The following is a 53,949-nucleotide window of genomic DNA, read 5'->3' on the forward strand; positions in this document are numbered from 1 at the left end:
CCCCACGGGTTGCGCGTGGGTGCCGCCCCTCTTCTCGCTAGTGTGGCAGGTCCAGGGTTCGAACCTGGGTAGGCTAAGCCGACGGATTTACAGTCCGCTCCCATTGGCCACTCGGGCAACCTGCCGTGTCATCCGCTCGCGGCGACAGACAGAAGAATAGCGGACTTTCGAGGTGTGCGTGACATCGGTTTGTCCCATGCCCGATCCCCACTCCAGCACCTCGTGGTCGCTAAGGTCGGAGGGGACGAAGAGAGGACACCCACACCGATGGCCGACAGCAGCTTTGACATCGTCAGCAAGATCGACCGCCAGGAGGTCGACAACGCGCTGAACCAGACGGTCAAGGAGATCGGACACCGCTTCGACTTCAAGGGCACTGGGGCAGCCATCAGCTGGTCCGGGCAGAACAACATCGAGCTCAAGGCCAACAGCGAGGAGCGGGTCAACGCCGCACTCGACGTCTTCAAGGAGAAGGTGGTCAAGCGTGGCCTCTCCCTGAAGATCCTCGACGCCGACGAGCCGAAGCTGTCCGGCAAGGAGTACCGGATGCTGGTCGCCCTCAAGGAGGGCATCGACCAGGAGCACGCCAAGAAGATCTCGAAGATCATCAGGGACGAGGGTCCCAAGGGGGTCAAGGCCCAGATCCAGGGCGAGGAGCTCAGGGTCAGTTCCAAGAAGAAGGACGAGCTGCAGGACATCATTGCGCTGCTCAAGGGCAAGGATCTCGACATCGCCCTGCAGTTCACGAACTACCGCTGAATCAGCTGGGCCTGGGCTGGTTGGCCGGGTCTGGAGGGCACATCCGGGGCACACGGCCGAGAGCACCGTCGACACGGGCGCGGGTTTTCTCGTGTGCCTCGGGCCACTCCCCTACGTACGTACCGGGTGGCCGAGGGGCGAGTTGCGCGGTCTTGACCGAGGTGCCCGAGACAGAGGCAGCCCAGCGGTCCGGTTGAAGCTGGTTGTTGATCAAGAGCTTGGCGGTACGGCGGAGCGGCTCGGATATCGGCCGGCGGGAAGCGCTTCAGGTGCCTGGCGATTGCCGTACAGACCAGGCGGGTCGCAGTCTTAGAAGTTCCGCATCCGGCGCAGCGGCGAGAGCAGCAGGGGCGCCAGGCTGAGCAGCTGCGCCAGAACCACCATCCAGAGGCCGCCGCGCGTGCCGTACAGCTCGCCGAGCAGGCCGCCCGCGGTGGCGCCGAAGGGCAGCACGCCCCAGGCGATGAACCTGATCGAGGCCGTCACCCTGCCGAGCAGGTGGTCTGGGGTGATCGCCTGCCGGTAGCTCGCCTGGGCCACGTTGAAGAGCACCCCGCCCGTCGCGGTCATCAGGGCGGCGACGAACCAGGACAGCCCCCAGCCCGCACTGGTGAGCGGGATCAGCAGCGCGAAGGGCGTGCAGACGGTCGGGGCCAGCCAGACGAGTCTGGCCTGACCGATCCATCCGGCCAGACGGCCCGAGGTCACCGCCGCCAGCAGACCGCCCGCAGCGCCCGCCATGAGCAGCATGCCGTACAGGCCAGGGCTGATCCCGACCGTGCGGATCAGGAACAGCACCTGCAGCACGGTGATCGCCGCGCCACAGAGGTTGGAGACGGCCGCGCTGGTGGCGATGGCCCGCAGGGCGGGATCTCGCAGGACGAAGGCCAAGCCCTCCCGGGTCTCACTCCAGAGCCCCCGGCGTTCGGCCGCCCGATCTTCCACCGCCTCGCGCGCGTCGATTCCGCGCAGGCAGAGCGCCGAGGCGAGGTAGCTGAACGCGTCGGCCAGCAGCGCGACGGGCCCGCCCACCAGTTGGACGGCCCAGCCGCCGACGCCGGGCCCCGCGACCCTCGACAGCCCCGCCACGGACTCGATCGCGCCATTGCCTTGGACGAGCTGGTCCTTGTCGAGCAGGGTCGGCAGGAAGCTGCGGTAGGCCACGTCGAAGAACACCGTGGCGGCGCTCAGCCCGAACGCCACCACATACAGGTGCGGCAGCGTGAGCAGGCCCAGCCACCAGGCGACGGGGAGCGTCAGCAGGAGTGCGGCCCTGGCCAGGTCGGTGATGACCAGGATGGGACGGCGGCGCAGCCGGTCCACCCACACCCCTGCGGGCAGGCCGAGCAGGAGGAAAGCGGCTTGCTGCGCGGCGTTGAGCAGGCCGGTGTCCAGAGCGCCCGCCTGAAGAGCGACGACAGCGGTCAGCGGCAGCGCCACCAGCGTGACCTGGGTGCCCGCATGGCTGATCGCGTCGGCGGCGAGCAGCCGCCGGAAGTTCCGGTTCTGGCATCGACAGGGAGTTGGCGGAAAAGGCCAGGAAGTCCATCGACGGGCTTCCTCAGACGCTCGAGGCCGTCGCGGTCGTGGAGTTCGCGGGCTCGTTGACCACCGAGCGGCTCGTCGCCTTCAACCGGAGGCACAACATCTGCGGAGGGGCGGACGTCTCCTACATCTACTCCCCGTCCTACTCCGACGATTCCAGTGAGCCGTCCTCGTTGAACGCGGTCGTCTGGAACCGCGACATGACCAAGGACGACATCTGGCCGGATCTCACCTATCAGTGCGTGACCGAGCCCGAGGCGGCGCTGGCGGAGTTCCGCCGGTGGGTCGGGCTGCTCGACGAAGGGGACGACTTCGGCGCGTTCGAGCTGTACTACGACTGGCTCACGTGGGCGGCAGAGGAGGGCGTCGTGCACGGGCTCGTCGTCGACCGCTGGAAACTCGCCGACCTGCGCAAGCTTCTCGACGACCCGGAGGTGCGGACGGTTCATCTCGCCGACGTCGCCTTCGATCTCGGCGAGATCCGGTAGCGGTCTCCGGCGGTGGTGCCGCTGCGGATTGGGTCAAGAAGAGGCCAGAAGCTCGACTTTCGGTAGGGCGAGTGGGTAGGCGTGAAGCATGAGTGATGCGCCGCGACACGTCGTCGAGCTCGCCGAGCGACGGGCCAGGGCCAGGGCGGATCGTGACTACGCGGCCGCCGATGCGCTCAGGCGCGAGATCGAGCACGCAGGCTGGCTGGTTCGCGACTCGGCGCAGGGGTTCGAGCTGCGGGTGAAGCCGCCGTTCGAGGTGTGGCCGTCGGTGCGGTCGATCCCCATCAGCGCGGTGACGGACGATCGTGAGGCGACCAGCACGCGGCTGGCGCCCGTCGGTGCCGCGTCCGAGCCGGAGTCCTCGGAGACCCAAAGGCCTGCAGAAACCCGAAGGCCTGAGATCCAAAGGCCTGCAGGGATCCGATGGCCTGCGGAAACCCAGAGGCCGGCGCCGGTCGTGTGGCATCCGCACGAGGTGGCCGATGACATGGTGCACGCCCAGCAGATCTGGGACGCCTCGCTCGCCGTCAACCGGCTCGACGAGGCGGGCATCGACGTGGAGCGGCAGCGGATCGAGACCGCCGACGTGACGGTCGGCGTGGGCCTGGTGGTCGACGGCTGGGGCGAGGACGTGCGCCGCTGCGTGTCGGCGCTGCTCGAACACACCCACGCCAAGATCCTCGCGATCGACCTCGGCAACCATGAGGGCGCGGGCCAGGTGCTGCACGATCTCGCGGAGGACCATCACGAGCGGCTGACCGTGTGGCACGTCGCGGAGGCGCCGCACTGGCGAGAGGGGACGGCCGAGTGGGGCGCGTGCCGTATGGCGCTGCTGCGGCTGGACCGTTCGGACGTGCACGTGCTGATGGAGACCTCCACCGTCCTGGAGGGTGACGCGCTGACGCCGTTGGTCGCGGCGATCAAGGACGGTGCGGTGGCGGCGGGGTGGAAGGGCGTCGAACCGGCCGAGGGCGGCATGGAGTGGCGTCCGGCGGGGCCCGGACAGGTTCGGGCGTTGCTGGGCTATCTGATGGCGGTACGGCGGAGCGCCGCGCTCGGCGCGTTCCCGGAGAAGGCGCGCTACTACCGCAACGCCGATCTGGAGCTGTCGCTCGCGCTGGAGGGCCCGCTGGTCGTCCCCGACAAGCGGCTTCCGGTACGGCAGGAGCGCCACCACGGCTACCTCGACGTTCCCGCCGACTACCGGGAGAGGGAGTCGCGCAGGACCTATGAGAGGGTGCTGCGCATGCTGCGCTCCTCGTAGGCTTGGCGCTTATGGGAGTTCAGAGGCTGCTTGCGCCGTACACCACACTTGGCCTGGGCGGGCCCGCGCGCGCCTACGAGGAGGCGACGACGGCGGAGGAGCTGGTGTCCCTGGTGGCCGACGCGGACCGGCGTGAGGTGCCGACGCTGGTTCTGGGCGGCGGCAGCAACCTCGTGGTGTCGGACGACGGCTTCGACGGCCTGGTGATCAAGGTGGCCACGCGCGGGGTGACGGTTTCGCGTGACGGCGGGCAGGTGGTGGTCGAGTCCGAGGCGGGCGAAGACTGGGATCCGCTGGTGGCGCGCGCGGTGGCGGAGGGCTGGGCCGGGTTGGAGTGCATGTCGGGCATCCCCGGGCAGGTCGGGTCGACGCCGATCCAGAACGTCGGCGCGTACGGGCAGGAAGTGTCGCAAATCGTGCGGTGCGTGCGGGTCTACGACCGGCGCACGCGTGAGGTGCGCGACGTCGAGGCGCGGCGGTGCGGCTTCGCCTATCGGACGAGCGCGTTCAAGCGGGAGCTCGGCAGGTACGTGGTGCTGGGCGTGACGTTCCTGCTGGATACTTCGGAAATGTCGGGTGTGCTCACCTATAAAGAGCTGGTCGGCAAGGTCGGCGAGCGGGCGCCGCTGGCCGACGTGCGCGCAGCCGTACTCCAACTGCGCAAGGGGAAGGGCATGGTGCTCGACCCCGCCGACCCCGACACCCGCAGCGCGGGCTCGTTCTTCACCAACCCGATCGTGACTGCGGAGGAGGCCGCCGCGCTCGGAGAAGGCACACCGCGGTGGGACCTGCCCGACGGTACGGTCAAACTCCCCGCGGCCTGGCTCATCGAGCAGGCCGGGTTCCCGAAGGGCTACGCGCGCGGCCCCGTGCGCATCTCCACCAAGCACACGCTCGCCCTCACCAACCCCAACGGCGACGGCACCACGGCCGACCTGCTCGCGCTGGCCCGCGAGGTGCGCGAAGGGGTGCGCGAGAAGTTCGGCGTCACGCTCGTCAACGAGCCCACGCTCGTCGGCTGCACGCTCTAGCGCATCCAGCGGGTGTCGGAGATCACCCAGTACTCCACGAACCTCCCGCCCTCGGCCCGCAGGATGTCGTGCCCGCTGAAGGTGATTCTGGTCACCTCCACGCCGGGGATGGCGCCCGTGTGGTCGCCGGAGAACGTCCATCTGGCCGCCACCATGTCGCCGTCGACGATCGGGCCCACATCCAGCGTGACCGCCACGTTCGCGAACGGCTCGAAGCCCTGCGCCAGCGCGCCTTTCAGGCCCTCGGGACCGTGCACGTCCATGCCCGGCCAGTGGCCCACGAAGTCGGCCGAGACCAGCTCGTCGGCCAGGTCGAAGTCGCCGTTCCACATCTCCAGCAGCCAGCGACGGTAAAGCTTGTCCATAAGGTAAGCTCTCTCCGAATACCCGAAGGGGAGTAGTCCTCAATTCGCGTGGTCGACATGCTGGCATCTGCCCGGTCACGCGAGCCTGTAACAGGCGGACGAGACCTTCGGCCTGGCAACCATGCCGGGCCGAAGTCGTGCTGCCCACGTTGAGTCGCTTCCGGTCCGGCCCTGTGTAGAGGACGACCGTTGGAAGCTTTCTGGATCAGCCTGGGTGTGATCTTCGTCGCCGAGCTCGGCGACAAGAGTCAGTTGATGGCGATGACGTTCGCCACCCGTTTCAAGACCTGGCCCGTGCTGGCCGGCATCACGATCGCCACCACGGTGGTCCACCTGGTGAGCGTCGCGGTCGGCGGCCTGATCGGCGACGCGCTGCCGACCACCGCCATCTCGATCGTCGCGGGCATCGCCTTCCTCGGGTTCGCGCTGTGGACGCTGCGCGGTGACGAACTGACCGAGGAAGAGTCGCAGAAGGCCAAGCGGACCACCCGCAACGCGTTGATCGCGGTGACGGTGGCGTTCTTCCTGAGCGAGCTGGGCGACAAGACGATGCTGGCCACGATCACGCTGGCCACACAGCACGGCTGGCTCGGCACGTGGATCGGGTCGACCGTGGGCATGGTCGCCGCCGACGCCCTGGCTATCGTGGTCGGGCGCCTGCTCGGCAAGCACCTGCCGGAAAAGGCCATCCGGTACGGCGCGGCCGCAGCCTTCGCGCTGTTCGGTGTCCTGCTCCTGGCGGAGCCCCTCCTGACCTAGTGAGACGCGGTTCGGTAGCGGGAGCGGAACTCCGCGAGGAGCTCGTCGGTCACCTCGGCGCCCGCGGCCACGGCGGCGTGCACCTCGCGGAAGTACCCCTCGTATCCGGCGGGGGTGTAGAGACACAGCGCCCGTACGGTTCCCGTGCCCGCGTTGCGGAAGCCGTGCGGCGTGCCGCGCACCGCGGACAGCAGGTGCCCCGGGCCCACCGTGACCTCGCCGTCCCCGTTGTGCAGGGTCAGCTCGCCGTCCAGGACGTAGAAGTACTCGTCATGCCCCGCGTGCACGTGCGGACGCGCTCCGACGATTCCCGCGCCGAGGGTGAACTCCTCGAACGCGAAGCGCCCCCGGTGTGCTCGCCGGTCAGCCGGAAGAAGTGCGCCACCCCGGCGACGTCGATCAGCTCGCCCTCCTCGGGACGACGCAACAGCGGACGCTCGATCATGACCGCATTCTGTCAGACCGACAGCAGTGCCAGGCGGTGGGCCGCCGCCGTGGCCTCGCCCCTGGTGGAGACGCGGAGCTTGCCGAGGATGTTCGACACGTGGACGCTCACCGTCTTGGCCGAGATGAACAGCTCGGCCGCGATGTCCCTGTTGGTCCGGCCGAGGGCGACCAGCCGCAGCACCTCCAGCTCGCGCGGCGTGAGCAGCTCGGGCGCGGGCGCGCTCTCCTCCGCCAGGGCGATGCCGAGGCGGCGGGCCAGGCCCTCGATCTCGGTGACCAGCGGCGCGGCGGCCAGCGTGGTGGACAGGGGGTAGGCGGCGCGCAGCCGTACGGCGGCGCCCTCCTTGTCGCCGGCGTGGGCGAGCGCGGACGCGGCCCGCAGCAGCGACTTGGCCTGCGAGTGGGTCCTGCCGAGCCGCTCCCACGCGGCCGAGGCCGCGTCGAAGTCGCCGACGAACGTGAGCCGGTACGCCTCGGAGGCCGGGCCGATGACCGCGAGCGAGCCGGCGACCTCGGTGGCCAGAGCGTGTACGGCGGCCGCCCGTTCGGGGAGCGCGGGGGCCGCGAGGTCGCACACCGTGCGGATGAGGGACAGCAGCCGCCAGGCCAGCCCCGCCTTGCTCGCCTGGGTGGGCCGGTTGAGCACGCGTTCGGCGACGGCGAGCGCGTGGTGGGGTTCGCCTCTGAGCAGGTGCCAGCCGATGTGCAGGCGGGTGCTGTTGGTGATGTCCTGCACGAAGGTCTCGGGCCGCTCGCTGAGCACGCCGAGCTCGGACAGGATGCCCTCCAGCAGGTCGAGCTCGCCTCTGCCGAGCGCGATGTCGGCGCGGCCGCGCATGAGGTGGTAGCGGGTGCTGATGGTGGGCCCGAGGCTGAGGGCGTGCTCGATGACCTGGACGGCCTCGTCCCACCTGCCCAGCGACTCCAGGCATTCGGCCAGGTTGTTGAGGATGAAGGTGCCCGACGAGCTGACCCTGCCGTACTTCTTGGCCAGCAGCTCGCCTTCGCGAGCCAGTTCGATGGCCTCGGCCGAGCGGCCGAGGTCGTTCAGCGCGTCGACGTTGTTGGCCAGCGCGCGCAGGATGAGCAGGCCCGAGCCGACCTCCTCGCCGATGCGCATGGCGCGCAGGTTCGCCTCGAGGGTGCGCTCGATCTCTCCGTCGAGGGAGTAGCCGAGGGCCAGGTTCATGATCAGGTTGCCTTCGGCCACCCGGAGCCCGAGCGTCCTGGCCAGCGCCAGCCCCTCCTCGGCCAGCGCGTTGCCCTCGGCGACCTCGCCGCTCAGCATGAGGTGGCTGCTGAGCTTCACCAGCACGTCGGCGCGGGCGGGCCCGGGCTCGGGCACCAGGGCCAGCGCCTGCCTGAACTTCTCCAGCGCGCCCGGCTTGGCCTTGGCCTTCTGGAAGTTGCCCCAGCGGACCAGCAGGGCGGCCACCCGCTCGGGTTCGACGCGCTCGTCGAGCTCGTCGAGCGCCGCCCTGACGAACTTGACGCCCCTGTCGATGTCGGCGCAGGCGTGGCTGGCCTCGGAGGCGCGTTCGAGCACGGCGGTGTGGTCGACGCCGATGTCGCCGCAGGCGCCCGGCACCTTGTCCCACAGCATGAGGACGCGTTCGAGCAGGGGGATGGCCTCGGTGTAGGCGAACGCGCGGTACGACTTCTGCGCCGCCTCCCACGCCGAGATGAGCGCCCAGTGGTCGTCGCGCGCGCCGTACCAGTGGTGGGCGATCTCGACGGCCGCCCTTCCGGGCGGCACCAGCGTGCGGTCGCGGGAGATCTCCTCGGCGTAGCGCGCGTGCAGGCGCTGGTGCTCGCCGGGCAGCAGTTCCTCGTGTACGGCTTCGCGGATCAGCGCGTGCCTGAAGACGTAGGCCCTGTTGTCGGCGATCTGCAGCACGTTGCCCGCGATGGCGGGGCGCAGCGCCGTCTCCAGGTCGAGGTCCGACAGCCCGCTGACCGCCGAGAGCAGGTCGTGGCCGACGCGGATGCCGCCGGCGGCGGCGATGCGCAGGACGCGCTGGGTGTCCTCGGGCAGGCGTTCGACCGAGCCGAGGATGAGGTCGGTGAGGGAGTCGGGCATCTCGCACGTGCCGTCGTCGCACTCCACCAGGGCTTCTACGAACAGCGGGATGCCCTGGCTGCGCTGGTAGACGGTCTCGATGCGGGAGTACTGCGGGGTGGCGCCGAGGATGCCGGCCATCTGCTGGGCGACCTCGTCGCGCGACAGGCGCGGCAGGTCGAGGCGCATCACGCCGGCGACCCTGCCCAGTTCGGCCAGCACGGGCCGCAGCGGATGCTGGCGGTGCAGGTCGTCCGAGCGGTAGGTCAGGACCATGAGCAGCTGCGACTCGCGCAGGTTGCGGCTGAGGAAGGCGATCAGGTCGCGGCTGGACCTGTCGGCCCAGTGGATGTCCTCGATGAGCAGCACCACCGGGCGCGGCTCGGCGAGCCGTTCGAGGAGGGTGAGGAACTGCTCGAAGAGCCTGGCCCTGCCGGTGTCGGTCTCGCCGTCGGCGCTCGGCTCGCCGAACTCGGGCAGCAGCCTGGCCAGGTCGCGCTCCGCGCCGTCGGGCAGCAGCGCGCCGATCCTGGCCGTGCCCATCTCCCTGACGAGCTGGCGCAGCGCGGCGGTGAAAGGGGCGTACGCCAAACCGTCGGTGGACAGCTCGACGCAGCCACCGAACAGCACCTGCGCGCCGTCGTTCGCGGCGCGCTCGGCGAAACTCTGCACCAGCCTGGTCTTGCCGACTCCCGCTTCTCCGCCCAGGAGCACGGCGGTGGCCGCGCCCTTGCGGGCCTCGTCGAAGGACTCGGTCAGGACCGACAGCTCTGCTTCCCGTCCTACGAAGACAGGACTTACGGAACGCCCCAACACGTCCTCAAGCATGACATATGACCTTTGGTGATTCAGGGGGGTTGAGAGGCCCGGCCGCGAGGGAGGATGCGGCCGGGCTCTCGTGCGGTGGTCATGACTTGCGGAACTTGCCGAAGACCGAGCGGTGACGCCGCTCGCTCTCGCCGGCCCGCTGGGCCTCCCGTACTTGACGGTGGGCCGCGGCCGCCCGGCGAAGCTCTCGCGCCTGGGCCTGGATGAGCTGGTACTCAATTTCGGGGTTCATCGCTGCTTTCTCCTGTTCTTGCTGACATGTTTAAGATTCGGGCTAAGGCCCACCCCGTGACATCGGTCGGATGCCTTATCTCTGCCGAACCTTCGGCTTAGGACTACCTAGGACACGCCCGCGCGCCGCCTTAGACAGGCCACGATGGTGCGGCGTGAAGCTATGGATGATCGTGGCGGCGGCCGGCGCGCTGCTCGTCGCGGGAGCTCCCGTCGCAGCTCAGGGCCATGAATGGCGCGTCTCGGCCGCGGCTGAGGCGAGCGTGTGGGGTGGATTCGGCGAGGTGGGCGCCGCGGGGCCGGATGAGGCGTGGGTCGTCCGTTCGGGGCTGCCGCTCATGCGATGGAACGGCGTGGACTGGCAGGACGAGACCGGTCTGGCCGAGCCGTACCTGGTGTCCTCCCCTGGACCGGGGACGAGCTGGCGGTTCGCCGACAACCCCGACCGGATCGAGGTCCACCGCTTCGCGGCGGGCAGGTGGGCCAGCCTGCCGATCGCCGTCGGGTCCGCGCACGTGACGGCGGCCGCGGCCACGGGCGCCGACGACTGCTGGGCGGCGGGGCTGCGGTTCGGCCCGAACGGCATGACCGACGTCCTCTGGCACTGGTCGGGTACGGCATGGCAGACGGTGGCCGCGCCGTACCCGATCAGCGACTTCGCCGCCGTCTCCGCGCGGCAGGTGTGGGCGCTGAGCAGCCCCGGCGAGGACAAGCTCGGCTACGAAGGCGAGCGCGCCGCCTCGATCATGCGGTGGACCGGCAGGGCATGGGAGCGCACAGTGCTGCCTCCCATCGAGCTGCCCGAGGGCGGCTACCTGGAGCTCAACGACATCGCCATGCCGTACCCGGATCTGGGCTATGCGGTCGGGGCGATCACGGTGGGCGGGCTGCCGCGCGAGGCGGTCGTCCTGCGCTGGGACGGCGCCTCGTGGCAGCGGCTCGACCACCGCACCCCCGCGACCGCCTACACCCACGTGGCCACGGACGGAGGCAGCGGCCTGTGGCTGGGCGCGGCCCACCCGCGGCGGCCTGGGACGCTCGTCCGCTTCCAGGACGGCGCCTGGTCGGAGACGCCCCTGAGCCCGGCGGGCACGACCCGCGCGGAGATCAGAGGCCTGGCCAACGTGCCGGGCACCACGCGGATGTGGGCGACGGTGGAGGCGAGCGCTCCCGCGGGGGTACGGCAATTGGTGCTGACCTATCAATGAACATTCAGGCAGGTCCGGTTTGGAACTACCCGTCCTGGTCGGCGATGCTGTGATGGTGTCAACTGTGACTACCTCGCTCGTGGACGTGGCCTCCTCCGATGCCACGCTGCGAGCCTTCCTGCACGGCCTGCCCGGTGTCGACCGGGTGGGCGCGGACCAGCGGGCGGCGATGCTGTCCACCCGCTCCATCAAGACGACCGCCAAGGCGGAGGCCATCGACCTGGCCATCTCCATGGTCGACCTGACCACCCTGGAGGGCGCCGACACCGCCGGCAAGGTCAGGGCGATGTGCGCCAAGGCGATGTACACCGCCGCGGGAGCGCCGAAAGTGGCCGCGGTCTGCGTCTACCCCGACCTGGTGCCGGTGGCGGTCGAGGCGCTGCGCGGCTCGGGGGTGAAGGTCGCCTCGGTGGCCACCGCGTTCCCCAGCGGCCGCTCCTCGCTGGCGGTGAAGGTGAGCGACACCGAGCTGGCCGTCGCCGCCGGAGCCGACGAGATCGACATGGTGATCGACAGGGGCGCGTTCCTGTCCGGCGACTACGTGAAGGTGTTCGAGGAGATCGTCGCGGTGAAGGCCGCCTGCGGCGAGGCCCACCTGAAGGTGATCCTCGAGACGGGCGAGCTGGCGACCTACGACAACGTACGGCGGGCCTCGTGGCTGGCGATGATCGCCGGGGCCGACTTCATCAAGACCTCCACCGGCAAGGTCGCCCCCGCGGCCACGCTCCCGGTGACGCTGGTCATGCTGGAGGCCGTGCGCGACTTCCGCGCCCGCACCGGCCGCCAGGTCGGCGTGAAGCCCGCGGGCGGGATCCGCACCACCAAGGACGCGATCAAGAACCTCGTGCTGGTCAACGAGACCGTCGGCGAGGACTGGCTGAACCCCGACTGGTTCAGGCTGGGCGCCTCCTCGCTGCTGAACGACCTGCTCATGCAGCGGCAGAAGCTCGCCACCGGCCGGTACGCCGGTCCCGACTACTTCACCCTGGACTGATCACGATGGTGTTCGAGTACGCCCCCGCACCCGAGTCGCGTGACGTCGTCGACATCAAGGCGTCGTACGGGCTGTTCATCAACGGCGAGTTCGTGGACGGCACCGGGCCCGCGTTCAAGACGGTCAACCCGGCCACCGAGGAGACGCTGGCCGAGATCGCCTCGGCCTCCTCCGACGACGTCGACAGGGCGGTGCAGGCCGCAAGGAAGGCGTTCGGCGTCTGGTCGTCGATGCCGGGATCCGAGCGCGCCAAGTACCTGTTCAGGATCGCCAGGATCATCCAGGAGCGGGCCCGCGAGCTGGCTGTCCTGGAGTCGCTCGACAACGGCAAGCCGATCCGCGAGTCGCGCGACGTCGACGTGCCGCTGGTCGCCGCGCACTTCTTCTACTACGCGGGCTGGGCCGACAAGCTCGCCTACGCGGGCTTCGGCGACAGGCCGCTGGGCGTGGCCGGCCAGGTCATCCCGTGGAACTTCCCGCTGCTGATGCTGGCCTGGAAGATCGCCCCCGCGCTGGCGTGCGGCAACACCGTCGTGCTCAAGCCCGCCGAGACCACGCCGCTGACCGCGCTGCTGTTCGCCGAGATCTGCCAGCAGGCCGAGCTGCCGCCGGGCGTCGTCAACATCGTCACCGGCGCGGGCGCGACCGGCGCCGCAGTCGTCGCCCACCCCGACGTCAACAAGGTCGCCTTCACCGGCTCCACCGAGGTCGGCAAGATCATCGCCCGTACGGTGGCCGGCACGTCCAAGAAGCTCACGCTGGAGCTCGGCGGCAAGGCAGCCAACATCGTCTTCGACGACGCCGCCATCGACCAGGCGGTCGAGGGCATCGTCAACGGCATCTTCTTCAACCAGGGACACGTGTGCTGCGCCGGATCGCGGCTGCTGGTGCAGGAGTCGGTGCAGGACGAACTGCTCGACTCGCTCAAGCGGCGCCTTTCCACGCTCCGCCTCGGCGACCCGCTCGACAAGAACACCGACATCGGCGCGATCAACTCCGCCGAGCAGCTCGCCAAGATCAAGGAGCTGTCGACGGCAGGGGAGTCGGAGGGCGCCGAACGCTGGTCGCCCGCCTGCCCGCTGCCCGACAAGGGCTTCTGGTTCCCGCCGACGATCTTCACGGGCGTGGCGCAGTCGCACCGCATCGCGCGCGAGGAGATCTTCGGCCCCGTGCTGTCGGTGCTGACCTTCCGCACGCCCGCCGAGGCGGTCGAGAAGGCCAACAACACGCCCTACGGCCTGTCCGCGGGCGTCTGGACCGAGAAGGGGTCGCGCATCCTGTGGATGGCCGACCGGCTGCGGGCCGGCGTCGTGTGGGCCAACACCTTCAACAAGTTCGACCCGACCTCGCCCTTCGGCGGCTACAAGGAGTCGGGCTACGGCCGTGAAGGCGGTCTCGCGGGTCTGGAGGCCTACCTTGATGTGTGACCATCGCCTGCGGCGCAGGCGGGCCAGGCGCGCCCACGCCACGCGCGGCCACGCCTACGCCCGCGCGGGCCGCCCCGTGCGGACCGGCTGGTACGCCCACCGCTGCGGAGTCAGCCGCTGCGGCCAGATCTTCGTTCCCGTACGGCCGGCGGAGGAGAAGCGATGAGCAGGCTGACCGTTCGCAAGACCTACAAGCTGTTCATCGGCGGGGCGTTCCCGCGATCCGAGAGCGGAAGGTCGTACGTCGTGACGTCCCCCAAGGGCGACTTCCTGGCCAACGCCTCCCGGGCCTCGCGCAAGGACGCGCGTGACGCCGTGTCGGCCGCGCGCAAGGCGTTCCCCGGGTGGTCGGCGGCCACGCCGTACAACAGGGGGCAGATCCTCTACCGCGTCGCCGAGATGCTGGAGGGCCGTCGCGCCCAGTTCGCCGAGGAGATCGGTGGGGCCAAGCGGGGGGCTCTCGACCACGTGGATGCGGCCATCGACCGGCTGGTCTGGTACGCGGGCTGGTCCGACAAGATCACTGCGGTGCGCGGGTCGGCGAACCCCGTCGCCGGGCCGTACTTCAACCTGTCCTCGCCCGAGCCGACCGGCGTGGTCGCGGTGATCGCGCCCGCCGACCCGCTGCTCGGGCTGATCTCGGTCGTGGCTCCCGTCATCGTCACGGGCAACACGGCCGTGGTGGTGGCCTCGGAACCGTCGCCACTGGCGTCGATCACGCTGGCCGAGGTGCTGGCGACGTCCGACCTGCCCGGCGGGGTGGTCAACATCCTCACCGGACACCAGGCGGAGATCGCGCCGTGGCTGGCGGCCCACATGGACGTCAACGGGCTCGACCTGACCGGGGTGATGGACGCGGACCTGGCGCTACGCTGCGAGCAGGAGGCGGCGGAGAACCTCAAGCGGGTGCTGCGGCCTGGTGAGGAAGACTGGGGCGCGGACCCGGGAATCGGACGGATGACGACGTTCCTGGAGACCAAGACGGTCTGGCATCCGGCGGGCATCTAACGGCACCTGAGGGCATCTAAAGGCATCGTCCCTCGCCTGGCGGCTCGGGGCCCCTCTTCCCAGGGGCTCCCGCCCCCTTCCCGCCCCCGTTGACCACGCAGGTCCGGCCGGAGGAGACGCATAGCTGTTGGGCGGGTCGGTGACGTACGAGTGTCACCGACCTGCCCTCTTTCGCGACCGGGCGTCTACCAGGTCCACAAGGCCATCCAACCCGAGCCGCCAGAGCGTCTCTACACGGGTCTTCTACTTCAAGCTGACAGCAGGTCGAGTTCTGCCGTCGCCGCCTCAACCCCTGCCAACTTCGCCCGGATGCGACGCTCTTGCTCATCCACGCGGTCGACGCTCTGGATCACCTTGTTGAGTGCGCGCTCAAGGGCCTGTGGCAGGCCTCCGGAATCGATGATCTCTCGCGTCCAGGTGCCGAGGAGCCTGTCACCGTCCGCGAGGGCGATCACCACCTCGTGGCCAGCGAACCTGTCCTCAACGAACGCATCCATCTCATCCAGCGAGGGGAAAACGGAGTCGGCATCGTCCGGGTCGATACACACGTATGCCCATGCGCTTCGATCTTCGGTCGCAGCAGCTACTTGCGTAAAGAGGATGAGATCTCCGTTGAGGTGGAAGGTGCCCGTTAGCGGGATCTCGTACTCATGCCATACATCTAGATCGGACGCTTCGGGTCGCGGGCGCCAAGGAGGAAGTCCTCGCTTGATCAGAGAGTCTAGATTCACCGCCCTACCTCCGCTCGTCTCCATACCCATTGAAGCATCGGGTGAAGCTCTCCGTCACGTCGGGGTCCCAGGGGATGTCCTGCCTTTGAACAGGATCGTCTGCAGGCCAGATCGCCGAGACGTGACTCAGATCCCCGTCGCAACCTGCGGAGATGCGACCTGGGGTATGCAGGACCGCAAATCCCGCCTTCCTTAGGTCCCCCGCAGTCGTGTACCTTACGCTGGCCCTCTCGATATCTCTAGTGAAAACTGAACGAAGCACGTAGTGGGCCGCTTGCTCGATCGTGAGCTTGCCGGTCAATAGGGATATTTCGCGCTCCCGATCGTACCGCGGCTCACTCAAATACTTGTTCGCGTTCCGCGAGAACTGGGTGAGCACCTTTTCGTCCGCTATGCACAGCCATGGCTTTTCGTCCGCACGACAAACACGGCTTCGCACATAGGACGAATCAGGTACCGACATGGCTACCGAGCTTATATAAACAAACCTCAGCTGTCACGTAAGGTTCAAAACACTTACATGCATCCCTTTTGTCGTCACCCCTAAGGTCAATAGCGGACGACCTCATGTGCAACCACATGCCATCATGCGGGTCCGTGGGCATCATGTCACCGGTTGATCGCCGACAAGGTGACCTGCTCTGACCATGGTGTTCACCCCGCATGCAAAGTGGGGGTGTCGGTGCCACGGATGCAGATCCACGTCGACCAACGGCGCCCCCGAGCGAGCTCGTGCGCCGGCGCATTCCTCAGAGCCAACATGTGGATGTGAACCGTCTCTACGCTCACCGGTAAGGGGGACACTCATGCTCCAACTACTGCAGGCATCTCGGCACCGAGAAACCATCAGGAGGGGTGCACGCGTTCCATGACGCCAGAACACTGCATGCATACAGGTCCACTGGTCGGCGCGCAGTTATATCACACGTCCAGGAGGGGAAACGACGCGCTAGAAGACGCTGCGCCTGACCGCGACATTAGAAAGCCTGCAAGCGACCTGCGAAGCCAGAAGCCGGTCAGTTGCATGACCAGATATCAGATCCATCGCGATTCTGTAGATGCGCACCAAAAACTAGACATTCAGCACGAATGTTGCTTATATAGTGCCAAATCGCAAATGCTCCATCATCAACAGTGACCCACTTCGCCCTCGAATGCGAGGCTCGTTGGTCACAGCGTGACCAACGAGTTGTGGGTTCGGCTCGTGACGTGGAGAAACCCCTGGTGGACGGGTTGATCACCATAACTACCACGTCCGAACAGGGGTTTGTGTGCGCTGTTCTACCGTGCTGCCGTCGATTTGTCGCGTTCAACGCTGATTATGTGGCCGAACTGATCTGCCGCCATCGCAAGCGGATCGGGTCGACGTGGCGGCTGCTGAACCCCGGCCAGTGGGCCCTGCTGGTATTGGTCTACCTGCGCAAGGATGAGACGTTCGCCGAGATCAGTGCGGGCTTCGGGGGTTGGCGACGACCGCCTGGCGGTATGTGGAGGAGGCCGTCATGCTGCTTGCGGCCCTTCGCCCGATGCGTCTCGGTGACGCGTTTCCGCCGGCCAGGTCAAGTCTTGCGAAAAGACCCCGCAGCGGGCTTCAAGCCCTCGCAAGACGACGATCTCGCCTGGTGCTTATGGCATCCCGGACAAGGGTGCCCTTTTGGGTCGATAGGGGGTGGATAATGATCATGCGGCTGCGGTCGTCCCACGGCCGATGTTGCCCCCTGCATCGTCCCTTGAGCTGCGAACAAAGGTGGCAACAACCGCACCGAACTGCACAGCGACAGCGACAGCGGAGGATCGCATGGCGCGAGGTGGACGTAAGGATCGTCCGATCGACCGGGAGCAAGGACCGGTAGCGGAGTTCGCGGATGACCTGCGCCAATTACGAGGAGCCCTGACTCTGGAGGAGATAGGGCGCCGCATGAAGTACCACCCCAGCACTCTTTCGCGGCGACTCAGCCCGAACGAACTGCCACCGCGGGACTTCGTGGAATCCTACGTAAGGGCATGCGGTGCCGACCCCGAGCCCTGGAACGAGCGCTGGCTGGAACTCCACCAGAACGCCGCGGATCCGCAGGTGATCGAACCGATTGGCGCGAGCGACCGGGAACTCGACCGGAACGCCTTAGATCCGCAGGAGATCGCACCGACTGGCGCGGGCGACCTGCGAACTGTCCCCTGGTGGCAGCGACCCCTTCTTCTGGTGCCTGCCGCCGCCATGGCACTTGCCGTACCGGTCACCGTTTATCTGCTGCTTCGCGCTTCCCCTTCTTTGGGCGAGAGGACGTTCCCGGAGGCCGCCCCGCTCGCCTCACCGACGTCTGGCCCGCCTGAAGTGGATGTTTCCCTTCACGGATCGACCGCATGGCTTTCCGAATCTTCTCGCGCCGGTGGACTCAGACGGCCACAGGCGACATCGAGTTCTGGTCGCTCAAGCTCTGCCCGCAGGGCACCACGACGTACTGGGTTTCCCTGCGCCCGAACCGGGAAACCGCACAATTTGCCTGCAATTCCTGGCAGTACCACAAGTGGACTGATGTCCCCCCGGGGACCTACCACCTTGAGACCTGGAAGGAGCACGACGGGCAATCGATCAAGGGCCCCGGACAGCTGCGTGCCAGCGTGCCCATCGTGGTCCACCCCGCGTCGACTCCGACTCCGACATCGACTCCGACCTCGACATGAGCAGCTCAGGGCTCCCGAAGCTTCTTTGGCGCCTGGATCTTCCACGGTCCGCACGCGATCGGTCGAGGACGGGAGACGCCGCCCAGCCCGGTAGAGCTGGCGTCCGACGAGCTGGTATCGCGGCCGCCATCCGCAGTCATCGAGTGGCCACACTCGTAGCGAGGCTATTGCGGACCGGGTGCTGGGCGGCGGGCGAGGAGGTAGGCCTGGGGGAAGCCCCGTTTGGGGTCCTCTCCCGGGGCGATGACCAGCCGGGCCACCTCGGCGAGCCCGGCCTTCAGCAGCAGTTCGGCCACCCGATCGGGCGAGTACCGGTAGGCGAGGGACACCATGTGGTCGAAGGCCTCGGCCAGGTCATCGGGGCCGTCGTAGGCCTGGAAGCCGAGCAGGAGAAGGCCGCCGGGCGCCAGCACGCGGTGGAACTCGGCGAGCACGCCGGGGAGCCGCTCGGGCGGGGTGTGGATGATCGAGTAGTTGGCGAGGACTCCCGCCAGGGAGGCGTCCTCGACCTCGAGAGCATTCATCGGCCCCACCTCGAAGCGCAGCTCCGGATAGGCGTCGCGGGCTATGGCGATCATCTCAGGCGACAGGTCCACGCCGAAGACGGTCACGCCGAGGGAACGCAGGTGCGCGGTGACGTGGCCGGGACCGCACCCGACGTCCGCCACCAGCCCGTCGCCGGAGGCTCGGACCATGGCGGCGAAGACGGAGATCATGCCGTGATTGAGCGGGTCGGCATGGTAACGCTCGGGGATGGCCTCGGCGTATTGGGCGGCGACGGCGTCGTAGGCGGCACGGGTGGCGGTGAGGAGGTCCGTCTCGGTCATGGAGGGGATGCTAGGGCCTGGCAAGACCGCCGCAGCCCTCGAAGAGTGCCCTGGTGTTCGTCAGGCTCGGCGATCTCGACGATGGTGAGCGGCTGTGCCAGGGCGCGCGATGGCGCTTCCCACTGCGCGGCGTTGCCCGGGCATGGAGGCGGAACGGGAGATCGCGAAGCTGCCCGACGATTCTCAGCCCTTTTTGAGGTTCTTCCTGCGCTCCTTGGTCAGCTCGAAGAACTCGGTCTCGGAGGCGGTGAACTTCATGGTGCCCTTCTTCGGATCGGTCTCCACGAAGTACAGCCAAGGCCCTGTGGCCGGCCTCAGCGCGGCCTCGATGGCGTCGGCTCCCGGGTTGCCGATCGGGCCGGGCGGCAGGCCGGCGTTCTGGTAGGTGTTGTACGGCGACGCCCTCTTGAGGTCCTGGAGCGTGACTTCGCCCCCGGCCTTGCCCGTGCCGTACCGGAGGGGGCTGTCGAGCTGAAGCCTCATCTCGGGCGTCCGGTTCAGCCGGTTGTAGATGACCCGCGCGACCTTCGGCATGTCACGCTTGTCGCGTGTCTCCGCCTCGACGATGCTCGCGACGGTCAGGACCTCCAGCGGGGTACGGCGAAGCCGCTTGGCCCCCTCCGCGAGCCCGGCGGAGTCGGCGGCGCGCTTGAAGCGGGACACCATCGCCGCGAGCAGCTCGCCGGGGTTCGACGAGGGCGACACCTCGTAGGTTCCGGGGAAGGCGAACCCCTCCAGCCCGCCCTTGGCGTACCCGGGAAGACCGAGCGCGGCGCCGTCGCGCGCGGCTCGCTCGAAGTCCCGCACGGGCCTGCCGGTGGCGCCCGTCAGCTGCCTGAACGTCTGCCAGAGCCACTGCCCCTCCCGCACGGTCACGGTGACCGGCAGCGGGCTCTGCGCGACGAGGTTGTCGAGGGCGGGCCCCTGCGGGGACAGGTTCCGGACCGCGAGTGTGGACCCGGCCGCCAGTACGGCCACGGCCGCCGCTGCCGCCGTGGCCAGGACGAGCCCTCGGCGGCGCCGACGACCCGTGGCCTGGAGGAACCGGCTCGGCGGGGGCGGTTGCTCCTCCGCGGCCATGTCCGTCAGCGTCTCGCGCAGCAGATCCTCGATGTTCATCCGAACTCCCTCACGGCGTCGAGCTCAGGTGCGGTCTTCTTCAGCCGCTCCAGCGAGCGGTAGATCTGGCTGCGCACGGACCCCACGCCGATGCCGAGCAGTCCCGCGATCTCGGTTTCGGACAGGTCCTCGAAGTAGCGCAGCACGAGCACGGTCCGCTGCCTGCGCGTCAGCCGGGCGAGCGCCGCGCGCATCAGCAGGCGCAGGTCGGCGGTCTCGGCGTGGCCGTCCCCGATCTGGTCGGGCAGCCGTTCGGCGGGCACCTCCGCCACCACCGAGCGGCGCCGCCACCAGCTCACCTGCTCGTTGTACATGACGCGACGGACGTAGCCTTCGATCGCCGCGGGGTCGCGAAGGCCGCGCCACCTGGCGGCCGTCTTCGTCAGCGCCGACTGGACCAGGTCCTCGGCGGCGTGCCGGTCACCGGTCAGCAGGTACGCGGTGCGGAACAGCGCCCCTGACCGATCGACGACGAACGCGCGGAAGTCCGCCTCGAATCCTGGATCCACCTGTCCTCCTCGCGATGTCACCAACCAAGGACGCAGGTGCCCCGCCGATCTATGCCGTCCATTCGAGATGCCATAAGCTCGCTATTGCGTATAATTTGCAACAAGTGGAGTCGCCTCCCATGCCCCACCCGCAGCGCGTCATCACCGTCTCGAACTTCGTCTACACGGTCGGTAGCGGCCTCTACCTGACCGCCGGGGTGCTGTACTTCACCCAGGCGGTTCATCTTCCGGCGGCCCAGGTAGGGCTCGGGCTCGCCATCGCCGGTTTCGTCTCGCTGGCCGTGGGCATCGCCGTCGGACATCTCGCGGACCGGCGTGGGGCGCGCGGCGTCTACGCGACCACGCTCGTCGTCCAGGCGGTGTGACCAACGTCGGCATCTCCCTCGGCGCCCTGCTGGCGGGCTGGGCCGTCCAGATCGGCACGCTCACCGCCTACCAGCTCCTCGTCGTCGGCAACGCGATCGCCTTCGCGGCTTCCGCGGCGATCCTGCTCCTCCTGCCGCCGGTCACGCCCGAGCCCGCCGTCCACGGCCCACGATGGATCGCCCTGCGGGACCGGCCCTACCTCCTGCTCACCGTCCTCGACGGCATCATGGCCATCCAGTTCAAGGTGCTCACCGTGGCCATCCCGCTCTGGCTGGTCATGGCCACCACCGCCCCGCACTGGCTCGTTTCGGGCACCATGCTCGTCAACACCGTCATCGTCATCGCGTTCCAGGTGCGTGCCAGCCGCCACATCGATTCCCCCGCGGCCGGTGGAGGCGCCTACCGCCGGTCGGGCGTGGCCTTCCTCATCTCCTGCGCGCTCATCTCGATGTCGGCGGGGATGCCGGCGCGGGCTGCCGCGACGCTGCTCATGACCGCGGTGGTGATTCACACGCTCGGTGAGCTGTGGCACTCCGCCGCGGGCTTCGAGGTGTCCTTCGCGCTCGCTCCTGAGCACGCCACCGGGCAGTACCTGGGCGTGTTCGGCCTGGGCGCCGGGCTGGCCGAGGCACTCGGGCCGGGTCTGCTCATCGCGCTCTGTATCACCTGGGGCCGCCCCGGCTGGTTCGTCGTGGGGGCGCTGTTCGCGCTGACGGGCCTGGCGGCGCCGTTCGCCGTCCGCTGGGCGCGTCGCCACCAGCACACCAGGCAGCCGCACCTGGAAGCCGCGGCTGCCTGAAGGATCGCGCTCGCGCGTCCGGTGGGCTATCGTAGTGATATCACTTCGATACCAGGAGGATGTGGATGGAGAGAAAAGCCTTCCGGCTGAACGGGTTCCTCGTCCTCGCCGTGCTGATCGTGCTCGGCGGTCTGGCCGCCGCCGTCGGCCTGGGAAGGGGCGAGGCCATGACGGCCGTCCTCGCGATCGCGTGGGCCGTGGTGGCCGCCGTCGTCCTGACCGGCTTCACCGTGATCAACCCCAACGAGGCCAAGGTCGTCCAGTTCCTCGGACGCTACGTCGGCTCGATCGCCGACGCCGGGTTCCAGTGGGTGCTGCCGTTCACCAGCAAGCGTAAGATCACGCTCAGGGTGCGCAACTTCGAGACGGCCAAGCTCAAGGTCAACGACGCCGACGGCAACCCGGTGGAGATCGCCGCGGTCGTCGTCTACAAGGTCGTGGAGACGGCGAGGGCGACATTCTCCGTCGACGACTACGAGGAGTACGTCGCGATCCAGTCGGAGGCCGCCGTGCGACACCTGGCCACCACGCACCCGTACGACTCGCACGAGCCCGACCGCACCAGCCTGCGCGAGGGCGCGGAGGTCGCCACCGAGCTGACCACCGAGTTGCGCGACCGCACGGAGCTGGCCGGTGTCGAGGTGCTGGAGGCCCGTATCACCCACCTCGCCTACGCGCCGGAGATCGCGCAGGCCATGCTCGTACGGCAGCAGGCCGCCCAGGTCGTCGCCGCACGCACGCGGATCGTCGAGGGCGCCGTCGGCATGGTCCAGCTCGCGCTCGACAAGCTGGCCGCCGAGGGTGTGGTCGACCTGGACGAGGAGCGCAAGGCGCAGATGGTGTCCAACCTCCTGGTCGTGCTCTGCGGCGACCGGGCGACCCAGCCGGTGGTGAACACCGGCAGCCTGTATGCCTGACACGGACGACGAGCAGGGCTCGCCGACGCGGGGCGCGCGAGCGTCCGAGCGGAAGAAGCTCCTGCTCCGTCTCGACCCCGCGGTCCACGAGGCGATCGCCAAGTGGGCCGCGGACGACCTGCGAAGCATCAACGCGCAGATCGAGTACGCCCTGCGGCTCGCGTTGAAACAGGCAGGCAGGGAGCCCAAGGCGTAGGCCAGTGCCTGCCCTGGCGAGAATCAGCTGGCCTTGGTGTGATCGAGGATGGCGGGGATGACGGTGTCCCACTGGGCGCGGGGGAAGACCTCGTGGCCGGTCTGCTCCATCGCCACGAAGCGTGCGCCGGGGATCTCCTTGGCCAGGGCGCGGCCGTGCTCGATGGGGAACAGCGGGTCTTCGGCGCCGTGCAGCACCAGCGTAGGCGCGGTGATCTGCCCGAGCCGGCCCCGCCACGGCTCCCCGGCGTCGAGCAGGTACGGGTTGGTCAGCTGGGCGGCGATGTTCGCGGTGCGGTCGACCACACGGGTGGCCACGGCCCGCATGCCCGCCTCGTCGAACGGCCTGGAGGCGGCGGCGAACGGGCGCTCGGCCTCCACCAGGTACTCGATGACGCCGGTCCGGTCGGCCCAGTCGGGCCCGGTCGCCTCCTCGGTGAACAGGGCCTGGACTTCCGCCGACATCTGCGGCAGGTCCGAGTGCTCGTGCCCGGGTCCGCCGGGCGTGGAGGAGGCGAGGGTGAGCGAGGCGACCCGGCCGGGGTGATCGAGCGCCAGAAGCTGGCCGACCGCCGCGCCCTGCGACATGCCGACGACGTGGGCGTCGATCAGGCCGAGGGCGTCGATCAGGCCGGCGGCATCGGCGACCAGGTCGCGCAGCCCGTACGACGGCGCTCCCACCGGGTAGTTCGTCGACAGGCCGGCGTCCCGGCTGTCATAGCGGATGACGTATCGGCCCCCGGCCACCAGTCGCTGGACGAAGTCCTCTTCCCAGGCCAGCAGTGAGTGACCTGCGCCATGGACCAGCAGGATCGCCGGATCCACCGGTCGGCCGAAGGACTCCGTGCTCAGCTCGACTCCGTTGACCTTGATCATGCGCTGTTCGATCGTCATCACGGACACCCTTCACTATGTTCGTTACGTGTAACGGAGATGGTAGCGGGAAGACTCGTTACATGTCACGAGAATTCCCTACACTGATGCACATGCAAGACGAGACCGCGCGCCAGGCCTGGGCGGCCTACCGCAGACTGCACCTGCTCGTTGACGCGGAGATTGCGCGTGACCTGGAGCGGGACGCCGGCCTGTCGATGGCCGACTACGACGTGCTGGACGCTGTGGCGGCGATGTCCGACGGGGAGCACTGCATCCGGGTGAACGGTCTCACCGCCCGGATGAACTGGGCCCACAGCCGGCTGTCCCGCCAGCTCGGCAGGATGGAACGGCGAGGGCTGATCGCCCGCCAAGCCTGCGAGCTCGACGGCCGCGGCGACGACATCGTGCTCACCGAGTCCGGCCGGCAGGTCCACGCCGAGGCCGCCCCGGCCCACCTCGCCTCGATCCACCGCCACTTCACCGAGTCGCTGTCCGCACAGCAACTCGAAGCCCTGATCGGCATCGAGCAGACCATCGCCCGACGCCGGAGCGGCAACCGGCGCTCCAGCTCGTGACCTGTCTCAAGGGAGGGTGAGGACGGCCTTGCCCTGGACTCGGCGGGTCAGGAGGGCGTCCGCCGCGGCCATGGCCTGGTCCCACGGGCCGCGCCAGCCCACCTGAGCATCCAGCTCGCCCCTGGACAGGAGGCCGACGAGCTCGGCGAGGTCGTCGGCGAACGGGGTGCTCACGTTGAAGTTCTCGATCCGTCCGCGCAAGGACCGGCTCCCGGCCTCCTCGAAGTCGATCAACGTGGGCTCCTTGGCGGCCCTCCCGACGGCCTGGATCACGCCATCGTCCTCCAACCGGTAGAACGCCTCGGCCAGCTGCTGCCCGCCCACGGTGTCCAGCACGCCGTACACCCGGCCGCGAAGGTTGGTGGGACCGAGCACGACCTCGGCCGCGCCCAGCTTCTGCAGTCCCTCGGCCCGCGACGCACTGCCGACGGAGGCGATCACGTGCGCCCCCGCACGGGCGGCCAACTGGACCGCGTATCTGCCGACGCCGCCCGACGCCCCGGTGACCAGCACTCTTCGCCCTCGCACCGAGCCGAGCCGGCGCACCGCCTGGAGCGCGGTGACACCCGCGACCGGCAGGGCGGCGGCCAGGGCGAGATCGACGTCGTCCGGTACGACGGCCAGCTCAGTGGTGTCCACGGCCCGCAACTCGGCCCACGCCCCCGACCAGCCGAACGTCACCACACGGGTGCCCACGGCGGGCCCCGAACCGTCGGCGGCCGCCCGCACGACCACTCCGGCCGCATCCCAACCCGAGACGTGATCGGGCCGAATCCGCGCAGATCTGAAGGCGATCTCCCCGAAGTTGAGAGAAACGGCCGACACCTGGACGAGCACCTGTGCGGGCGACGGGACCGGGTCGGGGACAACGCCGAAGGTCAGGTCAGGGTTGAAGATCAGTGCTTTCATGTGTCCCACTGTGCCGACCGCCACGCACGGTTCGCTGATGGTCGGCTTACGACCCGGCCGCGATCAGGTCGCGGATGCGGTCCACATCGCCGCGTTCGCCAGGTGGCAGCGGTGCGCCGACCGACTCCCTGAGCGCCGCCGCCTCCGCCAGCAGCCGGGCCGCCTCCTCGTACGAGCCCTCCAACGCCGCCACCTCGGCCAGCCCCTCCTGCGCCAACGCCACCGAACGCGGATCGCCGACCTCGCGAGCGGCGGCCAGCCCTTCCAGGTGCAGCCTCCGGGCGGCAGCCGTCTCCCCCCGCCCGGAGGCGATGAACCCCAGCTCGGCCAGGATCAACGTCACCCCGTAGAACGGCACCCCGAAGTCCGTTTCCAGCCGCCGATTCCATTCCAGCGACTCGAGGAACAGCTCTTCGGCCCGATCAAGGTCACCCGACCGGCGGGCCACCAGCCCGAGCCCCACCCTGGCGAACTCCTCGGCGAACCTGTTGGCCTGCTCGCCCGCCAGCCGCATCCCCTGCTCGTGGAAGTCGGCCGAACGCTCCAATTCGCCGGTCAGCAAGGCGATCCGCCCCAGGCTGGACAGCCGGTACGACACGTCCGTCCACAACCGCAGATCTTCCGCGATCCGCAGCCCCTTCCGATGGAGCCGGTCGGCGCGCGCGTAGTCGCCGGTGACCTCCGCCAGGTAGCCGAGCATGTCCGAGGCCTGGAGCTGCCCCCATCGATCTCCCAGCTCGCCGAAGATCGCCATGCTTTGGGCGCCACTGCTCGCGGCCAGCTCGAAGTCGCCTTGGAACATCGCCTGCTTGGTACGGCTCGCCAGCGCCGCCGCCTCGCCCCAGCGATCGTCCAGCGCCCTGAACTGGGCCAACGCCTCGTCGAGCAACCCCACCGCCGTGCTCACGTCCCCGAAGTGCAGGCAGGCGTGCGCCAGGAACCAGCGTGACCTGGCGTCGGGGAACTCCGTCGAGTCGGTACGGCCGGCGCCCGCCAGCATCGCGAACCCCGAACCCCAAGCCGTCCCCTTGGTGTGCCGATACCCCTCCTGGTGTCTGCCCCGCAGATACCAGTACCAGGTCAGCGCCTCGACCAGTCGCGGGGACCCCGCCGAGTCCAACACCGCCCTGAGGTTGAGCACCTCCTCGTCCAGCCGCCCCAGCCACTGCCGTTGGGCGCTGCCGTACAGGTGAGGAGCGGCCCGCTCGGCGAGCTCGATGTAGTAGGCGTCCCTGGCTCGAACCACCGGATCGTCCTGGTCGAGTCGCTCCAGGCAGTAGGCCGCCACACTCTCCAGCAGCCGGTATTTGGGCGCGCCCGTCACCATCGACCTGCTCACCAACTGGTCGAGCAGGTCGAGATCGACCCCGACCGCCTCGGCCGCCTCCAGCGTGCAACCGCCCGGATGGATCGCCAGTGCCAGCATCGCCGAGCGCTGCGGCTCGGTGAGCTGCTCCCAGCTCCAGTCGATCACCGCCCGTAGCGTCTGCTGCCGGGCCGGCCGGCCCCGCCCTGCCCCGGCCAGCAGCCGGAACCGGTCGTCGAGCCGTTCGGCCACCCCCCGCACGCCCAGCGCCCGCACCCGGGCCGCCGCCAGTTCCAACGCCAGCGGCAACCCGTCCAGCCGCCGGCAGATCGCCTCGACCCACGGTGCGCTCTCGGCGTCCGGCGTCGAGCCCGAGCGCTCCACGAACATCGCGACCGCGCTCGCCTCGTCCAGCGGCGGCACCACGAAGAGCGCCTCGCCCGGCAGGGCCAGCGACTCCCGGCTGGTGGCGAGCACCCGCACCCCTGGCGCCGTCCGCAGCAGCAGTTCCACCAGCGCGGCAACCTCTCCGACCAGGTGCTCGCAGTTGTCGAGCACCAGCACCAGCCGCTGCCCGCGCAGCGCGTCGGCCAGCCGATTCGCCAGCGCCGGCACGGGCACCTGAGAAGGCGAGGAGGCCTCGTCCCGCACGCCCAACGTGGCAGCGACCAACTCGGCCACCTGCCCGGTGGCGCCGGCGAGCTCCACCAGCCACACGCCGCCGGGGAACTCGACCGAAGACGCGACGGCCAGCGCCAGCCGGGTCTTGCCCACCCCTCCCGGACCGGTCAACGTGACCAGCCGGGAGGAGTCCATCAGTGCCCGTACCTCTGTCACCGCCTCGTCCCTGCCCAGGATCGAGGTGACCGGCAAGGGCAGGTTCGTCAAGGACGACACGGGCGCGGGCGCCAGCGCCGGATCCTGTACCAGGATCGCCTGATGGAGCGCGACCAGCTCGGGCCCCGGATCCAGACCCAGTTCGTCGGCCAGTTGCGCACGTAGCTCGGCGTACCCGGCCAGTGCCTCGCTCGGCCGCCCTGACCGGTACAACGCGCGCAGATGAGCCGCCCGCAACCGCTCCCGGAGGGGATGCTCGGCCACCAGTTCCCCCAGCTCGTCGGCCAGGCGGCTGTGTTCGCCGAGTGCCAGCCGTACCTCCGCCTGCTCTTCGAGCGCCGTCAGGCGCTGTTCGTCGAGACGGGAGGCCGCGGCGTGCGCGAAGGAATCGCGGAAGTCGACGTAGGCGGGACCGCGCCACAACGCCAGCGCGTCGGACAGCAGGTCGGCCTTGGCCCGCAGGTCCTCGCTCGCCAGCGCGCCGGCGAGCAGACGAGTGAACTGGATGGCGTCCACCGAGTCGGTGACCAGGGAGTATCCGGCCGGCTGGTAGGCCACCAGCTGCCGATCACCCAGCGCGCGACGTAGCTGGGAGACCTTGGTCTGCAGCGTGTTGGCGGGGTTGCCCGGCAGTTCCTCGCCCCACAGGTCGTCCAGGAGCCGATCGGCCGACACCGGTCTCCCCTCGTGCATCAGCAGGTCGGCGAGCAGCGCGCGGACCTTCAGCTCGGGAACGCGCACGGGCGTTCCGTCTGACGTCCACACCGAAAGCGGACCAAGCACCCCAAATCGCATCAGACAAAGCTATCCCGGGTCGACCCCCAGCCGATCGTGCGTGGCATCAGCACAGTGGAGCCCGTCACCTGAACGAGAGGAGGCGGGATGCGACTCGCGATCATCATCGGCAGCGTACGGCAGGGCAGGTTCGGCCCCACCGCAGCGGCCTGGTTCCATGCCAGGGCGTGCCGCCGAGACGACCTCGACGTCGATGTCATCGACCTGGCCGAGGCCTGGCTGCCGGCGGTCATGCCCGCGAAAGTTCCCGCCTATCCGGAGGAGGGCCCCGCCGGGCCGCCCGCCGTGGAGGATCTGCGGCCCTGGCTGGCCGAGGCGGACGCGTTCGTGGTCGTGACACCGGAGTACAACCACAGCTTCCCCGCCTCACTCAAGAACGCCATCGACTGGTACCGCGAGGAGTGGCGGGGCAAGCCCGTCGCCTTCGTCTCCTACGGCGAAGCCAGCGGCGGCCTGCGGGCCGTCGAGCAGCTACGCCCGGTCTTCACCGCGCTCGAAGCGGTGATCGTCGAGGAGACCGTCGCCTTCTACCACTACCGAACCCCTGCGGATCTGGACGCCGAGGGCCTGCTCGACGCCCTGAGGAGAACGTCATGAACGCCAATTCTGAAACCCGCCTGGCCGCCTCCCTCGTCGAACAGAGCGCCATCGTCACTCGGACGGGCTGGCTCGCGGTTCTCGCGGTGACCCTGGGGATCTTCTCCCTGATGACCTCCGAACTGCTGCCCGTGGGCCTGCTCACCCCCATCAGCTCAGCTCTGGCAGTCTCCGAGGGGACGGCCGGGCTGATGGTGACCGTCCCCGGCCTGCTCGCCGGGATCTCGGCGCCAGTGATCACCGTGTCCGCCGCCCGGGTGGACCGGCGGGTCCTGCTGGCCGTACTGACCGGCCTCATGGCGGTCGCCAACCTGGTCAGCGCCATCGCGCCGAACTTCATCGTCGTGCTCGTGGCACGGCTGGCGATCGGGGTGAGCGTCGGCGGCTTCTGGGCGATCGCCGGCGGCCTGGCCGTACGGCTCGTGCCGGACCGGCACGTCGCCCGGGCCACCGCGGTCATCTTCGGCGGGGTCTCCACCGCCTCCGTCGTCGGCATCCCTGCCGGAACCCTGATCGGCGACTTCGGCGGATGGCGCACCGCCTTCGCGGCTGTCGGGATCCTCGGCCTGGTCGCGGTGGCCGCCCTGCTCACCCTGGTGCCGCCGCTGCCGTCGACCCGCTCGGTCACCTTCGGCGCCCTGCCCGCGCTGCTGCGCGGCAACAAGGGCGTACGGATCGGGGTGCTCATCACCTTCTTGCTGGTCACCGGGCACTTCACCGCCTACACCTTCATCCGCCCTGTGCTGCACGACACGGCCGGAATCGACAGCGGCGCGATCGGCGCGCTGCTGATGGCGTACGGCGTGGCCGGCGTCGCCGGGAACTTCGTGGCGGGCTCCAGGGTCTCCCGCCACGTGCGAGGCACCCTTCTGCTGATCTCCATCGCGCTCGCGGCCGTCATGGCGCTGTTCGCCCTACCCGGTCATGGGCCGGTATCGGGGACCGCCGTGCTGGTCGCGTGGGGCCTGGCCTACGGCGCCGTCTCGGTGAGCCTGCAGACCTGGATGCTCCAGGCGGCGCCCGACGCCGGGGACACCGCCTCGTCGTTGTTCGTCGCGGCCTTCAACCTGTCCATCGCGCTCGGTGCCCTGATCGGCGGCCTGGCCGCCGACGGCATCGCCACCACCGCCGTCCTCTGGGTCGCAGGCTCCCTTGCCCTGCTCACCGCCCTGACCACCAAGCGTCTCTGACCTGCTCACCGCCCTGACCACCAAGCGTCTCTGACCTGCTCACCGCCCTGACCACCAAGCGTCTCTGACCTGCTCACCGCCCTGACCACCAAGCATCTCTGAAAGGAACCACTGCGATGTCGCACTCCATCATCAATCCCGAGGGCCTGCACGACCCGATCGGCTTCGGCTACAGCCACGTCGCCCGCGCCAGCGGGGACCTGGTCTTCATCGCCGGCCAGTACGCCTCTGACGGCGACGGCCACGTCACCTCACCCGACTTCGCCGAACAGGTCGAGCGCTCGCTGGCCAACCTGCGTACGGCCCTGGCCGCCGCGGGCCTGGACTACCGGCACGTCGTCCAGCTCCGCACCCACATCGTCGACCATGACACCGACAAGCTCGCGATCATCGCCAAGCTCATCGGCGAGATCTGGGGAGATCGGCCCCCGACCCAGACGCTCACCGGCGTGGCCGCGCTCGCCCTTCCCGGCATGCTCTTCGAGATCGACGCCATCGCCGTCAGCCCGTGACGAGAGCCGCTCCCGCCAACCCCCAGCCGACCATCAGCGCTCCCCTGCAGGCTGGAGCCAACGAACGAACAGAGGAGCAGATCATGTCGACGAGGATGACCACGGCTGAGCGGGAAAGCTTCCTGGCCGATACACACATCGGAGTGCTGAGCGTGGCCGGGTCCGGCGAGCGGGCGCCCATGGCGGTGCCCATCTGGTACGGCTACGAGCCCGGCGGTGAGATCACGTTCGCCACGAGCCCCGACAGCGTCAAGATGGCCCTGATCCGCGAAGCCGGCCAGATCGGATTCACCGCCCAGCAGGAGACGATGCCGTACAAGTACGTCTCCATCGAAGGCCCGGTTGTGGGCTATGAGCCGACTGACGCGGACGAGTACCGCAAGTGGTCGATTCGCTACCTCGGCCCCGAGGCGGGCGAGCGGTTCTTCGACGGCATCAAGGACTTCGTGCAGACGATGGTCACCGTCCGCGTCCGGCCCGAGCGCTGGCGGACGTACGACTTCAGCAAGGAGTTCAGCGGCTAGCTGATCGACCACGGTTCCAGCCGGTACACGCCCCGCCGCTCCCGGCTGCGGGGCGCGCCAGCCGTACTTCCGGATTGCGCCTGCCTGAGAGGCCGCAGTCAACCCCCAGCCGATCGTCAGCGGTGCCCGGCACAGTGAGGGCAACGAACGAACGTAAGGAGAAAATCATGGACCTGCAGCTTGCTGGGAAGACCGCCGTTGTCACGGCCGCCAGCGGAGGTATCGGAGGCGCGACCGTCCGCACTCTGATCGCCGAAGGGGTGACGGTGCTCGGCGCCGACCGCACGGTCACGGATCAACTGAAGCAGACCGGCGCCATCACCGTCGAAGCCGACCTGCTCACCCCAGAAGGCGTTGAGGAGCTGCGGCGGGTCGCCGACAGCGAGCTCGGCGGCGTCGACCTGCTCGTCAACGGCGTCGGCGGGCTGGCAGGTCTGGACCTCGGTGGACTGCCCGACCTTTCCGACTCGACCTGGCAGCGGGCCTTCGAGCTCAACTTCTTCAGCACCGTGCGCATCACTCGGGCGCTGCTGCCCAGCCTGCGCGAGGCGGTGGTCAATGTCTCCACCAGTGTGGCCCACTGGCCGGCCTCCGGCCCGCACTGGTACGGCGCCTCCAAAGCCGCGCTCACGGCCTTCAGCAAGGGCCTCGCCGACGAGCTGGGCCCGCGCGGCATCCGGGTGAACACCGTCTCGCCCGCACTCATCCGCACACCGCTATGGGATGAGTACGGCCCGCGCGTCAGCCAAGCCCGCGGCGCGGACTACCAGCAGCTCATGACCGACCTACCCGAACAGATCAACGTCACTTTGGGCCGCTGGGGCACCCCGCAGGAAGTCGCCAACGTGATCGTTTTCCTCGCCTCCCCAGCCGCCGGATACGTCACCGGCAGCGACTACGTCATCGACGGCGGACTGCTGAAGGTCCTCTAGGCAAGCTCGCTTGCCGAGCCTGCGCACGTCCAGAACGTGTGCGGAGGCGGTGAAGTCCGGATACGGCAGGAAGGTCTGCATCGGTGGTCGGCAACCCGAACCCGGCGACCGTATCCCCAGGTGGCCATCAGATCCCCGGGTGGCCATCAGCGGGGTTTGGCGCGGCGGGTGGGCTCGGCGGTGAGGGGGTCCTCGGGCCACGGGTGCTTCGGGTAGCGGCCGCGCAGTTCGGCGCGGACGGCGCGGTAGCCGTCCCGCCAGAAGGAGGCCAGGTCGGAGGTGACGGCGGCGGGCCGCCCCGCGGGGGAAAGCAGATGGATCAGCAGCCGGACCCCGGACACCCGTGGCGCCTCCTGCCACCCGAACAGCTCCTGCAGCTTGACGGCCAGCACCGGCTGCTCGCCCGAGTAGCCGACGCGGATCCGGGAGCCGCTGGGAACCTCGATGTGCGACGGCGCGTCGTCGTCCAGGCGGCGGCTCCACGGGACGAGCCGTTTGAGCGCACCGGCCACGTCGATCCGTTCGAGGTCGGAACGGCGGCGGGCGCGCGACAGCTCGGGTTCGAGCCAGTGGTCGGCGAGGTCGACGAGGTCGTCCATGGACGGCCACGGCTCGCCGATGGCGCGATGGCAGAACGCCATCCGGTCCCTGACGGAGAGCGCCTCGCGGGTCCAGGTGAGGACGTTCTCGGTGCGCAGGCCGTACAGGAGGGCCGGTCGGACGTCGGCGTCCTTCAGCGGGGTGACCGACAGCTCGATGGCGCCGAGCCGTTCCACCATGCGGGCGCGGACGTCGCCGCGGCGCCAGGCCACCTCCTCCTGTACGGTCACCGGCACGACCCGCCTGGCGAGGTCCTCGTCGATGACGACGGCCTGCCTGATCCTGGCGGAGGCGGCGCCGGTGGGACGGTCGGCGACGGCGATGGCCAGCCATTCGGCGGTGCCGAGCCTGGAACCTTCGGGCAACTGCGCCCTGGTGCCCGAGGCCATGAGGTAGCCGCCGCCGCTCCTGCGGGCCACGCGCTCGGGGAAGGCCATCGCGACCGCCAGACCCGCCGCCTCGTCGTCGGGGCCGTGGATCCTGGCGTTGGTGAGGCGCTTGACCTCGCGGAGCCAGCCCGGGTCGCGGTCGCGGGCGGCCTTGCGCCAGACGTCGACGAGGTCGTCGCTCGCGTCTCGGGGGAGTTGGCCGGACAGGAGCGCGACCACCTCGGCGGCGCGGGGTCCGGCGTCGAGCAGTGCCCTGGCCAGGCGCGGATGCACTCCTGCCGCGGCCATCCGCCGCCCCCGATCCGTCACCCGCACCCGGGTTCCCCTCCGGCCCGCCGGGATTTCATCCGCCGCGCTGCCGCTTTCGGAAGCCCGGCCGGACGACGAGCCTTCTGAAGGGGTTCGGTCGTCCTGTCCGAGAGTGGGCCATTCGGGGGAGTCGGCGTCGAGGGGTTCGACGGCGCCGAGGGCGTGGAGGGTGCGGGTCGCGGCCGACATCGCGGCGGCCGGTGGCCGGTCCAGCAGGGCGAGGTCGGCGGCGTCGGGCGAACCCCAGCACGCCGCCTGCAACGCGAACCCCGTCAGGTCCGCCAGCAGGATCTCCGGCGGCGCGTGCGGGGCGAGCCGCGCGTGGGTCGCCGCGGTCCAGCAGCGGTAGACGGTGCCGGGGCCTTCGCGTCCGGCCCGTCCGGCCCGCTGGTCGGCCGAGGCGCGGGACACGTGGACGGTGGTCAGCGAGCCGAGCCCGCGCGCGTGGTCGGTACGCGGCTCCCTGGCCAGGCCGGAGTCCACGACCACCCGCACGCCCGGCACGGTCAGGCTGGACTCGGCGACCGAGGTGGCCAGCACGACCCGCCTGGACGGCGAGGGCCTGAGCACCGCGTCCTGGACATGGGCGGGCGCCTGGCCGTGTACCTGGAGGATCTGCGCCTGGTGGGCGTCGGCGGCCGGGCCGAGCATCCCGGCGACGCGGGAGATCTCGCCGACTCCCGGCAGGAAGCACAGCACGTCCCCGTCCCGCTCGGCCAGCGCCCGCCGTACGACATCGGCCACGTGAGCCAGCAGCGCCGGGTCGACGCGCAGCCCGTGCGGTGGCGCGACGGGCCGCGGCGGCGGCGCCCAGACGACGTCGAGGGGGTGGGCGACGCCGGAGGCGGAGACCACGGGCGCGTCGCCGAGCAGCCGCGACCACGGCGCGGTGTCGGCGGTGGCGGAGGCGGCGACCAGGCGCAGGTCGGGCCGGAGCGTCTCGCGCACGTCGAGCAGGAACGCGAGCGCGGTGTCGGCGTCGAGGTGGCGTTCGTGGCACTCGTCGATCATGACGACATCGACGCCCGGCAGTTCCTGGTCGCGCTGGAGCCGTTGCAGCAGCACGCCGGTGGTGACCACCTCGACGCCTGGACGGCGGCCTTCGCGGTGCTCGCCGCGGATGGTGTAGGCGACGTCCATCCGGCGCGCCGCCGCCCGTACCGCGAGCCTGCGCGGCTCGGCGACCAGCACGCGCAGCCCCGCGTCGGCGAGCGCAAGGGGCACGACCGTGGTCTTGCCCGTGCCGGGCGGGGCCGTCAATACGGCACGGCCATCGTCATCGAGCGCCCGCAGCAGGGACGGCAGCGCGGCGTGGATCGGCAGCATCAGCTCACCGCCCCGAGCAGGAAGGACAGCAGGGCAGTGCGGCGTGGATCGGCAGCATCAGCTCACCGCGCGCAGCACGGAGTCGAGCAGGCCGGGGAAGCGCTCGTCGAGGTCGGCCCTGCGCAGCGTCATGAACTTCTGCCTGCCCTCCTGCCGGGTGGAGACGACTCCCGACTCGCGCAGCACCCGGTAGTGGTGGGACATCGTCGACTTGTGCAGCCCGATCGACTCGCCGACACCGCTGCACGTGAGCTCGAGCTCGGCGGCCAGCTGGGTGACGACGTCGAGCCGCGCGGGGTCGGACAGCGCGTGCAGGACCTCGGTGAGCTGGATGTCGTCGACCGCCGGTTGAGGGAGCAAGCGCATGCGACCACTCTACCTTCGTTGGAAGGTTTGACAACAATCCAACTATCGGCCAGGTTGTTCCCCATGACCCACAAGCTGTACGCGCTGGCCATGGGGAATTTCTCCGTGGGCACCGGCATGTTCGTCACCGCGGGCCTCGTTCTGCCGATCGCCCACGACCTGGCCATCTCCCCGTCGGCCGCGGGCCAGCTCATGACCGTGTTCGCGCTGGCCTACGCGGTCCTGTCGCCCGTCCTGGCGGCGCTGACGGCGACGCTGTCCAAGAAACGGCTGCTGCTCATCGGCCTCGGCGTGCTGGCGGTGGGCAACGCGCTGACGGCGCTGGCGCCCACGTTCACCCTCATGCTGGGCACCAGGGTGATCGCCGCAGCGGGCGCGGCGATGGTGACGCCGGTCGCCTCCGCCGTGGCGACCGCGCTGTCGGAGCCCGAACGGCGGGGCCGCGCGCTGTCGGTGGTGATGGGCGGGCTGACGGTGGCCTCGGCGATCGGCGTGCCGCTCGGCACCTGGATGGGCGGCGCGGCGGGATGGCGCGCGGCGGTGTGGATGGTGGTGGTGCTCGCGGTGATCGGGTTCGCGGCCATCGCGGTCGTGGTGCCTGACGTGCACCTGCCCGCCTCGACCAGGATCAGGGACCGCTTCACCCCGCTCGCCGACAGGGGCGTGCTGGCCGTGCTGCTGACCCAACTGCTCGTCTTCGCCGCCGCCTTCACCGCCTACACCTACATCGGCTCGCTGTTCGACCTGCCGCTGGCGGCGGTGCTGTGGGCGTGGGGGATCGGCGGGGTGGTGGGCAACGCGGTCGGCGGGCGGCTCACCGACGCCTACGGCCCGCGCAGGATGGTCTTCCTCGGCATCACGGGCGCGACCGTGCTGCTCGGCCTGATCCCCGTGGCCAACCTCAACCTCGGCATCGCGCTGGTGTGGGCGTTCGCGTGGGGCGCGCTCGGCTGGCTGATCGGTCCGTCGCAGCAGTTCAGGACGGTGGCCGCGGTGCCGGGCAACGTGCCGGTCGGGCTCGGGCTGCTGGCCTCCAGCCAGTACCTCGGGTTGTTCATGGCGGGCATCGCCGGCGGCCTCGCCCTCGACTGGTACGGCAGGGCGGGCGTGACCGTGCTGGCCACGGCCCTCGGCGTGGTGACCCTGCTGTTCACCCTGGCCACCTACCGCCCCACCAGAGCCACAGTGGCGGCGTAGACCAAAGGCGGATGGCGGGGCGAGGTGGCGATCGCCAGACTGGGGGCGTGAGCGATCCACGCGACGAGCCCGCCCCGTTCGCCGCCGTCGTGCTGCTGACCACGCTGTCGGCGGTGGCCGTGGCGGTGCTGCACCACTTCCTGGCCGATCGGCTCAACCTCAAGCTGCTGCTGCTCGGCCCGGTCGCGCTGGTGGCCTTCGAGGTCGTCGTCCACGAGGTGTGGTGGCGGCGCTGGTGGGGCGCCGTTCCTGGCGCCCTGGTGGGGGCGGCCGTCTACTTCGAGGGCCGCCAGATGGTGTGGGAGCCCGTGGCGTACGTGGCCGCGTGGGCGCTGTTCGCGGTGGTCTTCTGTCTGGCGAGCCGCGTCGCGTTGGGAGACACGCTGGGCCGCAGCACCGGCCCCGCGGGCTCAGGCGGGGATCCAGCCGAGTGACACGGCGGCGATGACGAAGACGCCCAGCAGGATCCGGTAGACGACGAACCCGGTGAAGCGGTGGGTGCTGATGTACTTCAGGAACCACGCCACCGCCGCGTAGCCCACGATGAACGAGATGATCGTGGCCACGATGGTCGGCCCCCAGTCGGGCGTCTGGCCGTTGCCGATCTCGAACAGTTCCAGCACGCCCGACGCCAGCACCGCGGGGATCGCCAGCAGGAAGGAGTATTTCGCGGCCTCCTCCCGCCGGTAGTCGAGCAGCAGGCCCGCCGTGATCGTGCCGCCGGACCTCGACACGCCGGGGATCAGCGCGAGCGACTGGGCGAAGCCGTAGATCAGGGCGTGCGTGAACGACAGGTGCTTCTCGAGCGTCAGCTTGGTGCGTGCCGTACGGTCGGCGAACCACAGGATGAGGCCGAAGACGATCAGGGTCGTGCCGATGATGCGCAGGTCGCGGAAGACGGTCTCGATCTCGTCCTTGAACGTCACGCCGAGGATGCCGATGGGGATCGTGCCGACGATGACGTACCAGCCCATCCGCGCGGGGAACGCCGAGCGCAGCGCGGGCGTCCACAGGGAGCGGGTCCAGGTGGAGATGATCTCCCACAGCTCCTTGCGGAAGTAGATGAGCACGGCGGTCTCGGTGCCGAGCTGGATGACCGCGGTGAAGGCCGCCCCCGGGTCCTCCCAGCCGAAGAACGCCGAGACGACCCTGATGTGCGCGCTCGAGGAGATCGGCAGGAACTCCGTGAGCCCTTGGAGCAGCCCAAGGACCACCGCTTCGAACCAGCCGATCACGACATGCACCTTCCGTTGACTGCCGGGGTGTTGGCCAAACGTCCTGAGTTTGGCACGGGAATCGGCGTGGTCGGGTCACGGGACGGCGTGCCGCCTTGCGGGCGATCAGTCGGTGGGGGCCGCCTTCCTCGGGCCGAGCAGTTGCTCGCGCAGGCCGGTCAGCTGGTGGGAGTAGTCGACCGAGCGGCTCTCGTCGAGGGAGTCGATGGCCAGCAGCAGGGCGTCGGCGACGATGATGCCGGTCAGCGGCTCGGCGGTGATGCCCGTCGGGGTGTGCGGCGCGGACAGGACCGCCTCCACCTTGCCCTCGAAGGCGGCGCCCAGCTCGTCGGAGACCAGGACCACCCCCGCGCCGACCGCGCGGGCCCGGTCGATCAGCACATCTATCTCCTTCAGCCGCCTGCCGGGCTGGAAGATCACCACGGCGTCGCCGTGGCTCAGCCAGAGCAGCTCGTCGGCCAGGACGAAGCCGGTGGCGGCGATGGCGCGGGCGCGGTGGCCCCTGCGGCCGAGCTTGAGCGCGAGGTGGCGGGCGGCGGGCTCGGAGGCGCCGGCGCCGTAGACGAGCACGGAGCCGCCCGCGGCGACGACGGAGACGGCGCGGGTGAACGCCTCCTGGTCGAACAGCCGCTTGCAGTGCTCGATCCGCTCGAAGGCCTCGTCGAAGACCCTCTCCCAGATCTCGGACAGGTCGTGGCCGACATGGCTGATGCGCTGGCGCAGCCGTACGTCAGGGGCGACGGAGGAGGTGAACTCGGTGGCCAGCGCGCGCTTGAGCCCCGGCAGGCCGGCGAAGCCGAGCCGCCGCATGGTCCTGATCACGGTGGCGTTGCTGGTGCCCGCCGCCGCGCCCAGCTCCTGGGCGCTGGCGAACAGGATCTGCTCGGGCGCGGCGGAGATCAGGAACTGGCACACGGCGCGCTCGGCGGGCGATAGCTCCTCCCACACCTGCTTGACGACCGCTCTGAGCTGCTCGATCGGACTTTGTGAATTTTCCATTACGGGTCTTGACTCCCACGGAACGGGTTTGGAAATCTGCGTTACAGAGTTCACCGAGCTCTGAAACGTAGATTACAGGGCTAGGTTCCAAGGAGCACCATTGAGCCTCATCTCCCTGCCTCTCGTCGAGATCTCGGGCCCACCGCGAGAACGCGGCCGCCAGTACGGCGAGCAGGCCCGCGAGCTGATCGAGCGCGCACTGACCTACTACCGGGAGGCGTTCGCCCACTCCAGCGGCCTCAGCTGGGAGCAGGTCACCCAGCGCGCGGCCCGCTGGGTCGCGCCGTCCACGGCCTTCGCGCCCGAGCTGGTCGAGGAGATGGAAGGCATCGCCGAAGGCGCGGGCGTCGGCTTCCTCGACATCCTGGCGCTCAACGCGCGCGGCGAGATCATCTACGACAGCACGTTCGGCTCGATGGAGCCCGACGGCTGCACCTCCTTCGCGCTGCTGCCGGAGGCGTCCGGCGACGGCCACGTCTACGCGGGCCAGAACTGGGACTGGCGCCACGGCGTCGCCGACACCGTCATGGTGCTCAGGGTGGTCCAGCCTGGCAGGCCGACGGTCATCATGCACGTCGAGGCGGGGCAGGTCGGGCGGCAGGGGGCCAACTCGGCGGGCATCGCGCTCAACGCCAACGGGCTCGGCGGCAGGTTCGACGACGCGGTCGGCGTCCCGCAGACGCTCATCAGGCGGCGGGTCCTCGACAGCCCCAACCTCAACGCCGCGCTGGAGGCGCTGACCAAGTCGCGCGCCCACATCGCCAGCAACGCGCTCGTCACCCACCGCGACGGGTTCGCCATCGACCTGGAGACCACGCCGGGCGCGGTGGGCTGGATGTACCCGACCGACGGGCTGCTCGTCCACGGCAACCACTACCAGGCGTTCGTGCCGCCGCAGCTGGCCGCCACCTACCGGCCCGGCTCGGCCGACTCCCTGTTCAGGGTGCCGCGCGCCGAGGCGGGGCTGCGTGCCGTACGGCACGCCTCCGGTGGCGACGAGACCCGCAAGCTGATCCGCACCGCCATGTCCGACCATCTCGGCCACCCCGAGTCGCTGTGCACCCACCCCGACCAGGACCAGCCCCCCGTCAAACGGTGGGCCACGCTCCTGTCGAGCTGTGTCGACCTCACCACGGGCGACTACCTGATCGCTGCCGGCACGCCCTGCGACCACGAATACGAACGCGTGCCGTGGAACCTCTACGACGGAGAAGACACGCCATGAGAAAGACCCTGGCCCTGGTGGGCCTGATCGGGGTGAGCGTCGCGTGCGGCGGCCCCGCCGCGACGACGAAGGCGCCCGATGTGGCCAAGCTGGCGCTGGTCGACCAGACGGCCAAGGCGACGGGCACGCTGGAGAAGGCGACCTGGCTGCTCGGCGAGGAGCCCGGCACGCTCGACCTCGACAGCGACGGCGGCACCGCCAACCGCACGATCATGTCGAACGTCTGCGAGCGGCTCATGCAGACCCAGCCCGACATGACGATCAAGCCGTGGCTGGCCGAGAAGGCCGACCAGGTCGACCCCACGACGCTGGTGTTCACGATCAGGAAGGGCGTCACCTTCCACGACGGCAGCCCGCTGACCGCCGACGACGTCGTGTGGAGCCTGCGGCGTCACGCGGGCGAGGGCATGAACGAGTCCGACGAGTTCGAGGACGTCGAAGCGGTCACCAAGGAGGGCGACGACCAGGTCAAGGTCACCTTCAAGAAGGCCAACGCGCTGTTCATCCAGGCGATGGCGGGTGATGCGGGCATCGTGCTCAACAAGAAGGTCGTCGACGAACTCGGCAAGGACTACGGCACGCCCGGCCACCCCGACGCCTGCTCGGGCCCCTACAAGCTGGGCGAGTGGAAGTCGGGCACCGAGATCACCGTCGACCGCCACGACGGCTACTGGAACACCGGCGTCAAGCCGCTGACCAAGGCCGTCACCTTCCGGTGGGCCGACGACAGCGCCATGGTCAACAGCCTGACCACGGGCGCGGCCGACGGCGCCTACCTGGCCGAGACCGGCCCCGCGGTCGCGCTGGCGAAGAACCCGGCCGTCAGCGTCGCCTACGGGCCGACGACCAGGGTGTTCGTGCTGCTGCCCACCGACAGGGGCGTGCTGAAGGACGCGAAGATCCGCAGGGCGCTCTCGTTGGCCGTCGACAGGGCGGGCATCGCCAGGTCGGGCTTCGCGGGGCTGGCCAGGCCGTGGAAGGTGCCCGTCGGCGCGGGCGCGTGGTCCTACGAGAAGCAGGCCTTCCAGAGCGCCTACGACCAACTCCAGGGCGCGCCCGAGCAGCCCGATCTCGAGGCGGCCAAGAAGCTCGTGCAGGAGGCGGGCGCGCCGCAGACCCCGATCGTGATCGCCTCCGACGGCGACCAGGCCAGGTCGGTGATCGCCAACGCGGTCGTCGACGCGGCCACCAAGATCGGGCTGAAGGCGGAGATCAAGACGATCCCGAGCTCCGAATACGGCACCTTCTACACCGACAAGGCCAAGCGGGCCGAGGTCGACCTGGTGCCCGACGACTGGTACATCACCAAGAGCGACCCCATCGGCTTCTACGACAACGGGCTGAGCGGGTCGTCCAACAACTGGGTCGGGTTCGACTCGCCCGAGTACGACGCGCTGGTGGCCAAGGCGCTGGAGACGACCGACCCCGCCGCCAGGGCCGGGCACGTGATCGAGCTGCAGCGGCTTTTCACCGCCGACATGGTGTGGATCTCGCTGGTCGAGGTGCCGTCCACGGTGGTGCTCGGCGGCAAGGTGACCGGCCCTCCGGCCTCCATGACGTACTTCGGCTACCCGTGGGCCACTGATCTTGGGGCGAAGGGCTGACATGGTGATGCGCGTGGCTCGCAAGGTGGCGGGCCTGGTGGCGACCTTGCTGGCCACGTCGTTCGTGATCTTCGGCGCCGCCTACGCGGCGCCGGGCGATCCCGTGACGTTCCTGGCGGGCGGCAAGGAGAACCTGACCGCCGAATACCTGGCGGCGATCAGGGCGCAGTACCACCTGGACGACCCGTTCCTGGTGCAGTACCTCAGGTGGCTCGGCGACGCCGTCACCGGCGACCTCGGCCGCTCACTGAAGTACAACGACCAGGTGGGCGACCTGCTGGCGGCCAGGATCCCGACCACGCTCGGCCTGGTCGCCTACGCGGCGGTGCTGTTCGTGGTGTTCGGCGTCGCCCTCGGCGTGCTGGCCGCCATCCGCGGCGGCCGCACCGACGCCGCGGTCGTGGCGGGCACCACGTTCGCCACGTCGGTGCCGCCGTTCGTGACGGCCACGGCGCTGATCTCGCTGTTCGGGGTGCAGCTCGGCTGGTTCCCCGTCGGCGGGGGCGGGTCGCTGCGGGACCTGACGCTGCCCGCGGTCACGCTGGCGCTCGGCGCGCTGGCCATCATCAGCAGGGTGACCAGGCAGGCGATGGTCGAGCAGCGCGAGCTCGACCATGTGACCGTCGCCCGCGCCTCCGGCCTGCCCGAGCGGCTGATCGTGGTCCGGCACGTCTTCCGCGGCGCGCTCGGCCCGATCGTCACGATGTGCGGGCTGGTCACGGCGGGCCTGCTGGCCGGCACGGTCACCGTCGAGACCGCCTTCCAGCTCAGTGGCGTCGGCACCCTGCTGGTCGGCGCGATCAACACCCACGACTTCCCCGTGACACAGGCGGTCCTGCTGCTCATGGTCACGGCCTACATCGCGGTCACCACGCTGGTCGAGCTCGCCCAGCCGCTGATCGACCCGCGGGCGAGGAGCCGGGCATGACCCTGGTCGCCACCCTGCCCTCCGCGCGGCGTCCGCTGGGCTTCCAGCTCGCCGGCGCGCTGCTCGTGCTGGTGGTCGCGGGGGCGGTGCTCGCGCCCGTCGTCGCACCGTACGCGCCCGACGCCGTCGACTTCGCCGCTACCCTCTCCCCGATGTCGCCCGAGCACCTGCTCGGCGCCGACCAGTCGGGCCGCGACCTGCTGTCCAGGATCCTGTACGGCGCGCGGACCTCGCTGATCGGGCCGCTGGCGCTGCTGGCGATCGCCTCCGTGCTCGGCGTCGCGCTCGGCACGCTCGCCGCCTGGTGGCGCGGCTGGGTCGACGCGTTCGTCTCGCGGGTCACCGACGTGATGTACGCCTTCCCGGGGCTGCTGTTCGTGGTGCTGGTCGTGGCGGTGTTCGGCAACGGCATCACCACGGCGGTCATCGCGCTCGGCCTGGCATACACGCCGACGATCGCCAAGTACACCAGGTCGATCGCGATCACCGAGTCCGCCAAGCCGTACATCGACGCCTACCGGGTGCAGGGCATGAGCGGCCTGCGTATCTGCGTGCGCTACCTGGTGCCCAACATGGCCAGGTCGATCGTCGGCTACCTGGTGGTGCTGTTCGGCGAGGGGCTGATGAGCCTGGCCACGCTGAGCTTCCTCGGGTTCGGGGCGCAGCCGCCGTCCTCCGACTGGGGCCTGATGGTCAAGGAGGGGCAGGCGGCGATGGTGCAGGGCGCGTTCCTGCCGGTGCTGGTGCCCGGCGCGGCGATCGCGCTCGTCGTGGTGTCGTTCAACGTGATCGGGGTCAGGCTCGCTGACCGGCTGGCCGCGAGGAGGCCCTGATGCTGCTGGATGTGAAAGGTCTGACGATCGAGGCGGGCGGCAACCGGCCGATCCTGCGTGACGTGGCGTTGAGCGTGGCGCGCGGCGAGGTCGTCGGGCTGGTGGGCGAGTCCGGCTCGGGCAAGTCCACGATCGCCCGCGCGGTCCTCAGGCTGCTCCCGCCGAACGCCTCAGCCGGCGGGCAGGTGCTGGTCGAGGGCGCCGACGTGCTGACCATGGACGACCAGGCGCTGCGGTCGCTGCGGGCCTCCACCGTCGCGATGATCTACCAGGATCCGCGTTCGTCACTCAACCCGGTGCGCAGGATCGGCGACTTCCTCACCGAACGGATGGTCCACACGCTGGGCCGTACCAAGAAGGAGGCGCGGCAGCGAGCGCTGGAGCTGCTGGCGGCGGTGGGCATGCGCGAGCCCGAGCTGCGCATGCGGCAGTACCCGCACGAGCTGTCGGGCGGCATGCTGCAGCGGGTGGTCATCGCCGCCGCGCTGGCCGCCGAGCCCGCGCTGCTGCTGGCCGACGAGGCGACCAGCGCGCTCGACGTCACCACCCAGGCCGACACGCTGGCGCTGCTGCGCGCCGTCCAGGCCGAGCGCGAGCTCGGCATGCTGTTCATCACCCACGACCTGCACCTGGCCGCCGCCTACTGCGACCGGATCTACGTGCTCTACGCGGGCACCGTCGTGGAGTCGCGGCCCGCCGCGGCGCTGTTCGCCGACCCGCGCCATCCCTACACGGCCGGGCTGCTGGCCTGTACGCCCGAGCTGGACGACCCCCGGCCGATCAGGCCGATTCCGGGCCGTCCGCCCTCGCTCGACGACGCCTTCGACGGCTGCCCCTTCGCGCCGCGTTGCGCCCTGGCCACGGCCTCGTGCGAGGAGCGGCGGCCCGTGCCCGTGGCCGTCGCGGGCGGGGAGGCCGCCTGCCATCTGATCGAGGAGGGGGCCGCGGCATGCTGACCGTGGAACACCTGCGCAAGACCTATCCGGGTACGGTCGCCGCCGACGACGTCAGCTTCACGCTGCCCAGCGGCGGCTCGCTCGGGCTGGTGGGGGAGTCGGGTTCGGGCAAGACGACCGTGGCCCGCATGCTCGTCGGCCTGGTCACGCCCGACTCCGGCACGATCACCGTCGACGGGCACGTGCGGGGTCCGCGCGAACGGGGGCGCGCGGCCAGGCTGCGCAGGGCCCGTGAGATCCAGATGGTCTTCCAGGATCCCTACGTCTCCCTCGACCCGCGGCTGACCGCCGCCGAGTGCCTGCACGCGGTGCTCGGGCTGCACGGCAAGGACCGTTCGCGCGCCGCCGACCTGCTCGACCGGGTGGGGCTCGGCAGCCGTGAGGCCGGTGCGCGGCCCCACCAGCTCAGCGGCGGGCAGCGGCAGCGGCTTGCCATCGCCAGGGCGCTGGCCGTCGAGCCCTCCGTGCTGGTGCTCGACGAGGCGGTGGCCGCGCTCGACGTCTCGATCCAGGCGCAGATCCTCGACCTGCTCGCCGAGGTGCGCAGGGAGTCGGGGGTGGCGCTGCTGTTCGTCAGCCACGACCTGGCCGTCATCAGGCATCTGTGCGACGACACGCTGGTGCTCCACCGGGGCAGCGTGGTCGAGAGCGGCCCCGTCGCCAAGGTGCTCGCCGAGCCCGAACACCCCTACACCCGGCTGCTGCTCGCCTCGGTGCCGAAGCCGGGATGGGATCCGGCCCACGTAGCTGTCATCCGGAACGGCATGCCCGCGGCGTCATAGTCGGCATGGAAGAAGGTTTCGCCGACTACGTGACCCAGCGGCACGGGCGGCTGCGCCGTACGGCGTATCTGCTGACCGGCAACTGGGCCACGGCCGAGGACCTCGTGCAGACGGCGCTGGCCAGGGCATGGCTGGCATGGCGGCGGATCGAGGGCGACCCCGACCCGTACGTCTACCGGATCCTCACCAACACGCACGTCTCCTGGTGGCGGCGGCGCTGGCGCGGCGAACTGCCCAGCCCCGAGGTGCCCGACCTGGTCGACCCCGCCCCCGACTTCGCGCGGGAGGTGGGCGAGCGCGACGCGCTGTGGGGCGCCATCGGGGGCTGCGGTGCTCGTGGCCTGCGCCGACCGCCGGGCCTGGGTGGTCTGGATCGAGGGGAAGGGCGGCACCGTCGGCTCCTGCGAACCCGTGGTCAAGGAGCCGACAGGGCAGGGGACGGCCGACGTCTGGGTGCTGCCCCGTGACACCCCGGTCACCGCCATGCCGCCGAGCGAGGCGAGGAAGAAGGGGTGCGAGCTGAAGTGCGACGGCAAGTACCTCGCCACCGAGTTGCTCAAGCCGGGCGTGATCCAGAAGGTGGTCGCGGAGCTCGGCGCCGGACGCGCGCCGGAGTTCGCGGTGGGCGTCTACGCGGGCGAGCGCGCGAAGAGGCTTTTCGAGAAGGTGGGGCCCAGACAGGGTGCCTGGGCCTACGGCCTCTACGAGACTCAGCGGGACTGAAGGGCGTCCAGCGCGACCGCCATGGCGATCACCAGCCGCCGATCCGCGCGCGGGTCACGGATGTCGACGACGTAGCGGTCGCGCAGCCCCCACTTCTTGACCACGGAGAACACGTCGCCGAAGTCGAAGTGGTACGGCAGCCACGACAGCGAGTCGACGAACCGGCGCAGCACGGCGACCCACATGTTGCGCTCCTGCCCGGTCACCGTGGGCAGGCCGGGCTGGTCGAGGTGCCAGGTCGAGCGGAGCAGCGACTGGGCGAAGTCCTTGCGGAACAGCCCGATCGGCCGCCCGGCCTCGTCGAAGACGTCGTAGCCGCTGCCGAGGTCGATGACGTTGCGCGCCCTGAAGCTCGCCAGCGCCCGCGTCCTCGACTCGTCGGTGAAGAGGGTCACCTCTTCCTTCAGCTTCATGCGCTTCTGCTCGGCGAAGGCGATCATCGGGCCCTCGGAGCCGTCGGGGTTGGCGGCGTGAATGACGTACCGGTTCACCATCATGGTGACCTTCTGGCGTACCAGGAGCTGGGTTTGTGCTTGGAGGGAGTGCGGATCCATGCACGGCACCCTAGGGTAAAACGGGTGAAGCCCCTGCTGCTCGTGGACGTAGACGGCGTGCTCAATCCGTTCGGCCGACCCAGCGGCGACTTCAGGCGCTACACGTGCACGATCGGCGCCGACTCCTACACCGTGCACCTCAACTCCCGCCACGGCGCCAGGCTCATGGAGCTTGCCATCAAGACCCGGGCGGAGCTGGTGTGGGCCACGACGTGGGAGCACAGCGCCAACGAGTGGATCGGGCCCAGGCTCGGCCTGCCCCGGTTGCCGGTGGTGCCGATGGAGCCCAGGCGGCCGAGCGAGCGCGGCGAGTCGTTCAAGACGCCCTGCGTCGCCGACTACGTGGGCCGCAGGCCGTTCGTCTGGTTCGACGACCACCTCTGGGCCGCCGACGAGGAGTACCTCAGGAAGCATGCCGCGGTCGACGACTTCCTGCTCGTGCCGATCGACCCGCGCCACGGCCTGACCCTGCGGCACCTGGCCATGGCCGAGCGGTGGCTGACCCTGTCAGGGTTCAATCAGGGTCGCGGGTAGGAACGCCGATCGAGGGCAGATCCGTTGAACCAGGTGAATCGACCACACGGAGGAGCTCGATGCACCGCTCGAGAGAACACCGAATCATCGCAGGCGTCTGCGGCGGGATCGCCGACCGGCTGGGCCTGCCGCCCACCCTCGTCAGGATCGTGTGGCTGCTGCTCTCGCTGATCCCCGGACCGCTGTGGGTCCTCTACGTGATCCTTTGGATCCTCATGCCCAACGGACCCGAGCGCCGCTGACCGCGCTTATGCTCTGAACCATGAGGGAACGGCCGCTGCTGCTCATCCAGGACGAACTCGTCGACTACGAGAAGGCCATGGAACGCATGGCAGACCTGGTCGCCGAGCGCCAACGCGATGAGCGTCCCGACACGCTGTGGCTGCTGAGCCACCCCTCGGTCTTCACCGTCGGCAGGCGCACGCCGCTTGACCACCTGCCCGACCCCGCCCGCGGCATCCCCGTGGTGGAGACGGGCAGGGGCGGCCAGCTGACCTACCACGGTCCCGGCCAGCTCGTCGGCTACCTCATCGTCAAGCTCGGCGAGGACGAGGGGATCGTCGACTACGTGCGCGAGGTCGAGCTGCGCCTGGTCGCGGCGCTGGCCGAGCTCGGGCTGTCCGCCGAACGCCGCGACACCCCGCCCGGCTCCGAACTGCTCACCGGCGTCTGGACCACCGAGACCAGTCGCAAGGTCGTCTCCATCGGCATGCGCCAGTCGCGCGGCGTCACCAGCCACGGCTTCGCCCTCAACGTCGACGGCGACCTGGAGCCGTGGCACTGGGCGATCCCGTGCGGGATGCCCGAGGCCGACATGACCTCGCTCCTGCGCGAGCGCGGCGCGGCCGACATGACGAAGGTCCGCGCCACCGTCGCCGCGGCCTTCCAGGCGTCCTAGCGCGCAAAGACGCGGCCCTCCGCGACCGCTTCGAGGATGTCGGCCGTCGACGGCCCGTCCTCGCGATCTCTGGACTTCAGGCGCGCGACGATCTCGACGTTGGCGGGCACTGGGGTGGTGTCCATGGTCACCACGCTAGCGACCTTCGGGGGGTACGGCAGGCCGTACCCCCCGAAGCACGTCAGACCAAGGTCGTCTCGTCTTCGACGTTACGACGCGGGCCGGTGAACCACTTCCTGGCCGACAGCGTCCACCACAGGGCGATGCCGATCAGGACGCCGCCCACGGCCAGGGGCGCGTAGTTCACCGCGGTCCAGGTGAAGTCGGGGTTGCCGGGCACGCCCGCGGGCGACAGCGGCATGATGAAGTAGACCGAGATGATCGCGATCTCGATGACCGCGATCCACCCGAGCACCTTGTACTTGGCGCCCAGCGTCCACGGGCCGGGGCGGAAGTTGTCGCCCATGCGCAGCCGCAGGTAGATCGGGATGAGGAAGGCCAGGTAGAGGCCGATCACCGCGATCGAGACGACGGCGTAGAAGGCGATCGGCGTGCCGACCCCGGCCGGCGCGTAGAGGGCGGGCAGGGTGATCAGCCCGGCGGCCACGCACCCGGCGATGATGGCGTTGACCGGCGTGCGGTTGCGGTCGACCTTCGACCACATCCGCCAGCCGGGGACGGCGCCGTCGCGGGAGAAGGCGTAGGTCATGCGCGACATCGAGGTCACACAGCTCATCCCGCAGAAGAACTGGCCGATCGTGGAGATCGCGAAGATCGCTGTGGCCAGGCTCGCGGGCAGTGCCGTGTCGAAGATCGCGCCGACGAAGCCGAACTGCTTGTTGATCTCGTCGACGTTCGTGGCGGCGAACAGGAACGCCAGCAGCAGGATCCAGCCGCCGATCGCCGAGTAGAAGATCGACTGCCACAGCCCTCTGGCCGCCGTCGTCGCCGCGCCCTGGGTCTCCTCCGAGACGTGCGCGCACGCGTCGAACCCGGTGATCGTGTACTGCGTGAGCAGGAAGCCCAGCGGCAGCACGTAGAACCAGAACGACGAGTCGGAGAAGCCCGAGTTGTTGATCGTCTCGGTGAACACGAACCCGATCGTCTGGTGCTCGCTGGGCGCGAAGACCAGGATGGCGACCACGATCGCGGCGCCTGCCACGTGCCACCAGACCGAGACGTTCTGCAGCATCGAGATGAGCCGGTGGCTGAAGATGTTGATCAGCGCGTGTAACACCAGGATGATCACGAACAGCAGGAACGCGTTCGTGAGCGTCGACTCCCACGCGCCGCCCGTGAGGCGGTTGAGGGTGATGTTGAGGAAGGTCGCGCAGCCGTAGTCGACCGACGCGGTGACGGCGATCAGTCCGATGAGGTTCAGCCAGCCGGTGAACCAGCCGTGGATGGGCTTGCCCATCGTGGCGGCCCACCAGTAGATGCCGCCCGCCGTCGGATACGCCGACACCAGCTCCGACATGCAGAAGCCGATGATCAGGATGAACATCGAGATCAGCGGCCAGCCCCAGGAGATGGCGATGGGACCGCCGTTGTTCCATGCCTGGCCGAACGTGGTGAAGCACCCGGCCAGGATCGAGATGATCGAGAAAGAGATCGCGAAGTTGGAGAAGCCGCTCCAGGTCCTCGACAGCTCCTGCTTGTAGCCGAGCTCGGCGAGCCGCCTGGAGTCCTCGTCTAATGTCATGGAATCTCCTTGGGGGGTGTGCTACTGCCTCCGGACGTCGTCGATCAGCCGGCCGACACCGTCCAGGTCTCGTACGGCTCGCCCGAACTTGCCCATCGCCTCGGCCTCGTAGTCGAAGTCGGCCTGCCGTACGAGCAGGCCGTGGTGGACGGAGAACCACAGGGTCCACGTCACGTTCGACATGATCTGGAAGAGGCGGACGCGGGAGTCGTGGTCGCCGCTGTTGAAGTAGGCCCTGGCCAGACGGGCGGTCTGGTCGGGGTCGAGGTCGGCTTCGGCGGCGATGTCGCCGAGCTCGAAGGCGGGGTCGTTGTTGCCCGAGAGCTGGTAGTCGACGATCCGGATCTCGTCGCCCAGGGCGATGAAGTTCTCGGCCAGCAGGTCGTTGTGGCACGGCACGGTCGGGACCGCGGGGATGGCCCGCTCGATGTCGGCCACCGTGGGGAGGATGTCGTCGTACCCGGGAGGCACTCCCAGGTCGTGGGTGTGGCAGCGGGCGCGGAACTCGCGCAGCTTGTCGAAGATGGAGAAGTCGTTGACGAAGCGGGGTCCTGCGTGGAGCCGCCGACAAGCGACAGCCACCTTTTCCAGATTTTTGCTGACTTGTCCGGCGTTAAGCGTGACCCCGTCCAGGTATTCGATCAAGAGGGCCTGGGCCTCGGGAAAGTGGTGGATCACCTTCGGTCCGACGCCGGTCTCGGCGGCCCTGATCGTGTTCTCGATCTCCTGGTCCACGGGGATGCCCAGCCCGGCCGCGCACACGGCCGGATCGAGCACGCGCAGCAGCCACCGCTCGCCGTCCCCGGTCTCGACCTTGGCGATCAGGTGACTGAGCCCGCCCTTGATGGGGGTCTGCCTGACCGGCCGCCCGGCCCAGTCGGAGACCAATTCGATCACGTCTGGCATGCGCGACTCCCTTTGGCCTACATTTAGACCATTCCGATCCCGCGGGCAAGGTGTTACATGACAGCTTCGATCATGGGAATACCCGATTCGGCACAAGCGATCGTGATCGGCGGCGGGGTGGCGGGCTGCAGCGTGGCCTACCACCTGGCCCGTCTCGGCTGGCGCGACGTCGTGCTCGTCGAGCAGCACGAGCTCACCGAGGGCACCACGTGGCACTCGGCCGGGTTCGTCGGCCAGCTCCGCTCCACGGTCACCCAGACACGCATGATCATGTATTCGGCCGGGCTCTACCCCGAGCTGGCCGAGCTGACCGGCCTCGACCCCGGCTGGCACGGCGTCGGCGGGCTGCGGCTGGCGACCACCCACGAACGGGTGGAGGAGCTGGTACGGCAGGCGGGCGCCGCCGAGACCTACGGCCTGGACATGTCGCTGCTGTCGGGCAGGCAGACCAACGACCTGATGCCCATGCTCCACGACGAGGACGTTCTCGCCTCGCTGTGGCTGCCGGGCGACGGCTGGCTGGACCCCGCGTCGCTGGCCCGCGCCCTGGCCGAGGGGGCGGCCAAACTCGGCGTCCGGATCGTCACGGGCGTGCGGGTCACCGGCGTCGACGTGGCCGAAGGGGCGGTCCGCGCGATCCGTCTCAGGGGTGGCGGCGAGGACTGGGTGATCACCACTGACACCGTCGTGAACTGCGCGGGAGCGGCGGCGGGCCAGGTGGGCGCCCTCGCCGGAGTGGACGTGCCGATCGTGCCGATCAAGCACCAGTACGTCGTGACCCACCCCGCGGACATCCCCTCGTCCACGCCGACGGTCCGCGACCCCGACAACATCGTCTACTTCCGCGAGCACGAGGGCGGCATCCTGGTCGGCGGCTACATCCGCACGCCCGAGATCTGGGAGGCGGCCGACCCGCTGGCGCGCTCGCGCGAGCTCTTCGCGCCGAACCTGCCCAAGTTCAGGGAGTCGTGGGCGGCGGCCAGGCACCGGCTGCCCGTCATCGCCAAACGCACCACCGACGACTTCGACGAAACCCAGGTGGCCCGGATCGTGCACGGGCCCGAGGCGTTCACCCCCGACGGCGAGTTCCTGCTGGGGGAGACGGCGGTGCGCGGGTTCTGGGTCGCGGCGGGCTTCTGCGTCCACGGGCTGGCCGCCGCCGGGGGCGTCGGCAAGGTGATGGCCGAGTGGATCGTGGACGGCGTGCCCGAGTACGACCTGTTCGGGATGGACGTCAGGCGGTTCGGCGGCTACGCGGGATCGTCGCGCTGGGCCAGGACGAAGGCGCTCGACTCCTACGCGAAGTACTACGACATCGTCTACCCGGGTGAGGAGCGCACCGCGGCCAGACCGCTGCGCCGTTCACCCGCCTGGCCCAGGCACGCCGACCTCGACGCGGCGTTCGGTGAGAAGGCCGGATGGGAGCGGGTCAACTGGTTCGGCTCCAACACCTCCGGCTCCAACGCGTCGGGTGACGGACCGCGACCGCTCGGGTGGGCGGGCCGGGTGTGGTCGCCCGCCGTACGGGAGGAGTGCCTGGCCACCAGAGACGCGGCGGGACTGTTCGACCAGACCTCGTTCGCGAAACTGGAGGTATCGGGGCCCGGCGCGCTCGACCGGCTCCAGCGGCTGTGCGCCAACCAGATCGACACGAAGGTCGGCACGGTCGTCTACACCCAGTTGCTCAACCGCCGGGGCGGCATCGAGGCCGACCTGACCGTCACCCGGCTCGGCGAGGACAGCTTCCGGCTGGTCACCGGCACCGCGTACGGCACGCACGACGCCGCGTGGCTGCGCCGTAACGGCCTGGACGTCACGGACGTCACCTCCGCCTACGCCTGCTACTGCCTGTGGGGGCCGCAGGCGGGCGAGATCCTGGAGCGGATCTGCGACGACGACCTCGGCTTCCCCTACCTGCGGGCCAGGCGGATCAGCGTCGCCAACGTGCCGGTGCTGGCGCAGCGCGTGACGTTCGTCGGCGAGTACGGCTGGGAGCTGTACTGCCCGGCCGAGTACGGCCTGACGCTGTGGGACGCGCTCATGGCGGCGGGCCTGCCGTACGGGATGCGGCCCGGCGGGTACCGGGCGATCGACTCGATGCGGCTGGAGAAGGGCTATCGCGTCTGGGGGCTGGACATCACCCCCGAGACCACGCCGTACGAGGCGGGGCTCGGCTTCGCCGTACGGGCTGACAAGGACTTCCTCGGCAAGGACGCGCTGGATCCCGCGCCCGAGCGGACGCTGCGGTGCCTGGTCCTGCGCGATCCGCGGCGGGTGTGCCTGGGCGGGGAGCCGGTGCGGGTGGACGGCGTGCCCGCGAGCCGGGTGACGAGCGGCGGCTACGGGCACCGCGTGGACGCCTCGATCGCCTACGCCTATCTGCGGGGCGAGCCGGAGGAGGTGACGGTCGGCGTGGACGGGACGTGGGTGGAGGCCGTGATCGAGCCGCGCCCGCCGTACGACCCAGGAAACGAGCGGATCAGGCCACCGGCGCCTTGACAGCCTGACCGGTAATCCAACACCCTTTCACTATTGCAATAGTGAAAGGGTGTTGCCGTCGTGATCGACTTCTATCTCGACAGGGGCTCGGGGGTTTCCACGTACCTCCAGCTCGTCCACCAGGTCAAGCAGGCCCTGCGGCTCGGCACCCTGCGGCCCGGCGACAAGCTCCCCACCGCCAAGGAGGTCGTCGACCGGCTGGCGATCAACCCCAACACCGTGCTCAAGGCCTACCGCGAGCTCGAACGCGAGGGCCTGGTCATCGGCCGCCCCGGCATGGGCACGTTCGTGGAGCGCTCGATCGGCGGCGCGACACTGGCCGACCACACGCGGCTGCGCGCCTCCCTCGCCGCGTGGGTACGGCAGGCGCGCGAGGCCGGGCTGGCCGACGAAGACCTGCACGCGCTCTTCGGCGCGGTCGTCAGGGAGGTGGCGGCGTGATCGAGGTGACCGGGCTGAGCGTCGGTGACCGGCTGCGCGACTGCTCGCTCCACGTGCCGGGAGGCAGGGTCGCCGCGCTCGTCGGGCCGAACGGCGCGGGCAAGACGACGCTCCTCCACACCGTGGTCGGCCTGCTCACTCCCGACAGGGGCACGGTCAGGACGGCGGGCGAGGTCGCGTTCGTGGCGCAGGACAAACCGCTCTACGACTCCTTCACCGTCGCCGAGACGCTGACGCTCGGGCGCAGGCTCAACCGGCGATGGGACCAGGCGCTGGCCGTCGCGCGCATGGACGAGCTCGGCATCCCGCTCGACCGCAGGGTCGGCAGGCTGTCGGGAGGCCAGCAGGCGCAGGTGGCGCTCACGCTGGCCCTGGCCAGGCGGCCCGACCAGCTCGTGCTCGACGAGCCGCTGGCCAACCTCGACCCGCTGGCCAGGCACGAGGTGATGCGCTCGCTCATGACCGCGGTCGCCGAGGCGGGGATGGGCGTGGTGATCTCCTCGCACGTGGTGTCCGACCTGGTCGACACCTGCGACTGGCTCGTTGTGCTGAACGGAGGGCGGGTGCAGGTCAGTGGCGACATCGAGGAACTGCTGGCCGAACACCGGATGATGACGGGGCCGCCGGAGCTCACGCTGAACGCGACGGTCGTGGGCGGCAGCCGTACCGAGAGGGAGCAGAGCTGGCTCGTGCGCGGCACGCCGGTCGCGGACCCGCGGTGGCGGACAAGGGCGGTCGGCCTCGAGGATCTGGTGATGGCCTACCTGCGCAGCCCCGAGGCGGCGGCGCTGCCGAGACTCGCGGGGGTGCGGGCGTGATCTGGCTGACCTACCGGCAGCACAGGGGACAGGTGCTGGTGATGTCCGGGCTGCTGGCGGCGCTCGGGGTGATGTTCCTGGTGTCGTGGCTGGAGGCGTCGGCGTTCGTCGCCTCGCACGCGGGCATGGGCGGCGGCGACCTCGACGCGGCGCTGAGCGAGCGCTACCAGACCGTCTACACCCTCTTCGGGTGGCTGCCGATCGTGGCGCCCGCGCTGATCGGGGTGTTCTGGGGTGCGCCGCTGCTGGGACGGGAGCTCGAGCGGGGGACGCACCAGCTCGTCTGGACGCAGGGGGTGACACCGCGGCGGTGGCTGGCGGTCAAGCTGTCGGTGCTGGGCGGGCTGGTCGCGCTGGGCGGGCTCGCCATGTCCGCGATGGTGTCGGCGTGGCGGCCGCTGTTCCGCACCGACACGTTCGGCAACATCGGCATCTTCAACATGCTCGGGGTGGAGCCGGTCGCCTGGTGGGTGTTCGCGCTCATGCTCGGGACGGCGGCCGGGGCCGTGCT

General features: G+C 69.8%; 57 protein-coding genes, 1 tRNA gene and 1 pseudogene (1 of these 59 only partly in view). 38 read left to right on the forward strand and 21 right to left on the reverse strand.

All coding sequences use genetic code 11. The features are described 5' to 3' along the window. Positions 1 to 43: 43 nt before the first annotated feature. Positions 44 to 125 (reverse strand) — tRNA-Tyr (locus tag ACFXJ8_RS37095). 142 nt (positions 126 to 267) lie between these two features. Between ACFXJ8_RS37095 and ACFXJ8_RS37100 the strand changes: the two genes are divergently transcribed. After that, the gene (locus ACFXJ8_RS37100; protein WP_379649133.1) at positions 268 to 759 is read left to right on the forward strand and encodes a YajQ family cyclic di-GMP-binding protein; all 492 of its coding nucleotides are present in this window, start codon (positions 268 to 270) and stop codon (positions 757 to 759) included. Positions 760 to 1,068: 309 nt separating this feature from the next. On the opposite strand, the pseudogene ACFXJ8_RS37105 reads toward ACFXJ8_RS37100, so the two are convergent. Beyond that, positions 1,069 to 2,253, reverse strand: a pseudogene (locus ACFXJ8_RS37105) (MFS transporter); the annotation flags it as partial. Between the two features lie 29 nt (positions 2,254 to 2,282). On the opposite strand from ACFXJ8_RS37105, the gene ACFXJ8_RS37110 reads away from it, so the two are divergent. The 3 genes from ACFXJ8_RS37110 to ACFXJ8_RS37120 all read left to right on the forward strand — a co-directional run bounded on the left by ACFXJ8_RS37110 (position 2,283) and on the right by ACFXJ8_RS37120 (position 5,090). Then, positions 2,283 to 2,792, forward strand: coding sequence for a hypothetical protein (locus ACFXJ8_RS37110; protein ID WP_379649135.1), 510 nt, complete (start codon positions 2,283 to 2,285; stop codon positions 2,790 to 2,792). An 88-nt stretch (positions 2,793 to 2,880) separates the two neighbouring features. Continuing rightward, on the forward strand, positions 2,881 to 4,059 hold the full coding sequence (locus ACFXJ8_RS37115; RefSeq protein ID WP_379649136.1) for a hypothetical protein: 1,179 nt from the start codon (positions 2,881 to 2,883) through the stop codon (positions 4,057 to 4,059). A gap of 11 nt (positions 4,060 to 4,070) precedes the next feature. Further along, on the forward strand, positions 4,071 to 5,090 hold the full coding sequence (locus ACFXJ8_RS37120; protein WP_379649138.1) for a UDP-N-acetylmuramate dehydrogenase: 1,020 nt from the start codon (positions 4,071 to 4,073) through the stop codon (positions 5,088 to 5,090). On the opposite strand, the gene ACFXJ8_RS37125 is transcribed toward ACFXJ8_RS37120, so the two are convergent. Continuing rightward, positions 5,087 to 5,455: an ester cyclase gene (locus ACFXJ8_RS37125; protein WP_379649139.1), complete on the reverse strand. Its 369-nt coding sequence runs from the start codon at positions 5,453 to 5,455 to the stop codon at positions 5,087 to 5,089. The two genes, ACFXJ8_RS37120 and ACFXJ8_RS37125, sit on opposite strands and share 4 nt — an antisense overlap. 189 nt (positions 5,456 to 5,644) lie before the next feature. Here ACFXJ8_RS37125 and ACFXJ8_RS37130 point away from each other — a divergent pair, with 189 nt between their 5' ends. Beyond that, complete coding sequence (locus tag ACFXJ8_RS37130) at positions 5,645 to 6,214, forward strand: TMEM165/GDT1 family protein (protein WP_379649141.1); 570 nt, start codon at positions 5,645 to 5,647, stop codon at positions 6,212 to 6,214. Here ACFXJ8_RS37130 and ACFXJ8_RS37135 read toward each other — a convergent pair. From ACFXJ8_RS37135 to ACFXJ8_RS37145, 3 genes are all read right to left on the reverse strand, one after another. Next, positions 6,211 to 6,675, reverse strand: coding sequence for a cupin domain-containing protein (locus ACFXJ8_RS37135; RefSeq protein WP_379649236.1), 465 nt, complete (start codon positions 6,673 to 6,675; stop codon positions 6,211 to 6,213). The genes ACFXJ8_RS37130 and ACFXJ8_RS37135 overlap by 4 nt on opposite strands. Further along, positions 6,672 to 9,536: an ATP-binding protein gene (locus tag ACFXJ8_RS37140; RefSeq protein WP_379649143.1), complete on the reverse strand. Its 2,865-nt coding sequence runs from the start codon at positions 9,534 to 9,536 to the stop codon at positions 6,672 to 6,674. Before ACFXJ8_RS37140 ends, ACFXJ8_RS37135 begins: the two co-directional genes overlap by 4 nt. A 91-nt stretch (positions 9,537 to 9,627) precedes the next feature. Further along, positions 9,628 to 9,780 carry a hypothetical protein gene (locus tag ACFXJ8_RS37145; protein WP_379649144.1) on the reverse strand — a complete coding sequence of 51 codons (153 nt, stop codon included), beginning with the start codon at positions 9,778 to 9,780 and terminating at the stop codon, positions 9,628 to 9,630. Positions 9,781 to 9,934: 154 nt separating this feature from the next. On the opposite strand from ACFXJ8_RS37145, the gene ACFXJ8_RS37150 reads away from it, so the two are divergent. The 5 genes from ACFXJ8_RS37150 to ACFXJ8_RS37170 are packed head-to-tail and all read left to right on the forward strand — an operon-like array spanning position 9,935 to position 14,416. Further along, positions 9,935 to 10,987 carry a hypothetical protein gene (locus ACFXJ8_RS37150; RefSeq protein WP_379649146.1) on the forward strand — a complete coding sequence of 351 codons (1,053 nt, stop codon included), beginning with the start codon at positions 9,935 to 9,937 and terminating at the stop codon, positions 10,985 to 10,987. Between the two features lie 52 nt (positions 10,988 to 11,039). Then, a complete protein-coding gene (gene deoC / locus ACFXJ8_RS37155; protein ID WP_379649148.1) occupies positions 11,040 to 11,981 on the forward strand; it encodes a deoxyribose-phosphate aldolase in 942 nt (313 codons plus the stop codon). A gap of 5 nt (positions 11,982 to 11,986) precedes the next feature. Further along, positions 11,987 to 13,408, forward strand: coding sequence for an aldehyde dehydrogenase family protein (locus tag ACFXJ8_RS37160; RefSeq protein ID WP_379649150.1), 1,422 nt, complete (start codon positions 11,987 to 11,989; stop codon positions 13,406 to 13,408). Continuing rightward, positions 13,401 to 13,574 carry a hypothetical protein gene (locus ACFXJ8_RS37165; protein ID WP_379649151.1) on the forward strand — a complete coding sequence of 58 codons (174 nt, stop codon included), beginning with the start codon at positions 13,401 to 13,403 and terminating at the stop codon, positions 13,572 to 13,574. The genes ACFXJ8_RS37160 and ACFXJ8_RS37165 overlap by 8 nt, the downstream gene beginning before the upstream one ends. Beyond that, complete coding sequence (locus ACFXJ8_RS37170) at positions 13,571 to 14,416, forward strand: aldehyde dehydrogenase family protein (protein WP_379649153.1); 846 nt, start codon at positions 13,571 to 13,573, stop codon at positions 14,414 to 14,416. The genes ACFXJ8_RS37165 and ACFXJ8_RS37170 overlap by 4 nt, the downstream gene beginning before the upstream one ends. A gap of 248 nt (positions 14,417 to 14,664) precedes the next feature. On the opposite strand, the gene ACFXJ8_RS37175 is transcribed toward ACFXJ8_RS37170, so the two are convergent. Then, a complete protein-coding gene (locus tag ACFXJ8_RS37175) occupies positions 14,665 to 15,171 on the reverse strand; it encodes a hypothetical protein (protein ID WP_379649155.1) in 507 nt (168 codons plus the stop codon). Positions 15,172 to 16,945: 1,774 nt separating this feature from the next. Here ACFXJ8_RS37175 and ACFXJ8_RS37180 point away from each other — a divergent pair. Further along, positions 16,946 to 17,923: a helix-turn-helix domain-containing protein gene (locus tag ACFXJ8_RS37180; protein ID WP_379649156.1), complete on the forward strand. Its 978-nt coding sequence runs from the start codon at positions 16,946 to 16,948 to the stop codon at positions 17,921 to 17,923. A gap of 70 nt (positions 17,924 to 17,993) precedes the next feature. Here ACFXJ8_RS37180 and ACFXJ8_RS37185 read toward each other — a convergent pair whose 3' ends face one another. The 3 genes from ACFXJ8_RS37185 to ACFXJ8_RS37195 all read right to left on the reverse strand — a co-directional run bounded on the left by ACFXJ8_RS37185 (position 17,994) and on the right by ACFXJ8_RS37195 (position 20,284). Continuing rightward, positions 17,994 to 18,656 carry a class I SAM-dependent methyltransferase gene (locus ACFXJ8_RS37185; protein WP_379649158.1) on the reverse strand — a complete coding sequence of 221 codons (663 nt, stop codon included), beginning with the start codon at positions 18,654 to 18,656 and terminating at the stop codon, positions 17,994 to 17,996. A gap of 183 nt (positions 18,657 to 18,839) precedes the next feature. Next, positions 18,840 to 19,775: an endolytic transglycosylase MltG gene (mltG, locus tag ACFXJ8_RS37190; RefSeq protein ID WP_379649159.1), complete on the reverse strand. Its 936-nt coding sequence runs from the start codon at positions 19,773 to 19,775 to the stop codon at positions 18,840 to 18,842. After that, positions 19,772 to 20,284, reverse strand: a complete 513-nt coding sequence (locus ACFXJ8_RS37195; RefSeq protein WP_379649160.1) for a SigE family RNA polymerase sigma factor — start codon at positions 20,282 to 20,284, stop codon at positions 19,772 to 19,774. Before ACFXJ8_RS37195 ends, mltG begins: the two co-directional genes overlap by 4 nt. Positions 20,285 to 20,388: 104 nt before the next feature. On the opposite strand from ACFXJ8_RS37195, the gene ACFXJ8_RS37200 reads away from it, so the two are divergent. From ACFXJ8_RS37200 to ACFXJ8_RS37215, 4 genes are all read left to right on the forward strand, one after another. Next, entirely contained in the window at positions 20,389 to 20,649 is a 261-nt protein-coding gene (locus tag ACFXJ8_RS37200; protein ID WP_379649162.1) for a hypothetical protein, read from the forward strand. After that, the gene (locus tag ACFXJ8_RS37205; protein ID WP_379649163.1) at positions 20,646 to 21,449 is read left to right on the forward strand and encodes a hypothetical protein; all 804 of its coding nucleotides are present in this window, start codon (positions 20,646 to 20,648) and stop codon (positions 21,447 to 21,449) included. The genes ACFXJ8_RS37200 and ACFXJ8_RS37205 overlap by 4 nt, the downstream gene beginning before the upstream one ends. Positions 21,450 to 21,514: 65 nt before the next feature. Beyond that, positions 21,515 to 22,366, forward strand: coding sequence for an SPFH domain-containing protein (locus ACFXJ8_RS37210; RefSeq protein WP_379649165.1), 852 nt, complete (start codon positions 21,515 to 21,517; stop codon positions 22,364 to 22,366). Continuing rightward, positions 22,359 to 22,562: a toxin-antitoxin system HicB family antitoxin gene (locus tag ACFXJ8_RS37215; RefSeq protein ID WP_379649167.1), complete on the forward strand. Its 204-nt coding sequence runs from the start codon at positions 22,359 to 22,361 to the stop codon at positions 22,560 to 22,562. The genes ACFXJ8_RS37210 and ACFXJ8_RS37215 overlap by 8 nt, the downstream gene beginning before the upstream one ends. A gap of 23 nt (positions 22,563 to 22,585) precedes the next feature. Here the strand turns inward: ACFXJ8_RS37215 and ACFXJ8_RS37220 are convergent, their stop codons facing one another. Further along, positions 22,586 to 23,455: an alpha/beta fold hydrolase gene (locus ACFXJ8_RS37220; protein WP_379649169.1), complete on the reverse strand. Its 870-nt coding sequence runs from the start codon at positions 23,453 to 23,455 to the stop codon at positions 22,586 to 22,588. Between the two features lie 92 nt (positions 23,456 to 23,547). On the opposite strand from ACFXJ8_RS37220, the gene ACFXJ8_RS37225 reads away from it, so the two are divergent. Continuing rightward, positions 23,548 to 24,012, forward strand: a complete 465-nt coding sequence (locus ACFXJ8_RS37225; RefSeq protein WP_379649171.1) for a MarR family winged helix-turn-helix transcriptional regulator — start codon at positions 23,548 to 23,550, stop codon at positions 24,010 to 24,012. A gap of 6 nt (positions 24,013 to 24,018) precedes the next feature. On the opposite strand, the gene ACFXJ8_RS37230 is transcribed toward ACFXJ8_RS37225, so the two are convergent. Further along, positions 24,019 to 24,921, reverse strand: coding sequence for a zinc-binding dehydrogenase (locus tag ACFXJ8_RS37230; RefSeq protein WP_379649173.1), 903 nt, complete (start codon positions 24,919 to 24,921; stop codon positions 24,019 to 24,021). A 46-nt stretch (positions 24,922 to 24,967) separates the two neighbouring features. Further along, positions 24,968 to 27,805, reverse strand: a complete 2,838-nt coding sequence (locus ACFXJ8_RS37235) for a BTAD domain-containing putative transcriptional regulator (RefSeq protein WP_379649175.1) — start codon at positions 27,803 to 27,805, stop codon at positions 24,968 to 24,970. A gap of 141 nt (positions 27,806 to 27,946) precedes the next feature. Between ACFXJ8_RS37235 and ACFXJ8_RS37240 the strand changes: the two genes are divergently transcribed. The 5 genes from ACFXJ8_RS37240 to ACFXJ8_RS37260 all read left to right on the forward strand — a co-directional run bounded on the left by ACFXJ8_RS37240 (position 27,947) and on the right by ACFXJ8_RS37260 (position 31,614). Next, complete coding sequence (locus tag ACFXJ8_RS37240; RefSeq protein WP_379649177.1) at positions 27,947 to 28,456, forward strand: NADPH-dependent FMN reductase; 510 nt, start codon at positions 27,947 to 27,949, stop codon at positions 28,454 to 28,456. Beyond that, positions 28,453 to 29,646 (forward strand): MFS transporter, encoded by a 1,194-nt coding sequence (locus ACFXJ8_RS37245; RefSeq protein WP_379649179.1) that lies wholly within the window; start codon positions 28,453 to 28,455, stop codon positions 29,644 to 29,646. Before ACFXJ8_RS37240 ends, ACFXJ8_RS37245 begins: the two co-directional genes overlap by 4 nt. Before the next feature lie 116 nt (positions 29,647 to 29,762). Beyond that, entirely contained in the window at positions 29,763 to 30,158 is a 396-nt protein-coding gene (locus tag ACFXJ8_RS37250) for a RidA family protein (RefSeq protein ID WP_379649180.1), read from the forward strand. An 83-nt stretch (positions 30,159 to 30,241) separates the two neighbouring features. Next, a complete protein-coding gene (locus ACFXJ8_RS37255) occupies positions 30,242 to 30,682 on the forward strand; it encodes a pyridoxamine 5'-phosphate oxidase family protein (protein WP_379649182.1) in 441 nt (146 codons plus the stop codon). A 167-nt stretch (positions 30,683 to 30,849) separates the two neighbouring features. Beyond that, positions 30,850 to 31,614: an SDR family NAD(P)-dependent oxidoreductase gene (locus ACFXJ8_RS37260; RefSeq protein ID WP_379649184.1), complete on the forward strand. Its 765-nt coding sequence runs from the start codon at positions 30,850 to 30,852 to the stop codon at positions 31,612 to 31,614. Between the two features lie 146 nt (positions 31,615 to 31,760). Here the strand turns inward: ACFXJ8_RS37260 and ACFXJ8_RS37265 are convergent, their stop codons facing one another. Both ACFXJ8_RS37265 and ACFXJ8_RS37270 read right to left on the reverse strand, forming a co-directional pair. Further along, on the reverse strand, positions 31,761 to 34,238 hold the full coding sequence (locus ACFXJ8_RS37265) for an ATP-dependent RNA helicase (protein WP_379649186.1): 2,478 nt from the start codon (positions 34,236 to 34,238) through the stop codon (positions 31,761 to 31,763). A gap of 57 nt (positions 34,239 to 34,295) precedes the next feature. Next, positions 34,296 to 34,604, reverse strand: a complete 309-nt coding sequence (locus ACFXJ8_RS37270; RefSeq protein WP_379649188.1) for an ArsR/SmtB family transcription factor — start codon at positions 34,602 to 34,604, stop codon at positions 34,296 to 34,298. 63 nt (positions 34,605 to 34,667) lie between these two features. Here ACFXJ8_RS37270 and ACFXJ8_RS37275 point away from each other — a divergent pair, with 63 nt between their 5' ends. Together ACFXJ8_RS37275 and ACFXJ8_RS37280 are read left to right on the forward strand one after the other, a co-directional pair. After that, a complete protein-coding gene (locus tag ACFXJ8_RS37275) occupies positions 34,668 to 35,801 on the forward strand; it encodes an MFS transporter (protein ID WP_379649190.1) in 1,134 nt (377 codons plus the stop codon). A 47-nt stretch (positions 35,802 to 35,848) separates the two neighbouring features. After that, on the forward strand, positions 35,849 to 36,235 hold the full coding sequence (locus ACFXJ8_RS37280) for a hypothetical protein (RefSeq protein ID WP_379649192.1): 387 nt from the start codon (positions 35,849 to 35,851) through the stop codon (positions 36,233 to 36,235). On the opposite strand, the gene ACFXJ8_RS37285 is transcribed toward ACFXJ8_RS37280, so the two are convergent. Continuing rightward, positions 36,212 to 37,036, reverse strand: coding sequence for an undecaprenyl-diphosphate phosphatase (locus tag ACFXJ8_RS37285; RefSeq protein ID WP_379649194.1), 825 nt, complete (start codon positions 37,034 to 37,036; stop codon positions 36,212 to 36,214). The genes ACFXJ8_RS37280 and ACFXJ8_RS37285 overlap by 24 nt on opposite strands. Before the next feature lie 105 nt (positions 37,037 to 37,141). Further along, positions 37,142 to 38,035 (reverse strand): MurR/RpiR family transcriptional regulator, encoded by an 894-nt coding sequence (locus ACFXJ8_RS37290; RefSeq protein WP_379649195.1) that lies wholly within the window; start codon positions 38,033 to 38,035, stop codon positions 37,142 to 37,144. 100 nt (positions 38,036 to 38,135) lie between these two features. Here ACFXJ8_RS37290 and ACFXJ8_RS37295 point away from each other — a divergent pair, with 100 nt between their 5' ends. From ACFXJ8_RS37295 to ACFXJ8_RS37330, 8 genes are read left to right on the forward strand one after another with little or no spacing between them, the layout of a single operon-like run. Then, positions 38,136 to 39,260 (forward strand): C45 family autoproteolytic acyltransferase/hydolase, encoded by a 1,125-nt coding sequence (locus tag ACFXJ8_RS37295; protein ID WP_379649197.1) that lies wholly within the window; start codon positions 38,136 to 38,138, stop codon positions 39,258 to 39,260. After that, positions 39,257 to 40,864 carry an ABC transporter substrate-binding protein gene (locus tag ACFXJ8_RS37300; protein WP_379649199.1) on the forward strand — a complete coding sequence of 536 codons (1,608 nt, stop codon included), beginning with the start codon at positions 39,257 to 39,259 and terminating at the stop codon, positions 40,862 to 40,864. Before ACFXJ8_RS37295 ends, ACFXJ8_RS37300 begins: the two co-directional genes overlap by 4 nt. Positions 40,865 to 40,871: 7 nt before the next feature. Further along, positions 40,872 to 41,792, forward strand: a complete 921-nt coding sequence (locus tag ACFXJ8_RS37305; RefSeq protein WP_379649238.1) for an ABC transporter permease — start codon at positions 40,872 to 40,874, stop codon at positions 41,790 to 41,792. Continuing rightward, positions 41,789 to 42,625, forward strand: coding sequence for an ABC transporter permease (locus ACFXJ8_RS37310; RefSeq protein ID WP_379649201.1), 837 nt, complete (start codon positions 41,789 to 41,791; stop codon positions 42,623 to 42,625). The genes ACFXJ8_RS37305 and ACFXJ8_RS37310 overlap by 4 nt, the downstream gene beginning before the upstream one ends. Further along, positions 42,625 to 43,581 (forward strand): ABC transporter ATP-binding protein, encoded by a 957-nt coding sequence (locus ACFXJ8_RS37315; RefSeq protein ID WP_379649203.1) that lies wholly within the window; start codon positions 42,625 to 42,627, stop codon positions 43,579 to 43,581. The genes ACFXJ8_RS37310 and ACFXJ8_RS37315 overlap by 1 nt, the downstream gene beginning before the upstream one ends. Next, positions 43,575 to 44,363: an ABC transporter ATP-binding protein gene (locus ACFXJ8_RS37320; RefSeq protein ID WP_379649205.1), complete on the forward strand. Its 789-nt coding sequence runs from the start codon at positions 43,575 to 43,577 to the stop codon at positions 44,361 to 44,363. Before ACFXJ8_RS37315 ends, ACFXJ8_RS37320 begins: the two co-directional genes overlap by 7 nt. Positions 44,364 to 44,368: 5 nt before the next feature. After that, positions 44,369 to 44,830 carry a sigma factor gene (locus ACFXJ8_RS37325; protein ID WP_379649207.1) on the forward strand — a complete coding sequence of 154 codons (462 nt, stop codon included), beginning with the start codon at positions 44,369 to 44,371 and terminating at the stop codon, positions 44,828 to 44,830. Further along, positions 44,817 to 45,086 (forward strand): hypothetical protein, encoded by a 270-nt coding sequence (locus tag ACFXJ8_RS37330; RefSeq protein ID WP_379649208.1) that lies wholly within the window; start codon positions 44,817 to 44,819, stop codon positions 45,084 to 45,086. The genes ACFXJ8_RS37325 and ACFXJ8_RS37330 overlap by 14 nt, the downstream gene beginning before the upstream one ends. Here ACFXJ8_RS37330 and ACFXJ8_RS37335 read toward each other — a convergent pair. After that, a complete protein-coding gene (locus ACFXJ8_RS37335; protein ID WP_379649210.1) occupies positions 45,074 to 45,640 on the reverse strand; it encodes a hypothetical protein in 567 nt (188 codons plus the stop codon). The genes ACFXJ8_RS37330 and ACFXJ8_RS37335 overlap by 13 nt on opposite strands. Positions 45,641 to 45,664: 24 nt before the next feature. Here ACFXJ8_RS37335 and ACFXJ8_RS37340 point away from each other — a divergent pair, with 24 nt between their 5' ends. Genes ACFXJ8_RS37340 through lipB form a run of 3 tightly spaced genes read left to right on the forward strand, consistent with a single transcriptional unit; the run spans position 45,665 to position 47,072 of the window. Further along, positions 45,665 to 46,174, forward strand: coding sequence for an HAD domain-containing protein (locus ACFXJ8_RS37340; protein ID WP_379649212.1), 510 nt, complete (start codon positions 45,665 to 45,667; stop codon positions 46,172 to 46,174). A 59-nt stretch (positions 46,175 to 46,233) separates the two neighbouring features. After that, positions 46,234 to 46,416, forward strand: coding sequence for a PspC domain-containing protein (locus ACFXJ8_RS37345; RefSeq protein WP_379649213.1), 183 nt, complete (start codon positions 46,234 to 46,236; stop codon positions 46,414 to 46,416). Positions 46,417 to 46,436: 20 nt separating this feature from the next. Next, on the forward strand, positions 46,437 to 47,072 hold the full coding sequence (gene lipB / locus ACFXJ8_RS37350; protein WP_379649214.1) for a lipoyl(octanoyl) transferase LipB: 636 nt from the start codon (positions 46,437 to 46,439) through the stop codon (positions 47,070 to 47,072). On the opposite strand, the gene ACFXJ8_RS37355 is transcribed toward lipB, so the two are convergent. From ACFXJ8_RS37355 to ACFXJ8_RS37365, 3 genes are read right to left on the reverse strand one after another with little or no spacing between them, the layout of a single operon-like run. Beyond that, positions 47,069 to 47,197, reverse strand: coding sequence for a hypothetical protein (locus tag ACFXJ8_RS37355; protein ID WP_379649215.1), 129 nt, complete (start codon positions 47,195 to 47,197; stop codon positions 47,069 to 47,071). The genes lipB and ACFXJ8_RS37355 overlap by 4 nt on opposite strands. A 56-nt stretch (positions 47,198 to 47,253) precedes the next feature. After that, complete coding sequence (locus ACFXJ8_RS37360; RefSeq protein WP_379649217.1) at positions 47,254 to 48,774, reverse strand: amino acid permease; 1,521 nt, start codon at positions 48,772 to 48,774, stop codon at positions 47,254 to 47,256. 21 nt (positions 48,775 to 48,795) lie between these two features. Further along, complete coding sequence (locus ACFXJ8_RS37365) at positions 48,796 to 49,680, reverse strand: phosphotransferase (protein WP_379649219.1); 885 nt, start codon at positions 49,678 to 49,680, stop codon at positions 48,796 to 48,798. Positions 49,681 to 49,737: 57 nt separating this feature from the next. Between ACFXJ8_RS37365 and ACFXJ8_RS37370 the strand changes: the two genes are divergently transcribed. The 4 genes in view from ACFXJ8_RS37370 to ACFXJ8_RS37385 are tightly spaced (at most 60 nt apart) and all read left to right on the forward strand, a layout consistent with a single transcriptional unit that may run on beyond the window. Continuing rightward, entirely contained in the window at positions 49,738 to 52,179 is a 2,442-nt protein-coding gene (locus ACFXJ8_RS37370) for an FAD-dependent oxidoreductase (RefSeq protein WP_379649221.1), read from the forward strand. Between the two features lie 60 nt (positions 52,180 to 52,239). Then, positions 52,240 to 52,620: a GntR family transcriptional regulator gene (locus ACFXJ8_RS37375; protein ID WP_379649222.1), complete on the forward strand. Its 381-nt coding sequence runs from the start codon at positions 52,240 to 52,242 to the stop codon at positions 52,618 to 52,620. Next, complete coding sequence (locus ACFXJ8_RS37380) at positions 52,617 to 53,438, forward strand: ABC transporter ATP-binding protein (RefSeq protein ID WP_379649224.1); 822 nt, start codon at positions 52,617 to 52,619, stop codon at positions 53,436 to 53,438. The genes ACFXJ8_RS37375 and ACFXJ8_RS37380 overlap by 4 nt, the downstream gene beginning before the upstream one ends. Continuing rightward, positions 53,435 to 53,949: the 5' portion of a hypothetical protein gene (locus tag ACFXJ8_RS37385; protein ID WP_379649226.1), read on the forward strand. Its footprint extends 394 nt past the window's final position; the window shows 515 of its 909 coding nt (coding positions 1-515); its start codon is at positions 53,435 to 53,437; the stop codon falls past the right edge of the window. The genes ACFXJ8_RS37380 and ACFXJ8_RS37385 overlap by 4 nt, the downstream gene beginning before the upstream one ends.

Origin of the sequence: Nonomuraea sp. NPDC059194, assembly GCF_042754765.1 — a bacterium.
Taxonomy (GTDB): Bacteria; Actinomycetota; Actinomycetes; order Streptosporangiales; family Streptosporangiaceae; genus Nonomuraea.

Bases quoted from the DNA above. Each gene is read 5' to 3' on its own strand.
- ACFXJ8_RS37315 (WP_379649203.1), top strand. From the start codon at position 42,625: ATGCTGCTGGATGTGAAAGGTCTGACGATCGAGGCGGGCGGCAACCGG.
- deoC (WP_379649148.1), top strand. From the start codon at position 11,040: ATGGTGTCAACTGTGACTACCTCGCTCGTGGACGTGGCCTCCTCCGAT.
- ACFXJ8_RS37100 (WP_379649133.1), top strand. From the start codon at position 268: ATGGCCGACAGCAGCTTTGACATCGTCAGCAAGATCGACCGCCAGGAG.
- ACFXJ8_RS37345 (WP_379649213.1), top strand. From the start codon at position 46,234: ATGCACCGCTCGAGAGAACACCGAATCATCGCAGGCGTCTGCGGCGGG.
- ACFXJ8_RS37175 (WP_379649155.1), bottom strand. From the start codon at position 15,171: ATGGAGACGAGCGGAGGTAGGGCGGTGAATCTAGACTCTCTGATCAAG.
- ACFXJ8_RS37370 (WP_379649221.1), top strand. From the start codon at position 49,738: ATGACAGCTTCGATCATGGGAATACCCGATTCGGCACAAGCGATCGTG.
- ACFXJ8_RS37250 (WP_379649180.1), top strand. From the start codon at position 29,763: ATGTCGCACTCCATCATCAATCCCGAGGGCCTGCACGACCCGATCGGC.
- ACFXJ8_RS37185 (WP_379649158.1), bottom strand. From the start codon at position 18,656: ATGACCGAGACGGACCTCCTCACCGCCACCCGTGCCGCCTACGACGCC.
- lipB (WP_379649214.1), top strand. From the start codon at position 46,437: ATGAGGGAACGGCCGCTGCTGCTCATCCAGGACGAACTCGTCGACTAC.
- ACFXJ8_RS37210 (WP_379649165.1), top strand. From the start codon at position 21,515: ATGGAGAGAAAAGCCTTCCGGCTGAACGGGTTCCTCGTCCTCGCCGTG.
- ACFXJ8_RS37365 (WP_379649219.1), bottom strand. From the start codon at position 49,680: ATGCCAGACGTGATCGAATTGGTCTCCGACTGGGCCGGGCGGCCGGTC.
- ACFXJ8_RS37335 (WP_379649210.1), bottom strand. From the start codon at position 45,640: ATGGATCCGCACTCCCTCCAAGCACAAACCCAGCTCCTGGTACGCCAG.
- ACFXJ8_RS37160 (WP_379649150.1), top strand. From the start codon at position 11,987: ATGGTGTTCGAGTACGCCCCCGCACCCGAGTCGCGTGACGTCGTCGAC.
- ACFXJ8_RS37165 (WP_379649151.1), top strand. From the start codon at position 13,401: ATGTGTGACCATCGCCTGCGGCGCAGGCGGGCCAGGCGCGCCCACGCC.
- ACFXJ8_RS37290 (WP_379649195.1), bottom strand. From the start codon at position 38,035: ATGGAAAATTCACAAAGTCCGATCGAGCAGCTCAGAGCGGTCGTCAAG.
- ACFXJ8_RS37170 (WP_379649153.1), top strand. From the start codon at position 13,571: ATGAGCAGGCTGACCGTTCGCAAGACCTACAAGCTGTTCATCGGCGGG.
- ACFXJ8_RS37240 (WP_379649177.1), top strand. From the start codon at position 27,947: ATGCGACTCGCGATCATCATCGGCAGCGTACGGCAGGGCAGGTTCGGC.
- mltG (WP_379649159.1), bottom strand. From the start codon at position 19,775: ATGAACATCGAGGATCTGCTGCGCGAGACGCTGACGGACATGGCCGCG.
- ACFXJ8_RS37215 (WP_379649167.1), top strand. From the start codon at position 22,359: ATGCCTGACACGGACGACGAGCAGGGCTCGCCGACGCGGGGCGCGCGA.
- ACFXJ8_RS37180 (WP_379649156.1), top strand. From the start codon at position 16,946: ATGGCGCGAGGTGGACGTAAGGATCGTCCGATCGACCGGGAGCAAGGA.
- ACFXJ8_RS37245 (WP_379649179.1), top strand. From the start codon at position 28,453: ATGAACGCCAATTCTGAAACCCGCCTGGCCGCCTCCCTCGTCGAACAG.
- ACFXJ8_RS37120 (WP_379649138.1), top strand. From the start codon at position 4,071: ATGGGAGTTCAGAGGCTGCTTGCGCCGTACACCACACTTGGCCTGGGC.
- ACFXJ8_RS37355 (WP_379649215.1), bottom strand. From the start codon at position 47,197: ATGGACACCACCCCAGTGCCCGCCAACGTCGAGATCGTCGCGCGCCTG.
- ACFXJ8_RS37270 (WP_379649188.1), bottom strand. From the start codon at position 34,604: ATGCGCTTGCTCCCTCAACCGGCGGTCGACGACATCCAGCTCACCGAG.
- ACFXJ8_RS37320 (WP_379649205.1), top strand. From the start codon at position 43,575: ATGCTGACCGTGGAACACCTGCGCAAGACCTATCCGGGTACGGTCGCC.
- ACFXJ8_RS37225 (WP_379649171.1), top strand. From the start codon at position 23,548: ATGCAAGACGAGACCGCGCGCCAGGCCTGGGCGGCCTACCGCAGACTG.
- ACFXJ8_RS37230 (WP_379649173.1), bottom strand. From the start codon at position 24,921: ATGAAAGCACTGATCTTCAACCCTGACCTGACCTTCGGCGTTGTCCCC.
- ACFXJ8_RS37255 (WP_379649182.1), top strand. From the start codon at position 30,242: ATGTCGACGAGGATGACCACGGCTGAGCGGGAAAGCTTCCTGGCCGAT.
- ACFXJ8_RS37275 (WP_379649190.1), top strand. From the start codon at position 34,668: ATGACCCACAAGCTGTACGCGCTGGCCATGGGGAATTTCTCCGTGGGC.
- ACFXJ8_RS37265 (WP_379649186.1), bottom strand. From the start codon at position 34,238: ATGCTGCCGATCCACGCCGCGCTGCCGTCCCTGCTGCGGGCGCTCGAT.
- ACFXJ8_RS37260 (WP_379649184.1), top strand. From the start codon at position 30,850: ATGGACCTGCAGCTTGCTGGGAAGACCGCCGTTGTCACGGCCGCCAGC.
- ACFXJ8_RS37360 (WP_379649217.1), bottom strand. From the start codon at position 48,774: ATGACATTAGACGAGGACTCCAGGCGGCTCGCCGAGCTCGGCTACAAG.
- ACFXJ8_RS37220 (WP_379649169.1), bottom strand. From the start codon at position 23,455: ATGACGATCGAACAGCGCATGATCAAGGTCAACGGAGTCGAGCTGAGC.
- ACFXJ8_RS37325 (WP_379649207.1), top strand. From the start codon at position 44,369: ATGGAAGAAGGTTTCGCCGACTACGTGACCCAGCGGCACGGGCGGCTG.
- ACFXJ8_RS37145 (WP_379649144.1), bottom strand. From the start codon at position 9,780: ATGAACCCCGAAATTGAGTACCAGCTCATCCAGGCCCAGGCGCGAGAG.
- ACFXJ8_RS37300 (WP_379649199.1), top strand. From the start codon at position 39,257: ATGAGAAAGACCCTGGCCCTGGTGGGCCTGATCGGGGTGAGCGTCGCG.
- ACFXJ8_RS37305 (WP_379649238.1), top strand. From the start codon at position 40,872: ATGCGCGTGGCTCGCAAGGTGGCGGGCCTGGTGGCGACCTTGCTGGCC.
- ACFXJ8_RS37310 (WP_379649201.1), top strand. From the start codon at position 41,789: ATGACCCTGGTCGCCACCCTGCCCTCCGCGCGGCGTCCGCTGGGCTTC.
- ACFXJ8_RS37125 (WP_379649139.1), bottom strand. From the start codon at position 5,455: ATGGACAAGCTTTACCGTCGCTGGCTGCTGGAGATGTGGAACGGCGAC.
- ACFXJ8_RS37115 (WP_379649136.1), top strand. From the start codon at position 2,881: ATGAGTGATGCGCCGCGACACGTCGTCGAGCTCGCCGAGCGACGGGCC.